A 56,464-nucleotide genomic window follows, 5' to 3' on the forward strand; every position below is an offset into this window, starting at 1 on the left:
GCTCTGGCTGCACACCTACAATCTCCATCGCGGCCACACAGCACTCGGCGGTCAACCACCAGCCAGCCGTGTACCTAACATGTCAGGTCAGTACAGCTAGCCGCGACTTCTGCACCAGCGCTGTCAGCCGCCGGGGCGAACGACCCTGATGCAGAAGTCGGCAACGAACGCTAGCCCTGCTTCGCGGATCCCTCGATCACGCCCTGGGCGGCCCGTGCGCGGTCCTCGTAGGCCTTGCGCTCGGTGACGTCGAAGTCCAGGAACACGTCGGCCAGCCCCAGCTTCTTGTTCATCCAGCGCCGGCCCTTCGGTGGCAGCATCTGCGCGGCCTGCGCGGTGAACCGCAGCGGCGGGGGCACCGACACGTGGGTCTTCGGCTTGTCGAGCGTCTTGACGATCGCCGCGGCGATGTCCTGCGGCTCGACCGGCTTGATGGCGCCGCCGGACTTGGTGCCCGAGATCAGTTCGGTGTTGGTGAACGGCGGCATGATCACCGACACGTCGACGCCGTGGGGCGCCATTTCGTCGGCGAGCGCCGTCGACAGGCCGACGACCGCGTACTTCGCCCCGACGTAGACCACCTGGCCCGGCAACGGGATCACACCCGACAGCGAGGCGATGTTGATGATGTGGCCGCTACGGCGCGCGACCATGTCGGGCAGTGCGAGCCGGCAGCCGGTGAGCACGCCGTAGACGTTGACCTCCAGGGAGGAACGCACCGACTGCTCGGTCTCCTCCAGGAACGGTCCCACCGGCATGACGCCCGCGTTGTTGATCAGGACGTCGATGTGGCCGCCGCCGTCGGTGCGGGCCTTGTCCAGGAACGTCGCGAAGGACTCCCGGTCGGTCACGTCGAGCGGGTAGCCCGACACCGATCCGAGGTTGGTCAAAGTGGCGACCGACGACTCCTGCAGGGCGACGTCGCGGTCGCCGATGACCACGCGCGCACCGCGCTTGAGCAGGGCCTCGGCAGTCGCATAGCCAATGCCTCGAGCGGCGCCGGTGATGGCGATGGTCTTGCCGCGGATGTTGTCCATGCGGCGAAACTTTACACGTGTCAAGTTTCTGGCGGAAGGGGGTCCGCCGGGGGGTGCGGTGCCGCAGTCACTCGATGACGTCGACGGTCGCAGGCCCGAACAGGCACAGGTGGTCGAGGACGGGCGCGGGGTCGCCCGTCCAGTCCATCGCGGCGAGCTGCGCGGGGCTGCGACGGCCGGTCCGCCAGCGCGTGGCCTCGAAACATGTTGTGCGCAGTAGCAATTGCGCATCTCCGGCGGGTCCGGCGCGGTACTGCCCGTCCTCGACCTCCACGCGCAGAGGTACCGGGGTGCGCAGGGCCGAGAGCAGTCGGTGGGCGGTCCAGCGGACCGATTCCGCGTCCCGCGCACCGGGCCTGCCGAGGGCCGAGCGGATGTCGTGCTCGTGACAGGTGATGTCGCCCAGCGGCGGTTCGAGCCCGTCGGCGCGCGCTCTCTCGGTCAGGCCCTGCGCCGCCGCACGCCAGAGTCCGAGCAGCGCCGACTCGTCCTCGTCGTCGAAGCGACGGATGTGTTCGGCGGTCTGGGCGTCGGTCGGTGCGCCGGCCAGCGAACCCGCCACCCAGTCCTGGGCGACCGCGACCAGGTGTGAGACCACGTCCCGCACCGTCCAGCCGGGACAGGCGGGGACGTCTGCCCGCCAGGCCGCGGGATCGGCGTCTGTCATCAGATCCTCGATGCGCTCTCGTGCGTCGTGGTAGATCGACGCCGCACGCTCGGCCTCACTGCCGGGCACAGTGGTCACACTCTTCGACGGGGCGCGGCGGGCGCGGATCGCTGGGATCCCCGGGGTCGGGATCGCCGAACCAGCGGCCCGGTTCGGTCGCGCCGTAGGTGTCGTGCCAGCACCACCATTCGTAGGGTGCGGACTGGGGATAACCGGGTGGCGAATCCTCCCAGGTCTCCTGCCGCCCCAGTGCCGTGATGTCGAGAAAGTTCCAGGTGTTGACGAAGGCCTCGTCGCCGCGGCCGTTGACGAAGTAGGTGCGGTACACGCGATCTCCCTCCTCGTCCGGCCAGCGGATGAAAGCGTTCGTTCCGTGCCACAGGTCGACGCCGAAATCGACGTCGAAGGCCCCGTCTGCGTCCGGAATCATGGTGTACCAGGGAATGTCCCAGCCCATCCGGGCCTTCATGGCGTCGAGTTCGGCCTGGGGTCCGCGTGAGGTGTACACCAGGGTGGTGTCCCGGGCGTTGAGGTGGGCGAGGTTGCCGATGTGGTCGGCCATCAGGGAGCAGCCCACGCATCCGTGCTGCGGCCAGTCGCCCAGGCCGGGGTCCATGAACGCCCGGTAGACGATCAGCTGTCTGCGCCCGGCGAACAGGTCGAGCAGGGTCACGGTGCCGTCGGGACCGTCGAACCGGTAGTCCTTCTCGACCGGTGTCCACGGCATGCGGCGACGCTCGGCGGCCATCGCGTCGCGCGCTTTCGTCAGCTCCTTCTCCTTCGTCAACATGCCGGCCAGGGCCGCCTCCCACTCCGACGCCGTCACGATCCGCGGTGGCTCCACGCGATCTCCTTCCGCTCAAAACATTCAACATAACCGTTGAATGATGACATCCTCAGGAGACCATGGCCGCGGCGCTATAGTCAACAGAATGGTTGAAGATTCGGTGCTCGATCGCGCGTATGCGGCGCTGGCCGATCCCACCCGCCGCCGTCTGCTGGAGGCCCTGCGTGGCGGCGATGCCCGCATCACCGATCTGGCCGCGCCGCTGCCCATGACGTTCGCGGGGGTGTCCCGTCACATCGGCGTGCTGGAGACCGCGGGTCTGGTCCGCCGCGAGGTGCGGGGCCGCGAACACTGGCTCTCGCTGCAGCCCGACGGCCTCGCGGCGGCGCGCGGGTGGATGGAGGAGCAGACCGAGTTCTGGTCGAGTCGCGCCGACGCGTTGTCCGAGCGGCTCCGCCGGAAGGGCCGGGGCCGGTGAACCGGGGACCGGCGGGCGACAACCCGGTGGTGCGGGTGCAGCGCGTCCTGCCCGCGGTACCCGAGGTGGTGTTCGACGAATGGCTGGATCCCGAGGCGCTCGCCGATTGGATGTGCCCGCGCCCGTCGCGCTGTGTGGCGGTCGCCATCGACGCACGGGTGGGCGGTCGGGTCCGGTTCGACGTCGACGACGTCGGCCGCCTGATCCTGATCACCGGGCAGTTCCTCGACATCGACCGGCCGAATCGGTTGCGCTTCACCTGGAGCCATTCCGGGTGGTCTGATCCGACGGCGACCAGCATCGTGGAGGTGGTCTTCGAACCCCACGGCCGAGACGAGACGCTGATGTCCATCGAGCACTCCCTGCTGCCGGCCGAGGCGGTCGACGATCACGATGAGGGTTGGCTGCTGACCGTGCAGCAGTTCGCGGCCGTGCTCGCTCAACGGTGAGCGGCCGAATATCCGCTCACGGTGAGCAAATGGCCCGTCCGGGAAATGCCGCGGGCGTGCCTGCGTTAGACATGGAGGTGATGTCCGTTCCGGCTGTGGGTGAAGTGCACTTCGTGGCGGTGGGCCAGGACGATCCGCTGGCCGCCCCGCTCATCGACGACCTCGCGCTCGAATACGCCGAGCGGTACGGCGGACAGCGCGACCGGGTGCACGCCTGGCTGCGGGGTTACCCGGCCAAGGAGTTCGAGGCGCCGGGCGGCGGTCTGATGGTGGGGCTTCTCGACGGCCGACCGGTCACGGGTGGGGCGTTCCGGCGCTTCGACGACACGACGGCCGAACTGAAGCGGATCTGGACCGACCGCGGCCACCGGCGCCGCGGCTACGGCCGAGCACTGGTGGCCCGGCTGGAGGACGACATCGCGACGGCGGGCTACACCCGGGTCTACCTGACCACCGGGGACCGTCAACCCGAGGCGGTGGCGTTGTACTCGTCGATGGGGTACCGCCGCCTGGACGAGCCGCTGCCCGCCGAGGGCGAGGTCTACCCGATCGCATTCCTGAAGGTGCTGCGATGACGGCCGAGACGCACGTCGCCGTCGCGCTGGACGGTCACGGCTGGCATCCCGAGGCGTGGCGGCACGCCGGGGACTCGCAGCCGGTGACCAGCGGCAGGTACTGGACCGGGCTGGTGCAGACCGCCGAACGGGGATTCCTGGATTTCGTCACGTTCGACGATTCGCTGAGTCCGCAGCGCCGGCGGCGCCCCGATGTGCATCCGCGCTGGCTTGCCGGGCGCCCCGACGCGGTGCTGGTCGCGGCCCGCGTGGCGCCCGTTACCCGCGACATCGGGTTGATCCCGGTGGCCACCACCACGCACACCGAGCCGTTCCACGTCTCGAAAGCCATTGCCACGCTGGACCACATCACGCGGGGCCGGGCGGGGTGGCAGGTCAGGATCAGCAGCTCCCGGCACGAGGCCGAGTTGTTCGGCCGGCGCGACCCCGAGGACCTCGGAGACCTGTTCGCCGAAGCAGGCGACCACGTGGAGGTCGTCCGCAGGCTCTGGGACAGCTGGGAGGACGACGCCGTCCTCCGCGACACCGCGACCGGCCGCTACCTCGACCGGGACAAACTGCACTACATCGACTTCCACGGTCCGTTCTTCTCCGTCAAGGGCCCGTCCATCACTCCGCGCCCCCCGCAGGGTCAGCCCGTCGTCGCGGCGTTGGCGCACAATCCGCGTGTCTACGAATTTGCCGCGCGCAGTGCTGATCTGGTGTTCATCACCCCGTCCGGTGACGGCTCCGTCTCCACTCTCCGCGCCGAGGTGGCGCAGGCCGGGGGTGGTCATCTGCTGGTCTACGCCGATCTCTACGTGACCTTCGCCGGCGTCGTCGACGAGCGCTCGGATGCCGAGGTCTTCGCGGGCAGTCCGGCCGAACTCGCCGAGAAGATCCTGCACTGGCACGACCTCGGACTGGACGGCATACGGCTGCGGCCCGCCGTCCACGCGACCGATCTGCCCGTACTCGTCGACGAGGTGATCCCGCTGCTGCAGCGCGCCAACCGGTTCCGTACCGGGTATCGCAGCGGTGAGACGCTGCGCCGGCGGCTCGGGCTCCCGGTCGCACGTAATCGCCATGCCGTGGAAAGGATCTCGTGACCATCCCGCTGTCGATCCTGGATCTCTCACCGGTGCCCGAGGGCGCCGACGCCGCCACGGCTCTGCGCAACACCGTCGATCTCGCCCGCCACGCAGAACACTGGGGCTACAAGCGGTTCTGGGTCGCCGAGCACCACTTCGGCGCCGTGGCGAGCTCCGCCCCGGCCGTTCTGATCGGCCAGATCGCCGCCGCCACCGACACCATTCGCGTCGGCGCCGCGGCGGTCCAGCTCGGACAGACCACCGCGGTCGCCGTGGTGGAGGCCTTCGGAATGCTCGACGCCTTTCATCCCGGTCGCATCGATCTCGGCGTCGGCCGGTCCGGTCAGCGGCGCCGGGACGCGCGGCGCGACGCCGACCGGCCGCGGACCCCGAAGCCGGTCCCGCCGTGGCGGGAGGTCGACGGGGTGGTCATCCCGGCGCCGTTCGACCTGACGACGCTGATGCGCAACCCCCGGCTCAGAGCCCGGATGTCGGTGCTGCAGCAACCCGAGGCGGTCGCACCAGATTTCGCGGATCAGGTCGCCGACATCCTGGCGATGCTCGCGGGAACCTACGCGATCGACGGCGCCGAGGCGCACGCCGTTCCCGGCGAGGGTTCGGCACTGATCCCGTGGGTGTTCGGCAGCAGCAAGGGGCAGAGTGCGCGTGTGGCGGCCGCGCACGGGCTGCCGTTCGTGGCCAGCTACCACATCACGCCGGCGACCGCGCTGGACGCCGTGACGGTGTACCGCTCCGAATTCCGGCCCTCGGCAACGCTTTCCGAGCCCTACGTGGTGGTCTCCGCCGACGTGGTCGTGGCCGACGACACCGAGACCGCGCGGCACCTCGCGTCCAGTTACGGACACTGGGTGCACTCGATCCGCACCGGGGACGGGCCGGCGCCGTATCCCGACCCCGACCACCTCGCCCCGCTCTCACCGGATCAGCGGGCGCTCGTCGAGGACCGTCTGGCCACCCAGTTCGTCGGCGACCCGGATGAGGTCGCCCGGCGTCTGCACGCCCTGCAGAAGGTCAGCGGCGCCGACGAACTCGTGATCACCTCGGTGACACACGGTCACGCCGACCGCCTGCGCTCACACCAGCTGCTCGCCCGGCGATGGTTCGGCGATGTCGGCTGAGCCGCGCAAGCAGATCCACCTCGGCGCGCACTTCCCCGGGGTCAACAACACGACGGTGTGGTCGGACCCCTCCTCGGGCAGCCAGATCGACTTCGACTCCTTCGCCCACCTGGCCCGTACCGCCGAACGCGGCCTGTTCGACTTCTTCTTCCTGGCCGAGGGACTACGGCTGCGCGAACACCGCGGCCGCATCCACGATCTCGACGTCGTCGGCCGACCCGACACGTTCACCGTCCTGGCGGCGCTGGCCGCCGTCACCGACCGGCTCGGCCTCGTCGGCACGATCAACACGACGTTCAACGAACCGTTCGAGGTGGCACGGCAGTTCGCGACGCTGGACCACCTGTCCGACGGCCGCGCCGGCTGGAACATGGTCACGTCATCCGACGCGTTCACCGGCGAGAACTTCCGCCGCGGTGGGTTCCTCGACCATGCCGACCGCTACCACCGCGCCGACGAGTTCCTCACCGTGGCGCAGCGGTTCTGGGACAGCTGGGCCGCCGACGCCGTTCTGGCGGAACGGGAGTCGGGCCGCTATGTCGACCCTGACCGCATCCGGGCGGTCGACCACCACGGTGTGCACTTCGACGTCCGGGGTGTCGCGACCCTGCCACCCATGCCGCAGCAGTATCCCGTCCTGCTTCAGGCCGGGGACTCCGCCGACGGCAGGGCCTTCGGTGCCCGCCGGGCCGACGCGCTGTTCACCCTGCATGCGGAGCTGGACGCGGGCCGCCGGTACTACGCCGACGTCAAGGCCAAGGCCGCCGCGGCCGGCCGGGACCCCGACCGCCTCAAAGTCTTCCCGGCCGCGTCCTTCGTCCTCGGCGACACCGCCGACGACGCCCACGAGAAGGCCAGGCACATCCGTCTTCAGCAGGTCAGCGGACCCACCGCCCTTGCGATGCTCGAACAGGTCTGGCAGTGCGACCTCTCCGGCTACGACCCGGACGGCCCGCTGCCCGACGTCGACCCGGTCGACGATCCGACACTCAGCCAGGGGCGGGTGCGCCACGGCGATCCCCGGGCGGTCGCCGCCGCCTGGCGTGAACGCGCCGAGGCGGACAACCTGAGCATCCGCGAGCTCGTGATCGCGGTGACCAGCAGGCAGCAGTTCGTCGGCACCGCCGCGCACATCGCCGACGAGATCGACCTGCACGTGCAGACCGACGCCTGCGACGGGTTCATCCTGGTGCCGCACCTGACGCCACACGGCCTCGACGAATTCGTCGACTCGGTGGTGCCTCTGCTGCAGGAGCGCGGCAGTTTCCGCGGCGAGTACTCCGGCGACACCCTGCGCGGGCATCTGGGCCTATAGGCTTGCCCTGTGTCGCAGGCGACCGTGGGCTGGGTGTTGCTGGCCGCTGCCGCACTGACATTCGTCCTCGGCGGGGTGTCGCGCCTCTACATCGGCACCAGGCGTGACAGCGCCGCGGTGCGCCGCATCGTCCACACGTTCCGCCGCACCGGCATCGCCCGTGTCCTGTTCGGGCGTTTCGACGACGACGTGCTCGACGACGACGAGCTCGACACGATGATCCTGATGCCGTCGATCGTCGTGGCCTGCGGGCTGGCGCTGACGGCCATCTTCCTGCTCTTCTACGGCAGCTTGGCCTGAGCGACGGCCTCGCGGACGGCGCCACGCCAGACGGGGCCGTGCCCGGGAAGCATCACCTCGGCATCGAGGGCCCCGAGCAGGTCGAGACTGGTGCGGCAGGCATCCTCGTCGTGGTTGAACACCGACGGCAGCAGTTGCGGTCCGCGTCGCGGCGCCACCGGGTGATCGGTGACGAGTGCGTCCCCGGAGACGAGGACCCCGTCCACGACATAGGAGCAGTGCCCGCCGGTGTGGCCCGGCGTCGGAATGCACCGCGGGGCCCCGGGCAGGTCCGCGGCGATGTCGTCGGTCAGCGCTGTGGTGCCGGGGATGCCGGCGTGTGTCAACGCGCCCTTGCGCATGATCGACACCGACCACTTCAGCCACCGGGGCTGCCACGCGTGGCTCGCCACCGCCATCGGGGAGGCCTGCTCGAGGTATTCCCGCCGCGAATGTCCGACCTCGTCGGCGTGGCAGTAGACCGGCGTCCCATGCGTCTCGGAGAACCAGATCGCAGTGCCTAGATGATCGATGTGGGCGTGCGTCAACAGGATTGCGCGCACGTCGGCCGCGGCGAAACCGAGGTCGCGCAGCGTGCCGAGCACGCCGTCGCGGTCTCCGGGGAAGCCGGCGTCGATGAGCACCACGCCTGACGAGGAATCGGGACCGTCGGTGACCAGCGTCCAGTTCACCAGGTCCGTCTGGGCGAAGTGGACGCGGTCGGTGATGGCCGTGAGGACCGGTGCCATCAGGCGAGTGTAGAAACATAGTCATGGCTGAACTGAAACTGGGCTACAAGGCGTCGGCGGAGCAGTTCGCGCCCCGCGAACTCGTCGAACTCGCGGTCGCCGCCGAAGAGCACGGCATGGACAGCGCCACCGTCAGCGACCACTTCCAGCCGTGGCGCCACGAGGGTGGGCACGCGCCGTTCTCGCTGGCGTGGATGACCGCGGTCGGGGAGCGCACCAAGCGCCTGCAGCTGGGCACCTCCGTGCTGACCCCGACCTTCCGCTACAACCCGGCCGTGATCGCGCAGGCGTTCGCGACCATGGGCTGCCTGTACCCGGACCGCATCTTCCTCGGCGTCGGCACGGGCGAGGCCCTCAACGAGATCGCCACCGGCTACGAGGGCGAGTGGCCGGAGTTCAAGGAGCGTTACGCCCGGCTGCGCGAATCGGTCCGGCTGATGCGCGAGCTGTGGCTGGGGGACCGCGTCGACTTCGAGGGCGAGTACTACAAGACCAAGGGCGCGTCGATCTACGACGTGCCCGAGGGCGGCATCCCGATCTACATCGCCGCCGGGGGGCCGCAGGTCGCCAAGTACGCCGGACGGGCCGGCGACGGCTTCATCTGCACCTCGGGCAAGGGCGAGGAACTGTACAACGAGAAGCTGATCCCGGCGATGCGCGAAGGCGCCGAGGCGGCCGGGAAGAACCCCGAGGACGTCGACCGGATGATCGAGATCAAGATCTCCTACGACACCGATCCCGAACTGGCGCTGGAGAACACCCGATTCTGGGCGCCGCTGTCGCTGACCGCCGAGCAGAAGCACTCCATCGACGACCCGATCGAGATGGAGAAGGCTGCCGACGCGCTGCCGATCGAGCAGGTCGCGAAGCGCTGGATCGTGGCCTCCGACCCCGACGAGGCGGTCGCCAAGGTCAAGGACTACGTCGCCTGGGGCCTCAACCACCTCGTCTTCCACGCCCCCGGCCACGACCAGAGGCGCTTCCTGGAGCTGTTCCAGCGCGATCTGGAACCGAGGCTGCGCAAGCTCGGCTGACGGACCCGGCACCGCGAGATGATCCGCATCCTCGCGACGATGCTGGGCCTGGGCGCCCTCGTCGTCGCGGTGGCGGGACTGGCCGCCCGCTACCTGCCGATCTCCGGGCACCCCACGCTGATCCTGGCCGCGGGTGCGCCGTACCTGACGGTGGCCGCCCCGGCGGCGGTGTTGCTGCTGACCCTGAGCAGGCGATGGGTGATGACCCTGGTCGCCGTCGCGGTCACCATGGCGCTGCTGTGGGTCTACGTGCCGCGCTATCAGGTGTTCGGCCCGCAGGCACCGTCGGGCACGGCCGCCGTCGACGTCCGGGTGCTGACATCGAATCTCGGTATGGGAGAAGCGGATCCGGCTGCATTCGTCGCGCTGGCGGGCGACACCGCCGATGTCGTCGCCGTCCAGGAGATGACCCAGGAAGCCGCGGACGGACTCAGCGCCGCCGGCATGGACGGTGTCTTCCCGTACCGGGTGATCGTGCCGGCGCCGCTGGCCTCGGGGATCGGCATCTGGAGCCGCCACCCCATCGTGCACTCGGGGCGGATCGACGGCTATGCGCTGCCGATGGTGGGGACACGCATCCGGATCCCGGGCGTGCGCGTCGACACGACCGTGCTGTCGATCCACCTCGCCGCGCCGTGGCCCATGCCGATCGATGCGTGGAAATCCGACATCGCCCGTTTCCCGGACACACTGACGGAGATGGGCCGTTCCGCCGGGGCCGGAGCGGTGATCGTGGCCGGTGACTTCAACGCGACGCTGGAGATGTCACCGTTCCGCCGACTGCTCCAGGGCGGCTACGACGACGCGGGCACCGACGCCGGGGCAGGATTGGCACGCACGTATCCGGGCCGCGGACAACGGATTCCGCTGATCGGCATCGACCACATCCTGACCAAGAACTGCTCGGCCGCCACCGCGCAGACCGTGGTGGTGCCCGGGGCCGACCACCGCGGCCTACTCGCCACGCTGCGCGTGCCCGTCGACATGACGGCGAGCTGAGGATCAGTCGTCGGTGGCCGGGCGCGGTTCGGTGACCCGGTAGACCCGGAACATCTCGTCCGGGGTAGAACCGTCGGTCGAGTAGACGGGGACGGCGAGGTCCGCGCCGTCGGACCACAGCGTCGGGTGCCGCCGGTTGAGGGCGTCGGCGACGTTGCGCTCGGGATTGGTGGCGACGATGTAGCGGACGCCGAGTTCCCACGGCCGGTTCATCGCGGCGACGAAGTCGTAGTCGCTGGTGATCACGAACTGGCGTGGATGCTCCGAGGACAGCCAGATCCCCCAGGTCAGGAACGTGTCCATCAGGACGGAGCCCTCGGGCAGCTGTTGGTTGTCGAACCAGCGGGCCAGCTGTCGCTCACTGACCAGTCGTCGCCGCGCCGGATCCTCGGCCGGCGGATGCCCGGCGGGATCGAACAGCGAGACGAACCCGGACTCGAGCTGGCCGTAGGCGATGTCCTGGTCCACGATCAGCGGCGCGGTGACCGGGATGGACACCACTGCGCTCCCCAGGATCAGTGCGCGCGACATCCATCGGCGGCCCTGGGTGTGGCACGCCAGCGCCACGCAGATCACCAACGGGATCGCCAGCAGATAGAACCGGAACCACCCGAAGGTCAGCGAGGCGTGCTGGGCCAGCGCGGCGAACGCCAGCGTGGAGCCGAACACGACGACGGGCACGATCGGTGCCATCCGCCGGTGCAGCGCGGCGTACAGCACCGCCGCGGCGACCGCGACACCCAGCAGCGGCTGCATGCCGAAGAGGCGCGCCGCAATCACCGACCAGGAGGAGCCCGCATCGCCGACGCCGCCGGCCAGCCGACCGGCGACCTGGCTGGCGTTGCCGTACTGCGAGGACAGCGTGGCGAAGAACTCGTCGTTGATGATCCAGCCGGTGAGCGCCCACGCCAGGAACGCGGTCACCACGGGGAAGGCGACGATCATCACGTTGATGGCCGTCGTGGGCCGGCGATCCGCGGCAGGGCACCGCCGCCAGCTGATGACCGCGACCATCGCCACCGCACCCGCGGCGGCGGGGATCACCTCGTAGCGGGCGAGATACCCGACCCCCAGGGCGATCCCGGCCCACGCCAGATCGCCGACCCACAGGGTGGCGCACCAGCGCAGTAGGTAGCGCACACTCCACAGCACACAGAACATCTGCGCGGCCTCGCTGAGACCCGAGGAACCGTAGACGACGATCATCGGGTTGAGGGCGAACCCCGCCACGGCGATCCGGCGCCACAGCGTCGGCACGTCGACGTCGGCCGCGATCCGCCGCACCATCATGACCGCGCCGGCCATGAACATCGCGCTCTGCACGATGCCGGCCAGGCCGGCATGTTTGAGCGCCGGCCACCACTGGCTGAGCCAGACCAGCGGGATCTCGACGATGCTGGGCAACGGGTTCCACACGAATCCGATGGCCGACAGATGCGGATCACGGGACTGCAGCGCGAAGCCGGCGTTGGCGACCCGGTTCGGCGCATCGGGTTCGAAGATGTTGTAGCGCAGCATGAGGACGGCGCCGACGGTGAAGTAACCGAGGGCCAGCACCGCGTACAGCGCGAGGCCGGGCCGGCGGCGACGTGCGACCGGGGCGGCGCCGGCGAGGGAGGCCGGCGTCGCGGTCACGGTGGGGGTCACCGTGCCGGCGTGCGCCGCCGGACCACCAGCACGGTGGCGGCGATCGTGGCGGCGACCCCGACGGCGGCCGCGCTGGCCCAGGCCCACCAGGCCCATCCCTGTGCGGGGGCGGGCTGGTGCGGCATCGAGGCGCCTTCGTTGATCGACAGCGTCACGGTGTCCCCGGCGATCCCGGTGGCCACCACGTCACCTGTCAATCCACTCCACCGGTCGGGCAGCCCGCGGATGTGGTCGAGCGTCGCGTCGACCAGGGTCCAGTCGCCGGTGCCGGTGATCGCCAGCACGCCGCGGCCGTTGTGGGTGAAGGCCTGCAGCATGCCCAGCGGGGCGTCGAGATCGACGAGGGTGCCGGTGGGCCCGCTGACGTTGACGGTGTCGGCCTCCCCGGGCAGCATAGGGGCGTTCATGCCGGCGGCCGCGAGGTCCGGTCCGCCCGCGACGACGAGCAGGCCCGAGCCCGACCGTGCGGCGTCGTCGAACGGGATGACGTTGGGCCGCAACGACGTCTGCGTCTGCTGGGCGATCAGATTGACCGCTTCGGCGGCGAACCGGAGATGGTCGGGGCTGTCGAGAGCGACGTCGAATTCGGGCGTGAACGCCATCGGCAGCGCCGGGAACCCGCCGCGGTTGTTCGTGCCGGGCGTCACCGTGACCGTCGAACCGGGGTCCAGCGCGAAGGTGAGCCGGTCGTTGAGCGGGGCACATTCCTGGCGCGGGATGTAGCGCAACTCCAGGGCCAGTCCGACGCTGGAGGTGACCACCTCGCCGGGAATGTCGCCGGTGATGTCGAGGACACCCGACTCGTCAAGGCTGCGGGAGGCCAGAATCGTCGTCCCCGAACGAACCAGCACCGATCCCTCACCGCCGGACACCGGGGTGTAGTTCGCGCGCACATGCACCGTGGCGCTACTGATCGGACCGACCCCGAAGGACGCCACGTCGAAACCCGCATAGAGAGTCTGGGTGCCCAGCACCGAGGTCTGACCCGTGATGTCGAGCTGGTCGAAGGTCTTGATCGTCGACGAGGGATTCACCGTCTCGTGCGCCGACAACGTTGCCGCACTGGATGTCTGGGCGAGCCGCAGGCGCCGGTCGGTGAACAGCGCCACCTGGTCGACGAGTTCGCCGCCCGTTCCCGAGATGACGAGCACGGCGTCGGGGGTGCCGGGCCGGGTCACGGTGAGGCCGGCTGCGCCGCGCTCGGTGACCTCGATGACGCGCGTGTCGCGGGCCGCCGGGATCGGGGCGGTGCCGCTGTCGACCTCGATGCGCACGGGCATCGGCCGGTACAGCCGGGTCAGCCTGGCGACCAGGTCGAGGGCCGCCTGCTGCTGGTGCACGCTGGGGTCGGGCCCGGTGCGGATGACGATGCGGTCGAGGTACCCGGGCAGAAATCCCGCGACGGTGGTCGGGTCCGGGGTGGGACCGGAGAACGCCGTCGTGAGCTGGGTGAGCGTGACCGACGGCTGCTGCGAACAGGTGTCGGCGTCATCGCCCGCGTCGCGCAGGACGAAACTCAGCGTGGCCTTCCCGTCGGACACCCGGGCGGCGGCGACGTCGACACTGAACGGCACGCTGGCGGCGCCGGGCGGAACCGGGATGGCGCCGAGCAGGACGCCGCGGTCGTCGAGGACGTCGACGCGGCCGTCGGTGACATACACGATCGAGCCGAGCTGACCGGTGAGCACACTCGGCCCGACCCCCGACGGCACGGGGATCTGCGTGTTGCTGGGCTGGTTGGCGCCGATGATCTCCACCCGGTCGGACAGTCCGAGCTGCAGCCAATTGATCGCCGGCGAGACCGTATCCGCGTTCGCCGCAACGGCATACGGCTGTGCATGGGCCGTCCAGCCGGAGGACGCGCCGACGGCGGCGACCACCGTCAGGGCTGCGGCGACGGAGCGTGCGCGAAGGTTCATCCGATGTCTCCCGGTACGTTGTGCCCGGCCAGGCCGTGCACGGTCTTCTCCCAATAGGACGGTCGAAAAGCCAACTGGTAGATGGCTTTCAGCGCGGCGATCGACTGCAGGATCCAGTACAGCGGCGCCAGGAGGGCAACCCACCACAGGTACGACTTGCCCAGGGCCTGGGTCACGATCAGGCCGACGTACACCGACAGCGGCGCTCCGATCAGGAACAAGGTCAGGCAGATGTAGTACGACACCGGCGGGAACAGCACTTCCACCACGGGCGCTCGCCCGACGATCCACACGAAGAGCAGAGACCAGAAGACCACGTTGAGCGCGCTGGTCAGCGGCACCCCGCCGGTCATGTTGATCAGCCGCAGCGTGGCCTTCGTGCCGATCTCGCTGCGCAACCGCAGGGGATGGCGTAGATGCACCAGCATGGTCTGCAGGTATCCCTTGTACCAGCGCGAGCGCTGCCGGATCCAGTTGATGACGTCGGAGTTGGCCTCCTCCAACGTGATCGAGTCCAGGATCAGGGTGCGGTAACCGTGCCGGGCGAGTCGCACACCGAGATCGGCGTCCTCGGTGACGTTGAACTCGTCCCATCCGCCGATGTCCCGCCACACCGCGGCGCGCATGTGGTTGGAGGTGCCGCCGAGGGGGACCACGCAGCCGGATTGTTCGACCGCGGGCAGGACCACACCGAACCACTGGTCGTATTCCAGCGAGAAGAACCGGGTGAGCAGGTTCTGGCGTTCGTTGAAGTACCCCAGACGCGCCTGGATGCAGCCGATCTCACCGGTCAGCCCGCTGAACGCGGCGACAGCGCGGCGAAGCTGCAACGGTTCCGGGATGTCCTCGGCGTCATAGATGGTGATGAACTCGCCACGCAGATCGGGCAGGGACATGCCGTAGTTGCACGCCTTGGGCTTGGTCTTGGGCAGGCTGTGCGGGACGATCACCACCCGCACCGACTGCAGGTCGGCGTCGAGCAGGGCTGTCTGGGTGGCGATGTCGTCCTCCTCGACCAGCAGGAGGATCTCCAACCGGTCGGCCGGATAATCCAGCCTGCCCACGCCGTTGAGTAGATTCGCCACGATCGAGGGCTCGTCGTAGACCGGCAGCAGGACCGTGTAGACCGGGAGTGCGGAGTCCGGGATCGACCTCGCCGTCGCGTCGTCGATGCGGATCAGGGCCGAGGACCGAAGACCGCGCAGCAGCAACAGGTTCCGGTCGATCGTGGAGAACAGATACAGCAGGGCCACCGCGGTGGTGAGCACCGGCGGCACGACGGTGGGTGCCGCCAGTGCCGCCGCGATCAGCGCTGCCGCGCCCGCACCCAGGATCGCCAGCGCCTTCGGGGCCAGGACCGCCCGTGCCGACAGGTGCGGCGGGAGCTGGGCGGGGACGACCGTGTCAGGCATCGCCGGCGCCGCCGGTCGATCCGCCGCCGCCGGGATGTGCCGCCGCGTCCACGCTCGCCACGATGTCCTCGGCGCGGCGGACGACCGCCTCGGCGACGTCGCCGCTGCTGCCGGGTTGCTGGCGCGCCAGCCACAGGGCGGGCCGCACGACGACGTCCAGGAACGACGGCGCTGCCGGCTCCGGAGGCATGTCCGACGAGGCCTGGTCGACGATCACGGTGACCTGTTGATGGAGGGCGCCCACAGACCAGTTCCAGGTGACCGCGTACCACGGCGTCTCGGTCCGGGTGGTGACGGAATCGGCGTCGGTGTGTGCCAGGCGCGTGCCGTCGGGCAGACCGGTCGAAGGAGGGGCCGGGCGGTAGTCGACCGGCTGCGACGACGGGTACCACACCACGTCGGCGAAGTCGGCCAGCACCGCGGCGTCCTGCGTGGTGATGACATCGACCGCGGCGGCGGGCTCGGTTCCGGTGGCAGGCACGGAGTAGCGCTCCAGCCGGCTGCTGCTGCCCAGGTAGCGGGTGATGAACGGGTAGCTCGCGACGGGGCGCAGGGTGCTGCGCTCGAGCCAGCCCGGCGTGGCCGTCGGCTCGGCCGGTTCGACCCCGGAGGCCGGCTGAAGCAGCGTCGACGCGACCGCCGCGGCGGTGAGCAGGAGCATCGACCGGAGGCTCCGCCGGGGCATGGCCGCCGGGGTCTGGGCGGCGGACGGCGACCAGGTCTGTCGCGCGACGGTGGTGAGGATCATCGTGGTCAGCGCCGGCACCACTGCTGCCGCCACCACGGACGCGATCAGGACGCCGGCGTGCGAGACCACCGCCGCGCCCGATGCCGCGGAGACGACGAGGCACCCGACGGTGGCCGCCGCGCGTGGCCGCCACGGGGAGCAGCGGCCCGCCAGCGCGACCGCGCCTGCGCCGACTGCCGATGCCATCAGGGTCGCTGCGGTGTCGGAGCCGCCGAGCATCGCGGACCCGAGCAGGTACGGCAGCGGTGTGGCCACCACGGCGGCGAACAGCCACAGCGGCCACATCCGCGCCGCGTGCCGCACACCGAACAACAGGGCGATCAGGCCGGCGAACCAGACGACGACGCCGAGCATCTCGACGCGCCACAATCCTGCGAGCGTCGGCATCCGGTCGCTGACCAGGTGAATACCCGCCAGCGCGGCCCCGCAGAACAGCAGAGACAGGATCCAGTCGGTTTCGTCGTCCCCCACTCCGCGCGGCCGGGCGCGGTAACCGGAGGCGATCAGCACGAGGAGAACGGGCAGTGTCACCAGGTAGCCGCGGTGGGATCCGGCGGCGGCGTCGGTGACGACGGCGAGGAACACCGAGGCGTGCGCCAGCGTGGCCAGGCCCGCTGCGAGGACCAGCCGGGCCCAGAAGGCGGGTTCCCGGTGACGGGGCGGGGCGTCATCGAGGTCGGTGGGGCCGACGGCCGGGGCGGCCGCGACCGTGACGTCTTTCCATTCGACAACGGACATGGGTTCCTCGCAGGGTCCGGGCGGCCCGGGCGGCAGATGTCGCGGTGAGCCGAAAATGTACGCGAGCGGTCATTCTTAGCGATTATTTACGTCAACATCAGAACGCTTGTGTATGGCAACTTGCGCATAGTGAAGCATATCTAGCAAACTTAGTACAACTGACTTTCCAGTAAGAAAGCCAGTAGCTGGTGGCATTGTTTGCTGCGACTGGTAAGGCGGCGGCCGATACGGCAGGCTGTACAGGTGGCCGAAGCAACAGCCGTCTCGGGAACCGCCGTCTACATCGCCTCGCCCGAGGGGGACACCGGAAAGTCGACCATCGCACTCGGTGTTCTGCACCGTCTGTCGGCCACGGCGGCCCGGGTGGGGGTGTTCCGGCCGATCACGCGGGGCGGGGCCGAGGACAAGGACTACATCCTCGAGCTGCTGTTGGACCACACCACCGCGGGACTGCCGTACGACGACTGCGTCGGGGTGACCTATCAGCAACTGCACGACGATCCCGACGCCGCGCTCGGCGAGATCGTGGACCGCTTCCACCGGGTCGCCGACCGGTGCGACGCGGTGCTCGTGGTCGGCAGTGACTACACCGATGTGGCCGCGCCCAGCGAGCTCTCGGTCAACGCCCGCATCGCGGCGAACCTGGGCGCGCCGGTCGTGCTGGCCGTCAAGGCCAAAGACCGCACCCCCGAGCAGGTCGCCCAGGTCGTCGAGGTGTGCATGGACGAGATCGCCGCGCAGCACGCCCACACCGCCGCGGTGGTGGCCAACCGCTGTGATCCGGCGCAGCTCACCGACGTGTGCGACGCCCTGAAGAAGATCGAGCCGCACAGCTATGTCCTGCCCGAGGAACCGTTGCTGGTCGCGCCCTCGGTCGCCGAGCTGCAGACCGCTGTCGAGGGCACCATGGTGCAGGGCGACGCCGCGCTGCTGCATCGTGAGGTCCTCGACGTGCTGGTGGCGGGAATGACGGCCGAGCACGTTCTGGAACGGCTCACCGAGGGCGTCGCCGTGGTCACCCCGGGTGACCGATCCGACGTCGTGCTCGCCGTTCTCAGTGCCCATGCCGCCGAGGGCTTTCCGTCGTTGTCCGGGGTCATCCTCAACGGCGGCCTGACGCTGCACCCGGCGATCGAATCGCTGGTGTCGGGGCTGGGCCAGCGACTGCCGATCATCGAGACCCGGTTCGGCACGTTCGAGACCGCGAGCCGTGTCGCCGCGACCCGCGGCCGCGTGACGTCGACCTCGCAGCGCAAGATCGACACCGCCCTGGCGTTGATGGACCGGCACGTGGACACCGCAGAACTGCTGGCTCACTTGACGATTCCGATCCCGTCGGTCGTCACGCCGCAGATGTTCACCTACCAGCTGCTCGATCAGGCCCGCTCCGACCGCCGACGCATCGTGCTCCCGGAAGGCGACGACGACCGCATCCTGAAGGCGGCCGGGCGCCTGCTGCAACGCTCCGTCGCCGACCTCACGATCCTGGGGGACGAGAGTCAGGTGCGCGCGCGTGCCGCCGAGCTCGGCGTCGACCTGTCTGCCGCGGACGTCCTGAACCCGCGGACCAGCGAGCTCTGCGACCAGTTCGCCGAGCAGTACGCCGCCCTGCGCAAGCACAAGGGTGTCACCGTCGAGCAGGCCCGCGAGACCATCCACGACGTCTCCTATTTCGGCACGATGCTGGTGCACAACGACATGGTCGACGGCATGGTCTCGGGCGCCCGGCACACCACGGCGCACACGGTGCGGCCGGCGTTCGAGATCATCAAGACCCAGCCCGACGTGTCGACCGTCTCGAGCATCTTCCTGATGTGTCTGGCCCACGAGGTGCTGGCCTACGGTGACTGCGCGATCGTGCCGGATCCCACGGCCGAGCAGCTGGCCGACATCGCGATCTCGTCGGCCCGGACGGCTGCGCAGTTCGGGATAGACCCGAAGGTCGCGATGCTGTCGTACTCGACGGGAACCTCGGGCACCGGCGCCGACGTCGACAAGGTCAGGAAGGCAACCGAATTGGTGAGATCGAGGGAGCCTGACCTGTTGGTCGAAGGGCCCATCCAGTACGACGCGGCGGTGGAACCGTCGGTGGCGGCGACGAAGATGCCCGATTCGACGGTCGCGGGAAACGCGACGGTGCTGATCTTCCCGGACCTCAACACCGGCAACAACACCTACAAGGCCGTCCAGCGCAGTGCGGGTGCGATCGCGATCGGTCCCGTGCTGCAGGGGCTGAACAAACCGGTCAACGACCTGTCCCGCGGGGCGCTCGTGGAGGACATCGTCAACACCGTGGCCATCACCGCCATCCAGGCGCAGGGGACGCCGCGATGACGCGGACCGTGCTCGTCCTCAACTCGGGGTCGTCATCGCTGAAATACGCGGTGATCGACCCGGATTCGGGTCTGCTCGTCGCCGACGGGATCGTCGAGCGGATCGGTGACTCGTCCTCGGGCGGGCAGTCGCCACCCGACCATGCCGCCGCGATGCAGGTCGCCTTCGACTCCCTCGCCGACGACGGCCATCGGCTCGACGACCTCGGATTGGTCGCGGTCGGCCACCGTGTGGTGCACGGCGGCCCCGACCTGTACCGGCCGACGGTCGTCGACGATGCGACCCTCGAGACGCTGAGGGAACTCGCTCCGCTTGCGCCCCTGCACAATCCGCCGGCGATCCTGGGGATCGAGGTGGCCCGTCGGTCCCTCCCGGATCTCCCGCACATCGCGGTGTTCGACACCGCGTTCTTCCACGATCTGCCACCCGCCGCGGCGACGTATGCCATCGACGCCGACGTCGCCGAGAAGTGGCACATCCGGCGCTACGGTTTCCACGGCACCTCGCACCAGTACGTCAGCGAGCAGGCCGCGGCGTTTCTCGACATCCCGCTGGAATCGCTGAGCCAGATCGTGGTGCATCTCGGCAACGGTGCGTCCGTGTCGGCGATCGTGGGCGGCCGTCCCGTCGAGACGTCCATGGGTCTGACCCCGATGGAGGGACTGGTGATGGGCACCCGCTCCGGCGACGTCGACCCCGGCCTGATCTTCTATCTGTGGCGCGAGGCGGGCATGTCCGTCGAGGACATCGAGACCATGCTCAACCGGCGCTCAGGGGTGCGCGGTCTGGGCGGGGAGATCGACTTCAGGGAACTGCACCGCCGTATCGAATCCGGTGACACGGCAGCTCATCTCGCCTACGAGGTGTACATCCACCGGCTGCGCAAGTACCTGGGCGCCTATCTGGCGGTGCTGGGCTCGGCGGACGTCATCACGTTCACCGCCGGCGTCGGCGAGAACGATGCGGCGGTGCGCCGCGACGCACTGTCGGGTCTCGGGGCATTCGGGATCGAGCTCGACGAGCACCTCAACGCGAGCCCGGCCAGGACGGCCAGGCGGATCTCCCCGGACGGAGCGCCGACGACGGTTCTAGTGATACCCACCGACGAGGAGCTTGCGATTGCTCGGGCGTGTGCGGGAGTACTTGGCGGAGGGCTCGGCGACGGGTAGTTCGCGCTTCGGGTCGCAGATCCGCAGCAGCCGGCGGACGTGCGGGCCGGCCAGCAGCGACCAGCGCACGCCGCGGCGGGCGCACACGACGTTGATGTTGGACAGCGCGGCAAATCCCGAGGCCCCGAAGAACTCGACCGTCTGCAGGTCGAGGATCAGTTTGCGCGAGCAGCCGAGGCGCTTCTCGACGTAGCCGGCCAGCGCCATGGCGTTGGTGGCGTCGATCTCGCCGTGGATGGTCACCAGCACGGTGATCGGCGGCAGGTCGCACGCCGAGAAGGTCGCGCGGTGATGTTCTTCCCGCAACTCGAACGACGTCGGGTCCGGGCGGAACACCCGCTGCGTGGCGGATGCCGGGGGTGGTTCGACTATTGACATGTGGACTCCCCTCAAACGAAAAGGTGATTCGTTCTGTGGGTGAAGTCAGGGGATCGGGCCCTGCATGCTCAAAGCTGCGCCGATGACGTCACCGTATGTGGTGGAGTCACAGTACTACGGAATTCGTCGGTTGACCATATTCGCCCACGAATTCCATGTTTGTACGTTCACCTGCAGTTTTCGACGTATGTCAACTATGCGGACCCGGGGTCGTCGAGCGTCTGCGTCAATTACGCGACGGCCAGCAACGGAATCAGTGGTTGCTGACTCCGCGCGGTCAGAACGTCGACATCGGGCGCACGCTGTTGGCCAGATCGACCAGCGCGTAGCGGTGCGCCTGCGTCGGTGCCACCCTCGCCAGGCTGCGCAGCGACGCCTCGACGCCGAGCTGCAGCCCGTGTTCGGTGAACGGGAACCCGAGGATGTGGTTCGTGCTCGCGGTGTTGTCCGCCAACCAGTCCATCGCGGTACCGAGCACCAGCGCCCGGATCTGGAGCACGCGCGGTTCGGAATCGGGCAGTGCCTCCACCCGGCGGGCGGCATTGCGGATGTGCTGCTCGGTGATCTCGCTGCTCGATCGGCCCGACAACAGGGTCACCGCGCTCGTCAGCCGGGCGGTCGTGAAGTGCCGCGACGTCGCGGGCACTTCATCGAGGGTGCGCACCGCGGCGTCGCGGTCACCGTCGGCGGATTGGGCCCGGGCCAGCCCGAAACCGGCCGAGATGACGCCGTGATCGGTCGACCACACGGTGTCGTAGAACTTGCGTTCGTCGGCGGCGCCCGCAAGCTCAGCCGTGGCGGCCAGCGCGATCTTGGGGGCCAGCTCGCCGGGTAGCGTGTCCAGCACCTCGGTGAAATGCCGTGTGGCCGACTCGTAGTCGGCGGTCAACAGCTCCGACACCGCACGGAACCACACCAGCCGCCAGCGCCATCCGACCCGCTCGGCGAGGTCTTCGAGCTTGCGGGTGGCCTTGGCGACGTCGCCGAGGTCGAGCAGCGCGCGCACCTCCATCAGCGGGAGTTCGACCGACTGGCTGAGGTCGATGCCCTCGGAATCGAGCGCGCCGTGTCGTGCCGCGCGCAGCGAATCCAGCGTCTGGACAGGCTGACTCAACACCGTCGCCGAGAGCACCGTCGCCCCGACGTCGTTGGGATCGACCAGCGGCACCTGCAATGCCTTGACGATCTCCTGGGCCGTCAGCTTCTCGGAGTGCACCTGGCCGTCGAGGTACACGTCGGTGTGCGCGACCAGAAGGTCGATGCCGAACGTCGACCGCGACGGGCTGAACGTGGTCGACAGACCGGGGCGCGGCACACCGGTGTCCTTGGCGACCACCTCGCGCAGCACACCCATCAGCTGGCTGGACATCTCCTCGGCGCTCTGGAAGCGCCGGCGCGGGTCCGGGTCGATCGCACGCCTCAGCAGCCGGCCGAACGAGTCGTACTCCCGCATCACCGGGTTGTCCTCGGGCAACCCGTCGACGTAGCGGCCCCTGCGTGTGGGCAGGCGCATGGTCAGCGCCGCCAGGGTCCGTCCCACCGTGTAGATGTCGGTGGCCACCGTGGGACCCGTGCGCACGATCTCGGGCGCCTGGTAACCCGGTGTGCCGTAGAGGTATCCGAACGAGTTGATCCGCGAGACCGCACCGAGGTCGATGATCTTGAGCTGGTCCTCGGTGACCATGATGTTCTCGGGTTTGAGGTCGTTGTAGACCAGCCCGATCGAGTGCAGATACCCCATGGCGGGCAGGATCTCGAGCATGAAGCCGATGGCTTCGGCGGTGGGCAGCCGGATCTGGTCGTGGTGCTTGAGCAGCGTGGCCTGTTTGAGCGACGTGCCGCCCACGTACTCCATCACGATGTAGCCGACGGGGTTTCCGTGCTTGTCGTCGTGCTCGACGAAGTTGTAGATCTTGACGATGCCCGGGTGGGTCACCTCGGCCAGGAACTGGCGCTCGGCCATCGCGATCGCCTGCGCCTCGGCGTCCCCGGAGTGCACCAGGCCTTTCAGGACGACGGGCCTGTCGTTGACGTTCTTGTCGAACGCCAGGTACACCCAGCCCAGCCCGCCGTGGGCGATGCACCCCTTGATCTCGTACTGGTCGGCGACGATGTCGCCCGGACCCAGTTGCGGCAGAAAGGAATACGCGCTTCCGCAGTGTGGGCACCAACCCTCGGACAGGGCCTTGCCGTCCTTGGAGGAGCGGCCGACGGGCCTGCCGCAGTTCCAGCAGAAGCGCTTCGACTCCGCGACGACGGGGTCGGTCATCAACGCGGCCAACGGATCTCGCGCCGGGACCCGCGGGATCTCGACGAGCCCGCCCCCGAGCCTGCGGGTCGGGGACATGTGGCGGGTCAGTGTGGTCGCGTTGTCCTGCGGCTCGGTGTCGCCGGTGTGCAGCAGGGTGTCGCTGCTGTCCTCGTCGTCGTCGTCGAAGAAGTTCGGACGGAACACCGCCTGGGTGGCCATCGGCCGGATGGTCGACATCGAATCCATGCCCAGGTCGTCGAAACCTGCGGGCTGGGTGCCGGGGTCGTCGTCGTAATCCTGTTCGGTCATCAGTCGGAGTACCTCGCCGCCGGGGGAGCGGGGGCAGGGCCCAGCACCGTCAACCACTTGCGGTACAGGGTGTTCCACGTGCCGTCGCTGCGGATGCGCTGCAGCGTGCCGTTGACGAACCGCACCAGGCCGGTGTTCTCCTTGTTGACGCCGATGCCGTAGGGCTCCTGGTTCATCGACGGGCCCACGATGTGCAGGTAGGGGTCCTGGGAGACGAGCCCGGCCAGGATGGAGTCGTCGGTGCTGACCGCATCGACCTGCCGCTGCTGCAGCGCGACCAGGCAGTCCGCCCAGGTGACGACGCCGACGATCAGCGGCGGCGGGGTGATCTGCTGGATCCGGCGCAACGACGTCGTGCCCTTGGCCACGCAGACCCGCTTGCCCGACAGGTCCGCCGACTGGCGGATGTTGGAGTCCCGCGGCGCCAGGATCCGCTGGTTGGCGGTCAGGTACGCGGTGGAGAAGTTCACCCGCTCCTTGCGCTCGCAGGTGATCGTCATGGTCTTCACGACGACGTCCACCTGGTTGGTCTCCAGCGCGGAGATGCGATCGGCCGAGGACAGGATGCGGTACTCCACCTGCGACGGGGTGCCGAAGATGTCGCGGGCGATCTCCCCGGCGATGTCGACGTCGAAGCCGGTGATCTCGCCGGTGATCGGGTCGCGGAAGCTGAATAGGTTGCTGCCGATGTCGAGTCCGACGATCAACCTGCCGCGGGCCTTGATGTTCGCCACGGCCTTGTCGGCGTCTTCCTGATTGTCGAACGGCCGCAGGCTCACGCGCGGGTCGCACGCGGTGTCGGGCACCGTGGGCGCACGGGCAGGCTCGGGCGGTAGTTCCTCGAGGCCGGCCGGTGTCGGCGGCGCGAGCGTCACCGTCGGCGTCTGCACCACCGGCAGCGGCTGCGCACACGCACTCAGCACGGCCGCCGCCGCCAGCAGCGCACCGAGGGTCTTCGCGCAAGCGCTCATCAGCGGTACTCGCTCAATCGCGGCCAGATCCCCAACGCCACCGACACCGCCGCCATCACCGACAGCGCCGCCGCACCCACGGTCGCCCCCGAGAGCACGCGGCGGGCGTTGACGATGTCGCTGCGCAGCTGATTGCGACTCTGCTCGATGCCCTTGGACAGCGCCTCGTCGAGCTCGTCGAACGCCGGGGTCGCGTCGTCCTCGCCGACGCCCAGCGCGACCTGGGTGGCGGCCTGGTAGTTGCCGACCGCGATGTAGGCGGTGATGCGGTCGTCGGCGGCCCGCCACCGGTCCAGCAGCCGGCCCGCATCGGCCAGGTCGGTCTTGTCGATCGAGTCGTCACGCTGGACGTAGCGGGCCAGCTGCCGCTTCATCTCGTCGATGCGCTGGTAGTAGGACTGCTTGCGCAACGCCTCGTCGCCGCGCCGGATCAACGACAGCGTTTCGTCGGCACGGGCCTGCTGCGCGGTGATCGCCAGCGTGGTCACGGTCTTGAGCGATTCGGCCGCGGTCTCCTTGGCGCTGCGGCTGTCCGAGGTGGAGATCACCAGCGCCGTGCCGACCCAGATCAGCATGATCAGCACGGCGAGGCCGCCCGCCACGAACCCGATGTTGACCCGCCGCCGGGTCCGCTTGGCCAGCCAGCGGTTGGCGAAGACGCCGAACAGCAGCGTCGCGACCACCACGAGAATCACCGGCGTCGGAATCCGCGTCGACGCCGTGGTCTCGACGTCCACCCGCGCCGAGGTCTCCTCGTAGAGCCGCTGCGCGTCGGGCAGGATCTGCTGCTGCATCAACGCCGAGGCCTCGGACAGATAGGACGAACCGACGGGGTTGCCGGCGCGGTTGTTCGTCCTGGCCGTCTCCACCAGCCCGGTGTAGACGGCGAGCCGCGCGTTGATGCGGCCGAGCAGCTGGACCAGCGGCTCCTCGGTGAGCCCGCTGGAGGCCCGCGTCACCGCGACCGACGCATCGGTGATGGCCTGCTCGTAGCGCTGCCGGACCGCACGCGGCTCGGCCCCGGCGATGAACGCGGTGGCCGCCGCGGCGTCGGCCACCGACAGTGTGGTGTAGAGCTGCCCGGCCGCGAACGCCAGCGGCTCGGTGTGGTTGAGGACCGTCGTCAGCGCCTGCTGGCGGTCGTTGATCGTCGTCGAGGTCGCGAATGCACTGGCGATCACCAGGGCGGCGAGCACCATCCCGATGCTCAGGATCCGGCCGGGGGTCGTCCACAGGAACCACCACCGGGGATGCGACGGAGTCGTCGGGGACCGCGATGCCAGAGGCTCGGTCGAGGGGTGCGCCAACTCAACAGTCACGTTTGCGCGGACCTCATCTTGGTCTCGGTCTCTCCGGCGGTCGTTGTCGAAACACGGGCTAGTCAGATTCTATGAGGGAATTCTAAGAGGAACCCGTGCGACGCGTGCGGAATCAGGTGCCCCGAATTCGTGACCTGTTCCCTAAGCTGAATCTCGTGCGCGGGGACGGTGACGGCTGGGTGGTGTCGGCCAGCGGCGCGGCGTACTGGGGCAGGCACGGCGCGGCCGGGCTGCTCCTGCGCGCGCCCGGCCCGAACGGGGCTGCGGCGGTGCTGCTGCAGCACCGCGCCCCGTGGAGCCACCAGGGCGGAACCTGGGGTCTGCCCGGAGGGGCCCGCGACAGCCACGAGACCCCCGAACAGGCGGCCGTGCGCGAAGCTCACGAGGAAGCCGGACTGCCCGCCGATCAGCTGGTCGTGCGCACCACGGTGGTCACCGCCGAGGTGTCGGGGTGGACGTACACGACCGTCATCGCCGACGCCGAGGTGCAGCTCGCCACGGTGCCGAACCGGGAGAGCGCCGAGCTGAGGTGGGTCGCCGAGGACGAGGTCGCCGATCTCCCGTTGCACCCGGGTTTCGCCGCGAGCTGGGACCGGTTGCGCGAGGTGACCGCTTCGATGCCGCTGCGGATCAACCCGCAGAGCTGAGCAGCGCGACCAGTTCCCGGGCCGCCGCCCGCGGGTCGTCGGCCGCCGTGATCGCCCGCACCACCACCACCCGCCGCGCCCCGGCCGCCAGCACCTCGGGAAGTCGTGCGGCGTCGATCCCGCCGATCGCGAACCAGGGCTTGTCCGTGCCCCGTGCCGCCGCGGCGCGCACGAGGTCGAGCCCGGGCGCCGGACGGCCGGGCTTGGTGGGGGTGGGCCAGCACGGGCCCACGCAGAAGTAGTCGACGTCCTCGGCCGCAGCGGCCCGCACCTGCTCGAGGTCGTGGGTGGAGCGGCCGATCAGTGTGTCGGCGACGATCTGCCGGGCCACCGGCAACGGCAGATCGTCCTGGCCCAGGTGCAGCACGTCGGCCCGGGACGCCAGCGCGACGTCGGCGCGGTCGTTGGCCGCCATCAGCGCACCGTGGCGGTGCGCGGCATCAGCCAGGATCTCCAGCGCCGCGATCTCCTCGCGCGCCTCCAGGGGGCCCCACTGCTTCTCGCCGGGCGACCCCTTGTCGCGCAGCTGGATGATGTCGACACCGCCGGCCAGCGCGGCCTCGGCGAACTCGGCGAGGTCACCGCGCTCGCGGCGGGCGTCGGTGCACAGATACAGGCGGGCATCCTGCAGTTCGGGGGATTCGGGCACAGCCGAACCGTAGCCGGGGTGCCACGTACCCTGGTAGGCGACCACACGGGAGTCCCGGGTACCGGGACTGAGAGTGAGCCGGCCGGCTCTGACCGTCACACCTGATCCGGATCATGCCGGCGAAGGGAGCAGCCCAGTGCCAGCCCAGACGCAGCGGTCGCTCGCCGTGATCGGCGGCGGCGTCATCGGGCTGTCCGTGGCGAGGCGCGCCGCCCAGGACGGTTGGGCCGTGCGGGTGCACCGGACCACCGCGCCGGGCGCCTCCTGGGTGGCCGGCGGCATGCTGGCGCCCCACAGCGAAGGCTGGCCGGGCGAGGAGGAGCTGCTCAGGATCGGGCTGGACTCGCTGCAGCTGTGGCACGAGACGTTCCTCGACGGGCTGCCCCCCGAGGTCGTCACCGCGCGCGAATCCCTCGTGGTGGCCGTCGACCAGGCCGATGCCAGCGATCTGAAGACCGTCGGCGCCTGGCTGTCCGCGCAGGGGCACCCCGTCAGTTTGACCACGTCGGCACGCGACATCGAACCTCTTCTGGCGCAAGGCATCCGACACGGATTCGTGGCCGAGACCGAGCTGGCCGTCGACAACCGGGCGGTCGTCGACGCGCTCGCGGCGCAGTGCGAACGTCTCGGCGTCGGGTGGGCGCCACCGGCCGGATCGCTGGACGAGGTCGCCGACACCGACACCGTGGTGCTCGCCAACGGCATCGACGCCCCCGCGCTGTGGCCCGGCCTGCCGGTGCGTCCGGTGAAGGGCGAGGTGCTGCGGCTGCGGTGGCGCCGCGGCTGCCTGCCCGTGCCGCAGCGGGTGGTGCGCGCGCGGGTGCGGGGACGGCAGGTGTACATCGTGCCGCGCACCGACGGGGTGGTCGTGGGCGCCACACAGTATGAGCACGGCCGCGACACCGCGCCGACCGTGAGCGGGGTGCGCGACCTGCTCGACGACGCCTGCGCGGTGATCCCTGCCCTCGGCGAGTACGAGTTCGCCGAGGCCGCGGCGGGTCTGCGACCGATGACGCCGGACAACCTGCCGCTCGTCGGGCGCCTCGACGAGCGCACACTGGTCGCCGTGGGGCACGGCCGGTCCGGATTCCTGTTGGCGCCGTGGACGGCGGAGACGATCGCCGCCGAGCTGGAGGGAACACGAGCGATGGAGGTCAGCCCGATGGAGGTCGGCCGGTGAAGGTGACGGTCAACGACGAGACGGTGGAGGTCGACGACCACACCACCATCACCGGGCTGCTCGATCACCTCGGGATCCCGGAGAAGGGGATCGCGGTGGCGGTGGACTGGTCGGTGATCCCGCGCTCGCTGTGGGACGACGCATTGACAGACGGAGCGAAGATCGAAGTGGTGACGGCGGTGCAGGGTGGCTGATTTCACGACCGGGAAGCTGAGCATCGCGGGGCGGGAGTTCGGCTCGCGGCTCATCCTCGGCACGGGCGGGGCGGCGAACCTCGCGGTGCTGGAGCAGGCGCTGGTCGCGTCCGAGACCGAGTTGACGACCGTCGCGATGCGCCGGGTGGACGCCGACGGCGGGACAGGGGTGCTGGATCTGCTGACCCGCCTCGGCATCACGCCGCTACCGAACACCGCGGGCTGCCGCGGGGCGGCCGAAGCGGTGATGACCGCCCAGCTCGCGCGCGAGGCCCTGCAGACCAACTGGGTGAAGCTCGAGGTCATCGCCGACGAGCGCACCCTGCTGCCCGATGCGGTCGAACTCGTCAGAGCCGCAGAGCAACTGGTGGACGACGGGTTCGTGGTGCTGCCCTACACCAATGACGATCCGGTGCTGGCGCGCCGGCTGGAGGCGACGGGCTGCGCCGCGGTGATGCCGCTGGGCTCCCCGATCGGCACAGGTCTGGGCATCGCCAACCCGCACAACATCGAGATGATCGTCGACGCCGCAGGTGTGCCGGTGATTCTCGACGCGGGAATCGGCACCGCCAGCGATGCGGCCCTGGCCATGGAGCTCGGGTGTGACGCGGTGCTGCTGGCCACCGCCGTGACCAGGGCGTCGGATCCGCCGGCGATGGCTGCGGCGATGTCGTCAGCCGTCAGGGCGGGGTATCTGGCGCGGCGAGCCGGCCGCATCCCGAAGAGGTTCTGGGCACAGGCGAGCAGCCCGGCCCTGTGACGCGATGAAACGCTTTGTGGCGCTCGGCAGTTCGATGGCTGCCGGCCCGGGTATCGCGCCGCGGGCGCCGGGTTCGCCGCGCGCGGCGGGCAGGTCGGCTCGCAACTACCCACACCTGGTCGCCGAGGCGCTCGGACTCGACCTGGTCGACGTCACCTACTCCGGTGCGACGACCACCCATGTCCTCACCGAATCCCAGCACGGCGCCCCGCCACAGGTCGAGGCACTCGACGGCACCGAGGCGCTCGTGACGATCACGATCGGCGGCAACGACGCCGGGTACGTGCCGATGCTGTTCGCCGCAGGACTGCCCCGGTTCGTGCGCGCGGTGCCGTTCCTCGGCGGGCGGGTGCGCGATCTGCTCGATCCGTCAGCCCGGTACACGGCGCTGGCCGAGGTCGGCAGTGCGCTGGTCGACGTCGGTCGCGAGGTCCGCCGTCGCGCGCCGCACGCCAGCGTGTTGTTCGTGGACTACCTGACACTGCTGCCCGCGGCGGGCGCCGCCCCACCGCTGGGTGCGGCCGACCTGACGCTGGGCCGACACGTCGCCAGCACGCTCGCGCAGTTGACCGCCGACGCGGCGCAGGTCACCGGCTGCGGCCTGGTGCGGGCCGCGGAGGCCAGCCGCGAGCATCACGCGTGGTCGGCGCGGCCGTGGACCACCCGCTTCGGGCTGCCGGTCCCGGGCCGTCCGGCACCGCTGCACCCCAACGCCGAGGGTATGCGGGCGGTGGCCGATCTGGTGATGGCCGAGGCCCCGGTGTGATCGAACTGCGTTCGCTGACAAAGAATTACGGTAAGACCCGGGCCGTCGACGGGCTCACCGCCACCATCGAGCCCGGGGTGGTGACCGGGTTCCTGGGCCCCAACGGGGCAGGCAAGACCACCACCATGCGGATGATCCTGGGACTGGACCGTCCGACGTCGGGAACCGCCACGATCGACGGCAAGGCCTACCGCCGACTGAGCGAACCGCTGCGCACGGTCGGCGCCCTGCTGGACGCCCGGCAGGTCCACCCGAACCGCACCGTGCGCAGCCACCTGCGCTGGATCGCGGCCACCAACCGACTCGACGAACGGCGGGTGGACGATGTCCTCGACATGGTCGGCCTGACGGGCGTGGCCGCGTCCCGCGCCGGCACGCTGTCGCTCGGAATGAGCCAGCGCCTCGGGATCGCCGGGGCGCTGATCGGCGACCCACCGGTACTTCTGTTCGACGAACCTGTCAACGGCCTCGACCCCGAGGGCATCCATTGGGTCCGCACACTGATGCGCACCCTGGCCGGGGAGGGGCGCACGGTGCTGGTGTCCAGCCACCTGCTGTCCGAGATGGCCAATACCGCAGACCGTCTCGTGGTCATCGGCAAGGGCCGGCTGATCGCGTCGACCACGGTGAGCGAGTTCGTCGGGCGCTCCGGCGGCGCCGTCGTGCGGGTGCGCAGCCCGCGGCTGACAGATCTGGCGGCGGCGTTGGCCGCGGCCGGGATGGCCGCCGAGCAGGACGGGGCGGCACTGCACGTGCGGGACTCCACGACCGAGGCGGTCGGGGACCTCGCCGCCCGTCAGGGAATCCCGTTGCACGAGCTCAGCTCTGCCCAGGCGTCCCTCGAGCAGGCCTACCTCGCGTCCACCGACGACGCCACACAATTCCGCGGGCGGTCCCGATGACAGCCGTGGGGGCTGCGCTCAACGCCGAGCGCATCAAGCTGACGACGCTGCGCTCACCGCTGTGGGCGGCCACGGCCGCGGTGCTGCTGGCCGTGGGGCTGGCCGCGCTGCAGGCCTCGGTGGCTTACGACAGCGACCGCCTGAGCGTCGCGGCGGCCTCGCTGGGCGTGGCGGTCTTCGGAATCCCCGTGCTGATGATCGTCGCCGCGATGACCGTGACGGGGGAGTACCGCACCGGCCTGATAGGCACCACCTTCATGGCGATGCCGAACCGGATTCTGGTGATCGGCGCCAAAGCCGTTGTCGCCGCTCTGTTCTCGGCGGCCGCCGCGGTGGTGATGGTGTTCCTCTCGGTCATGGTGGTGCGTCTGGTGGCAGTGCCCGGCGTCGGCGACGGCCTCACGGTCGCCGCGACCGTGCGCTTCGCGGGCGCGACCGCGCTGTACGCGGTCCTGGCCGCCGTGCTCGGCGTGGGGGTGGCGACCCTGCTGCGGCACACCGCGGGCGCGGTGACCGTCCTGCTGCTGTGGCCCCTGCTGGTCGAACCGCTGCTGGGGAATCTGCCCGGGCGCGGCTGGCAGATCGGCCCCTATCTGCCGTTCGCCAACATCTTCCGGTTCCTCGAGGTGCAGTGGTTGTTCCCCGACTACACGATGAGCTGGGGTCCGCTCGGTTCCCTCGGCTACTTCGCGGTGATCGTCGCGATCGTGTTCGTCGCCGCGCTGGTGGCGGTCGACCGGCGTGACGCCTGAGATGTGGGGCCACCACCTATCATCACGGGGGTGACCGACCCGCACGTTCTGACCCTGAACCTGCCCCACCTCGACGTCACCGCGTTGGCCTGGGGTCCGCCGGACGGGCGTCTGGCGTTGTGCCTGCACGGCTTTCCCGACAGCGCGTGGGGATGGCAGAATCTGGCGCCGTTGCTGGCCGAGCGCGGACTGCGGGTGGTCGCCCCGTTCGCGCGCGGCTATGCCCCGACCGGACCCGCGCCCGACGGTGACTACCACATCGGCGCCCTGATGTACGACGCGCTGGCGGTGTACCGGGAGCTGGGCGCCCCCCAGGACGCGATCCTGATCGGCCACGACTGGGGAGGATTCGTCGCCAGCGCCATCGCCGCCTATCCGGAAACCCCGTTCGCCGATCACATCTCGATGGCGGTGGCCCCGATCGGCGCGCTCAGCCGCACCCGGGGGCCCATCGCGCGGCAGGTGCGCATGCTGCCGCGGCAGCTGCGCAACAGCTGGTACATCATGTTCTTCCAGCTGCCCCTACTGCCCGAACGGCTGCTTCCGCAGATCATCCCGAGGCTGTGGCAGGACTGGGGCCCCCGCGGTTACGACACCGCCGCCGAGCTCGAGCAGGCCCTCGCGGCACTGCCCACCGCGGCGCACCGGGAGGCGGCGGTGGCCTACTACCGGGCGATGGTGAGGCCGTCGCGCCCGGACCCCAAGTATGCGGATCTGCACCGGTGGTGTTTCGAGATGCCCCGGGTTCCGCTCCTGCATCTGCAGGGGGAGGAGGATGGCGCGATGGAGGCCGAGTACGCCGAACCGATCGCGACGGTGCTGCCGACCGGCAGTCGCGTCGACTTCGTCCCGGCAGCCGGGCATTTCCTGCACATCGAGCGTCCGCAGATCGTGGCCGAGGCGATGCTCGACTACCTCGGTGCCCGCCAGGGTCCGCGCTAACGTGGTGGGCGTGACCCGGAAGAGACTGTCGGCCGCGTTCGTAGCGGCCGTGCTGGCCGTCGGCGGCTGCGCTGCGAACGACCCGGAGCCTGGTTCCCAGCCGCAGCCAGATCCGAGCTCCGCGACACAGTTCGCCGACGAGCTGTCGAAGAAGGTCACCGCCGACGCGATGATGGCGCACCTGACGAAGCTGCAGGAGATCGCCGACGCCCACGGCGGCAACCGCGCGCTGGGACGTCCGGGGTACGACGCGAGCGTCGACTACGTCGCCGCCACGTTGCGGGACAAGGGTTTCGACGTCCAGACGCCGGAGTTCGAGGTCAAGATCCCGTGGGCGGACGAGCCGTCGCTGACGGTGGCGGGCAGCACGGTGGAGGCCAAGCCGCTGCAGTACACCGTCGGCACCCCGCAGGGCGGCATCTCGGGGCCGCTGGTGGCCGCGCGCGTCGAGGACACGCCCGGATGCACCGCCGACGACTACGACGGTTTGCCGCTCGACGGCGCAGTCGTCCTGGTCGACCGCGGCTCCTGCCCTTTCGGCCAGAAGCAGTCCGTGGCCGCCGAGCGGGGCGCGGTGGCCCTGATCGTCGCGAACAATCAGGACGACGACGACATGTCCGGGAGCACCCTCGGCGACACCACCGACGTGAAGATCCCGGCCGTCAGCGTCACGAAAGCGGCCGGCGCGGATCTCCGCGGACGCCGACAGGCTGCGGTCGAACTCACCCTGAACGCGGGCGTGCGCGTCGAGCGCACCCGCAATGTGATCGCGCAGACCACGACGGGCTCGACCGCCGACGTCGTGATGGTCGGCGCCCACCTCGACAGCGTCCCGGAGGGGCCGGGCATCAACGACAACGGCTCCGGGGTGGCCGCGGTTCTGGAAACCGCTGTGCAGCTGGGAAGTTCGCCGCAGGTCACGAACGCGGTCCGGTTCGGATTCTGGGGCGCCGAGGAGACCGGGCTGCTCGGCTCGAACGACTACGTCGCCTCCCTCGACACCGAAGCGCTCAAGGACATCGCGCTGTATCTGAACTTCGACATGGTGGGCTCACCGAATCCGGGTTACTTCACCTATGACGGTGACCAGTCGGCGCCGCCGAACCCCGAAGAGGGCGTAGCCCGGGTGCCCGAGGGTTCGGCCGGCATCGAGCGGACACTGATGGGCTATCTCGATCGTGCCGGTAAGCCCGGTCAGGACACGTCGTTCGACGGCAGGTCCGACTACGACGGGTTCACCCGGGCGGGAGTGCCTGCGGGGGGCCTGTTCTCGGGCGCCGAGGAGAAGATGTCCGCCGAGCAGGCCGAGCTGTGGGGCGGCGACGCCGACCAGCCGTTTGACCCGAACTATCACAAGGCGTCCGACACCCTGGAGCAGATCGACACCGCCGCGCTGCAGATCCACGGCAGCGGCGTCGGATACGCGGTGGGGCTCTACGCCCAGGATCAGAGCGGCCGCAACGGTATTCCGGTGCGCGAGATCCGTACCCGGCATCAGTTGACCACGCCGTGAGGACGCGCGTCGCCGCGGCCGCAGCCTCCCTCGCGGTCGTCGGGTTGCTCGCGGCGTGCACGTCCGGTTCGCCCCCGCCGGCCCCCGATCTCGGACCGGATCTGGCCGGCAAGGTGACCGTCGACGGCGTCTACGCACATCTGGTGAAGCTGCAGGAGATCGCCGACGCCCACGACGGCAACCGCGCCGACGGGTCAGCGGGCCACCAGGCCAGTGTGGACTATGTGGCGCAGTTGCTGCGCGACAAGGGTTTCGACGTGCAGACGCCGGAATTCCAGCGGCTGTCCGGTTCGCAGGGCGGCAAGCCCGCCCTGACCGTCGCCGGTCGCTACCACCGTGTCGACCAGGCGTCACTGATGATCACCACCCCGCCGGGCGGGCTCAAGGCCGTCACGCTGCGGCCCCGCAGACCCGCGGGGTGCACGGCCGCCGACTACGGTGACAGGTCCGTGGCCGAGGCGATCGCCGTGGTGGACGACACCGGCTGCTCGATCGTCGACAAGCAACGGATCGCCGTGCAGCAGGGTGCGATCGGGCTGCTCGTCGTGAGTGCCGCCACCCCGGCGCGACCGGTCGGTGCCCCACCCACGCTGTTCTCGCCGGGCTACTTCAACGATCTGACGGTGCCCGTCGGCGTCATCGATCCGTCCGCGGATGCGGCGCTGCGCCGCACCGAGACACCGGTGACACTCGTCCTGGACAACAAGCCGGTGATGACGACGTCACGAAACGTCATCGCCCAGACCAGATCCGGTGACACGGCCAATGTCGTGATGGTGGGTGCCCATCTGGACAGCGTTCAGTCCGGTCCCGGCATCAACGACAACGGCTCCGGGGTCGCGGCCGTACTGGAGACCGCATTGCAGCTCGGCGGGGAGTCCCCGGCGGCGAACGCGGTGCGCTTCGCGTTCTGGGGCGCCGAAGAGGTCTCCATGGACGGTTCGAAGAGTTACCTGAGGTCCTTGGACGAGGACCAACTGGACGACATCGCGCTGTACCTCAACTTCGACATGCTCGGCTCGCCCAACGCGGGATACTTCACCGACGACGGCGACCAATCCACGCAGACAGGCCAATTCGCGCCGGCACCCGAGGGTAGCGCCGGGATCGAGCGGACCCTGGCCGGACGGCTGCTGCTGACAGGGATCCGCCCGGCGGACATCCCGCTGCAGCGGGTCACCGACTACGCGCCGTTCCTCGCCGCGGGCGTGCCCGTCGGAGGTGTCACCACCGGTTCGTCCCAGCGCAAGACACCGGTGCAGGCCCGGCTGTGGGGCGGCCGGGACGGTGTCGCCTTCGATCCGAACTATCACACCCGGCTGGACAACATCGACAACATCGACCGGGATGCCCTGGGGGTGATGGCGTCGTCGGCGGCGTTCGCGGTGGGCACCTATGCGCAGTCGATCGACGGCGTCAACGGGGTTCCGGCACGGGATCAGCGGGAGCGGCGTTCGCCCTGAAGCCGAGCAGCCGCATGCCGTGGTAGATCAGCAGTGCGGCGATCGACCCGAGGGCGATACCGGTGAACGTGAGACTACCTGCGCTCCAGGTGAAGTCGGCGATACCGATGATGAGGGGGATGGCCGCGGTCATCTGGTTGATCGGCTTGCCGAAGTCGACGTGATTGGTCAGCCAGATGCGCACCCCCAGGATCCCGACCAGGCCGTAGAGCACGACCGTGGCGCCGCCGAGAACACCGGCCGGGATGGCGACGATGACCGCACCGACCTTGGGGCACAGGGACAACACGATCGCGACCGCGGCGGCCACCCAGTAGGCCGCCGTCGAGTAGACGCGGGTCGCGGCCATCACGCCGATGTTCTCGGCGTAGGTCGTCGTCGCCGATCCACCTCCGAAACCTGCCAGCGTCGTCGCGACGCCGTCGGCGGCCAGTGCGCGCCCCATCAGCGGGTCCATGTCGGTGCGCGTCATCTGCCCGACCGACTTGACGTGCCCGATGTTCTCGGCGATCAGCGCGATGACGGCGGGCAGGAACAACGGCAGCACCGACAGCGAGAACTGCGGCGCCTGGAAGTCGGGTAGCCCGATCCAGGGCGCGGCCGCGATGGCCGAAGTGTCGACGTCGCCGAGAACGAGTGCGAGGACGTAGCCGGCGACGACGGCCACGAAGATCGCCAGCCTGCCGATCATGCCGCGGAACAACGCGAGAACGGCCACCATCAGAACCAGCGTCACCAGCCCGAGCAGCGGACCCTTCTCGAAGTTGGCCTTCGCCGCGGGCGCGAGGTTGAACCCGATCAGCGCGACGATCGCGCCCGTCACGATCGGCGGGAGCGTCAGGTCGAGCCAGCGGGTGCCGACGACGTGGACGACGCCGCCGACGAGGATCAGCAGCACCCCGACCGCGACGATCCCGCCGAGCGCGCTGCCGGTGCCCTCGGAGGCGACCGCGGCGGTGACGGGCGCGATCACCGAAAAACTCGAGCCCAGGTAGCTGGGCAGCCGGTTTCCGGTGATCAGCAGGAACAGGATGGTGCCGACGCCGGAGAACAGCAGCGTGGTGGCCGGCGGAAATCCGGTCAGCACCGGAACCAGGAATGTGGCGCCGAACATCGCGACGACGTGCTGGGCGCCCAGACCGACGGTGCGCGACCAGCTCAGGCGCTCGCCGGGGCCGACGACAAAATCCGGATCGGATCGCGAATCCACACGGTTCCAGGTGAACGACACCCAGCGACTACACACCATTACGGGAGGCGCCGCTAGTCGTGTAGGCGATCATGCCGACCACGACGACCGCCGCACCCGCACCCACCGCGGCGGCGGGCAGCGTGAATGCCAGTGTCAGACAGCCGATCAACCCCACCGCGGGCACGAGCCGCGCGCCCAGGGTCCAGGCCGCGGCGTTCGCGATCGCATAGTAGAGCAGCACGCCGAACGACGAGAACCCGATCGCGCTGCGCACGTCGACCACCGCAGCGACCAGCGCGACGACCACGCCAACGGCGATCTCGGCGTGGTGCGGGGTGCCGTGTCGGGGGTGCACCGCGGCGAGCGTGTGCGGCAGATACCGGTCTCGCGCCATCGCCAGCGTCGTGCGCGACACCCCGAGCAGCAGGGCCAGCAGGGCCCCGAGTGCGGCGATCGCGGCCCCGACGGCGACCACCGGGCTCAGCGCCGGTACGCCCGCCGCGCGCACGGCCTCCGACAGCGGAGCCGCCGCCGCGGCCAACCCGGAGCTACCCAACTGCGCGAGCACCGAGACGGCGACCACCGCGTAGACGACCAGGGCGATGCCCAGCGCCACGGCGATCGCGCGGGGGATCGTCCTGGCCGGGTCGCGGACCTCTTCACCCAGCGTCGCGATACGCGCGTAACCGGCGAAGGCGAAGAACAGCAGGCCCGCCGACTGCAGCACACCGTAGGGCGTGACGTCGGCGCCCGGCGCGAGCCGGGCGGCGTCTGCGTCACCGGACCCGAGAAGGACGGCCACGACAACGGCGAGCAGGGTGAGCACCACCGCGACGATGACGCGGGTCAGCGCCGCGGACCGCTGCACGCCGGCGTAGCTGAGCGCCGTCAGCGCGAGCACGGCGGCCACGGCGACCGTGTTGGCGTGCTCGGGCCAGGTGTAGTAGCCGACGGTGAGAGCCATGGCCGCACACGACGCGGTCTTGCCGACCACGAAACTCCACCCCGCGGTGTGACCCCAGAACGGGCTCAGGCGCTCGCGTCCGTAGACGTAGGTGCCACCGGACTGCGGGTACCGCGCCGCCAGCCGGGCCGACGACATCGCGTTGCACACCGCGACCACCGCGGCGATGGCCAGGCCGAGGAGCATCCCTGTGCCCGCGGCGGCCGCGGCGGGGGACAGCGCAACGAAGATCCCGGCCCCGACCATGGAACCCAGGCCGAGGGTGACGGTGTCACGGAGCCCGAGACGCCGGTACAGCACCGGTTCGTCGGGCGGGGTCATCGGTCAGCGGTTGCGGGCGACGTTCGCAAGCATGTAGCCCAGGTAGGCGACCAGGCCGACGAGCGCCAGCTTGCGGGTCTTCGGGGACGCGATGCCGAGCCCCACCGCCGTTTCGAGGGCGCCGTCGATGTACACGTGCTGCCGGGTGTTCGTCGGGAACGCCTGCTTGGTGAGGTCCTCGTAGAGGTGCGGGGCGACGAAGTGGGACAGACCGGTTCCGGCCAGAGCCAGGCCGGCGACGGTGGCGACGCGCGAATTTTCTTTGGGCACAGCCGGATAGTAGTGGACGGCCGGCTGTTGTCGACTACCTGATGGCGGCTACCGGATGGCGACTACCTGATGGCGTAGTCGGTGATCGGGAAGTCCGAGGCCTCGCGGATCGCGTCCTTGGTCGAGGTCGGCCGCAGCAGCGTCGGCTCACCGGCCGGGTTGAAGTAGTACGACCGGGCCGACTCGCAGCTGCCGTTGAGGAACAGCGAGTCGCCCAGCAGTTCGGTCATCCGGTCCAGGTAGCGGGTGTTGGCGTCCTCGGTGATCTCGAACGTCGTTGCGCCGCGGCGCTTCAACTCGCCGAAGAGGCGGTCCATGTGCCGCATCTGGTATTCCATCGTGTTGAAGAAGTTCAGACCGAGGAACGCATACGGGCTGGCCAGCGACAGGTAGTTCGGGAAGTACGGCATCGAGACGCCCTGGTAGGCCTGGAACCGGGTTTCGCGCCACCACTTGCCGAGGTTGCGTCCCTCGCGGCCGATGACCTCGATGGCGGGGAAATTCGCTTCCCACAGGTCGAAGCCGGTGGCCAGCACCAGCGTGTCGATGGTGGTCTTGGTGCCGTCCTTGTTGACGATGCCGTCGGCTTCGACACGCTCGATCCCGTTGTCCTGCAGGTGAACATGGGGTTTCGTGAAGGTGCGGTAGTAGCTGTTGGAGAACGTGGGCCGCTTGCAGCCGAAGTCGTAGTCAGGTGTCAGCTTGGCCCGAAGCTCCTTGTCGCGGATCACGGCGAAGCGGAACATCTTGGCCAGATCGCCGGCGGCGATGTTGAACCTGCCGCGGGTCTGCCGGTTGCGCAGCACCGCGACCGAGACCATGAGCTCGTAGATGGTGTCGGTGATGGCCCGAATGATGCGCTGCGTCACCGGAACCCGCGCGAACAGCCGCTTGCTGCGTTCGGAGAAGCGGAAGTCGATCTTCGGGACGACCCAGATCGGGGTGCGTTGGTAGACGGTGAGGTCGGCGGCCTTCTTCGCGAGCTCGGGGATGAGCTGGACGGCGGTCGCGCCGGTGCCGATGATGCCGATCCGCTCGCCGGTCGGGTCGTAGGAGTCGTCCCAGGCGGTGGTGTGGAGGACGCGCCCGTCGAACTCCGTGATGCCGGGGATGTCGGGGACGTGCGGCTGCGACAGGAAACCGGTGGCCGTGAGCAGGTATCGGGCGGCGACCGTCTCGCCGTCGGCGAGGCCGACCCGCCAGAGCTGGGCGTCCTCGTCCCAACGGGCGCCCTCGACGGTGGTGCGGAAGCGGATGTGGCGGCGGACGTCGTACTTGTCGGCGACGTCGTCGGCGTACTGCTTGATCTCGTTGCCGGTGGAGAACAGTCGAGACCAATTCGGGTTCGGCTCGAAGAAGTACGAGTAGGTGGTCGTGGGGACGTCGACGGCCAGGCCCGGGTAGTGGTTGACGTACCAGGTGCCGCCGAGGTCGTCCTCGCGGTCGAGGATCACGAAGTTCTCGATGCCCATCCGCTTGAGCTGGATGGCAGCGCCGATACCCGCGAACCCGGCTCCCACGATGACCGCGTCGAAGTGCTCCGAAGTCATGGCTGAACGGTACCCGAGGTATCGGTGTCGCGAGAAACCCCGGCCACCGGAGACGTCAGCCGCGGATGGATCCCGTCCGCGGAGGGTCGAGGGTGGCGATGCAGGTCACGGCCCGGTCGCCGTTGGCCCAGGTCTCGGGGGTGGGGTAGAGGACGTAGAGCTGCACGGAGTCGTCCATCATCGACTGAGGCGAGTAGCTGACGAGCTCGGGGCTGCACCTCTCGTGGTACGCCTCGACGGCGGCCTGGCCGGGGAAGTCGCCGTCGGGCATGGTCAGCACGGCGAACACCTCGCCGGCGTGGCGTTCCTCGCAGCTGACGGTCTTGACGGTCAGGACGCGCTCCCCGTCGGGGATCTCGGACAGGCAGTCGCCCACCGCGACCTCGGTGGCCGTCACGCGGTCGCTGTTGGCGACGGTCACCACGAAGATGGCGATGCCGATCGTCCAGAGCACCGAGAGCACGATGCCGGCGATGGCCATGCCGCGGCCGGTGCGGTACTCCTTGGCCTTGTTCAGCCCGACGATGCCGCAGACCAGGGCGACCAGGACACCACCGATGACACCGAAGATCAGGGAGACGATCGCCCACCAGTTGGTCCTCGGGGCGGGCGTGAAGTACGGCTGGCCCTGCTCGCCCTGATACGGCATGGGCGGCGGCGGTGGATACGGTTGCCCGTACTCCTGGCCGTACGCGGGCTGGCCGTACGCGGGCTGCTCGTAGGCGGGTTGACCGTACGCGGGCTGCTCGTAGGCGGGTTGACCGTACTGGGGCCGGCCCTCGCCCTGGCCGTAGGGCGGTGGCGGCCCTGACGGCGGCCCTTGCGGTGGCGGCGGTACGGTCACGCTGCGACGATAGCTCAGCCGAGTCGGCGAAGTGCCGCGTCGACCGCCAGCGCGGGAACGTCGAGCTTCTTCGATCCGAGATCGTGCCGCGCCCCCGTCACCTCGACGATGTCGGTCGCGGCGCCGATGAGCCCGGCGGCCGGGCGGATCTCGTCGAGGGTGCCGAACGGGTCCGCGGTTCCGTGGGTGAACACCGTGGGCACGGTGATGCGGGGCAGGTGCTCGACCCGGGCGCGTTCGGGCTTGCCCGGCGGGTGCAGGGGGTAGGAGAACAGGGTCAGCACGTCGAGATGCAGGCCGTCGGCGACGGCCATCGAGGTCATGCGACCGCCGTAGGAATGACCGCCGGCGATGACCGGCCCGTCGGCCAGCGCCCGGACCGTCGCGACGGCGTCGACGATGCCCTCGATATCGGCGGCCGCGGAACCCGACGGCGGGCCCTTGGGGCGGCGACGGCGGTAGGGCAGGTTGTAGCGCACGGCGAGCCAGCCGCGGCGGGCCCACTCGTCGCACAGTGCGCGCAGCATCGGCGAGTCGCGGTTGCCACCGGCGCCGTGGGTCAGGGCGACCACGCCCGCAGGGGTCCCTTCGGGTTCGTGTGCCACGCCGGCGATGCCGTCGAGGTTCACCCGTTCAGCCTGAACAGCGCCGAGACGGGTCCATGCCCGTGGCCCAAGGGATATGCGGCACGCAGACATTCGGTCACCCACTGCTTGCCGAACGCCACGGCCTCCGGAACCGGGTACCCGTGGGCGAGGGCGCTCGCCGTTGCTGCGGCCAGGGTGTCACCCGCGCCGTGATCGTGGCCGGTGTCGATGCGGACGGTGTCGAACTCGTGGAATTCGGTGCCGTCGAACAGCAGATCGGGGCTGTGTGGTGAGGATCGCAGGTGCCCGCCCTTCACCAGCGCCCACTGCGGCCCGAGTGCGTGCAGCGCCCTTGCCGCCTCGCGCTGGCTCTCTGTGTCGACGACCTCCACCCCCGTGAGCAGTCGCACCTCGTCGAGATTGGGGGTGACGACCGTGGCCAGCGGTAAGAGCTTCTGCCGCAGGGCATCCAGCGCGCTGGGGTGCAGCAGCGGATCGCCGTGCATGGATGCGCACACCGGGTCGACGACCAGCGGCACGGTCCCGTCGAGACCCTGGGCCACCCACGTGTCGGTGATCGTCTCGATGATCTCCGACGACGCGAGCATGCCGGTCTTGGCGGCCTGCGCGCCGATGTCGGAGGCCACCGCCTCGATCTGACCGGCGACGATGTCGAGGGGGATCTCGTGAAAACCCTTGACGCCGACCGAGTTCTGCACCGTGACGGCGGTGACAGCGACGAGTCCGTGCAGCCCGAGGAGCGCGAAGGTGCGCATGTCGGCCTGGATCCCGGCGCCACCGCCCGAGTCGGACCCGGCGATGGTCAACACCCGCAACGGTGTCTGGCCCGGCGGGGTCAGCGGGAGGAAGTTCATGTCGTCACCACCGGTAGGTACACCTGGTTCCCCTGTTCGGCGAATTCGCGGGATTTCTGGGCCATCGCTTCCTGCACCTCGTGGCTGATGCGCATGGAGCAGAACTTCGGGCCGCACATCGAGCAGAAGTGGGCGGTCTTGGCGGGTGCGGCAGGGAGGGTCTCGTCGTGGAATTCGCGGGCGGTGTCGGGGTCCAGCGACAGGTGGAACTGGTCCTCCCACCGGAATTCGAACCGGGCTCGGGACAGGGCGTCGTCGCGGGCCTGCGCCCCGGGGTGGCCCTTGGCGAGATCTGCTGCGTGCGCAGCGATCTTGTAGGCGATCACGCCGTCCTTGACGTCCTTGCGGTTGGGCAGCCCGAGGTGTTCCTTCGGGGTGACATAGCAGAGCATCGCGGTACCGGCCTGGGCGATGATCGCCGCGCCGATGGCCGAGGTGATGTGGTCGTAGGCGGGTGCGATGTCGGTGGCCAGCGGGCCCAGGGTGTAGAACGGGGCCTCGTCACACAGTTCCTCTTCGAGGCGGACGTTCTCGACGATCTTGTGCATCGGCACGTGGCCCGGTCCTTCGATCATGACCTGCACGCCATGGCTTTTCGCGACCCGGGTCAATCCGCCGAGGGTGCGGAGCTCGGCGAATTGGGCGGCGTCGTTGGCATCGGCGATCGAGCCCGGACGCAGCCCGTCACCCAGCGAGAAGGTCACGTCGTAGCGGGCGAGGATGTCACAGAGCTCGTCGAAGTGGGTGTACAGGAACGATTCCCGATGATGGGCCAGGCACCACGCGGCCATGATGGAACCGCCGCGGCTGACGATGCCGGTCACCCGGTTCACCGTCAGCGGGATGTGGCGCAACAGCACGCCGGCGTGCACCGTCATGTAGTCCACGCCCTGCTCGCACTGTTCGATGACGGTGTCGCGGTACACCTCCCAGGTGAGCTGGACGGGGTCGCCGCCGACCCGTTCCAGCGCCTGGTACATCGGCACCGTGCCGACCGGCACCGGCGAGTTGCGCAGGATCCACTCGCGGGTCTGGTGGATGTCGCGGCCGGTGGACAGATCCATGATGGTGTCGGCGCCCCAGCGGGTGGCCCACACCATCTTGTCGACCTCCTCGGCGATCGACGAGCTGACCGCCGAATTTCCGATGTTGGCATTGACTTTCACCGCGAAGGCCTTGCCGATGACCATCGGCTCGGCCTCGGGGTGATTGTGGTTGGCCGGGATCACGGCGCGGCCACGGGCGACCTCGTCCCGGACGAGTTCGGCGGACACACCCTCGCGTTCGGCGATGAACGACATCTCGGGGGTGACCTCACCCGTGCGGGCGCGCTGCAACTGGGTGCCGCGATCGCGGATGACCTCGCGGCGCGGTAGGCCGGCGTCGAGGTCGATGACGGCCTCCTCGTCGGTGTACGGGCCCGAGGTGTCGTAGAGGTCGAGATGTTCGCCGTTGGTCAGGTGGACCCGGCGGACCGGGACCCCGTTGCGGTAGACCTTCGTGCTGCCGGCGATCGGGCCGGTGGTGACAGCGGGTGCGATGGATACGTCGGTCACTGAGTTCTCCCTACGCCGGCATTACCCGGTCAGGTTCGTACGGTCGACGGGCCTACCCGTCCTCTCAGCGCGCTCGGTACGCGCTCCCGCGTGTTGGACGAATGCCACGCTAGCGCAGCGGGGCAGCGCAGGGAACAGGCGCGGCACAGGAACAGGGCTGCTCTGCTCGAATTGCCCGGAGAAGATTTGTATAGCTAATATATGTTCTTTGTGGGCGAGGTGAGTGAGCGATGACGACTGAGATCGAGACCGATACCGCAGCATCGGAGACCGCGCGGCGCCGTATCCGGGTGGGTGCCGGCCATCCGCACTACAAGTGGATCGTGTTGTCGAACACGACGCTGGGCACGCTGCTGGCGACGGTCAACGCATCGATCGTGCTGATCTCGCTGCCGGCGATCTTCCGCGGCATCGGCCTGAACCCGCTGGCGCCGTCCAACATCAGCTATCTGCTGTGGATGTTGATGGGCTACCTGGTCGTCACCGCGGTCCTGGTGGTGCCGTTCGGCCGCCTCGGTGACATGTTCGACCGCGTGCGGATCTACAACATCGGTTTCGCGGTGTTCACCGTCGCGGCGATCGCGCTGTCCTTCGACCCGTTCACGCTCGACGGCGGGGCGATCTGGCTCATCGCGTGGCGGGTGATCCAGGGGATCGGCGGGGCCATGCTGATGGCGTCGTCGTCGGCGATCCTCACCGACGCGTTCCCGGCGAACCAGCGCGGTATGGCACTCGGGGTCAACATGGTCGCCGCGGTCGCGGGGTCCTTCCTGGGTCTGCTGATCGGTGGCGTGCTCTCCGAATGGCACTGGCAGGCCATCTTCTGGGTGGGCGTGCCGATCGGTCTGGCCGGCACCATCTGGAGCCTGCGGTCTCTGCGCGAAATGGGCGTCCGTTCGCCGGGCCGACTCGACTGGGCGGGCACCGTGACGTTCGGTGTCGGGCTGACGGTGCTGCTGATCGGCATCACCTACGGCATCCAGCCCTACGGCACATCGACGACGGGGTGGACCAACCCGTGGGTGTTCGGGTCGATCGCGGCGGGGCTGGCCCTGCTGGTGGTGTTCTGCTTCGTCGAACTGCGGGTCGCGCAGCCGATGGTCAACATCCGGCTATTCACCTCTGCGTCCTTCGGCATGGGCAACGTCGCGGGGTTCATGTCCTCGATGGGCCGGGGCGGCCTGCAGTTCATGCTGATCATCTGGTTGCAGGGGATCTGGCTTCCCCTGCGCGGCTACGACTTCGAGGTGACACCGCTGTGGGCGGCCATCTACATGCTGCCCATCACCATCGGGTTCCTGCTCGCCGGGCCGATCGCGGGGTGGCTCTCTGATCGTTATGGCGCCAGGCCGTTGACCGTGGGCGGCATGGCACTCATGGCGGCGTCGTTCATCGCGCTGGTGATGATCCCGGTGGACTTCGACTACCGGGTGTTCGCGGTCCTCATCTTCCTCAACGGTGTGGGCGGCGGCATTTTCACCGCCCCGAATACGGCCGCCATCATGTCGAGTGTGCCCGCCTCCGAGCGTGGCGCGGCATCGGGCGTGCGGGCCACCTTCTTCAACGCGGGGTCCTCGCTGTCGATCGGCATCTTCTTCTCGCTGATGATCGTCGGGCTGGCGAACACGCTGCCCGGCACGTTGAGTAGCGGCCTTCAGGCGCAGGGCGTTTCGGCGGACGTGGCCGGTCAGGTGGCCGAATTGCCGCCCGTGGGAAGCCTGTTCGCGGCGTTCCTGGGCTACAACCCCATCGCCGAGCTGCTCGAGCCCTACCACGCGCTGCAGCAGCCGGGGGTCAACGCCGAGGTGCTCACCGGCCAGACCTTCTTCCCGCACCTGATCATCGAACCGTTCCATGCGGGCCTCGTCGTGGTGTTCGCTGCCGCCGCGGCCATGATGGTCATCGGCCTGATCGCCTCGCTGTTCAATCCCGGCCGGTACGCCGAAGACGCCGAACGTTCCTAGAACAGCGCCCCGCGGACGAAGAAGCTCTCCAGCTTCCGGGTGATGATCGCTCCGGCGGGCAACCGCGCAGCGATCTCCAGGTTTTCGTCCGCGACATCCTCCGCCCACGCCGCGGGCCATCCTCCGTCGGACAGGCTCGTCTCGAACGCGAGAATGACGTCGTCGCGCGACAGTCCGGATTCGACGACCATCGCGGTCGTGGTGGCCCGATGCGAGGCCGCCCCGGCGAAGCCGCGCCCACACCCGCACGGGCCGTCCGGATTCTGCAGGTCACGGCAGCACGGCTCCTGGATCCAGACGAGCTCACGCTCGATGCAGAAGTGGTAGTCGCCGGGGTGCGTTCCCTGCGTATGGCTGGTCGCCACAAGGATCTTCACGGGTCGCCTCCTAGAAGGGTGGGGGTTCGTCGGGGTGCGTGGCGATGGGCGGCCTCGACCACCGCGAGGACCTTCCCGTCAACCCATCCTTCGAATATGCGTTCGACTATGCCACCGTCCACCGACAAGTTGCATCGGCGTAGTACTGCCAGCCGGCGTCAATTTCCGGCCATCGAGCCGGCAGCGCGCCGAGACGCAGAACCGGACCTATGCGAGGTCCACCACCACCGGCGCGTGGTCGCTGGGTGAACCGACGCGGTTCTTGCCCGTCTTCCGCTCGTCGCGGGCGATCTCGGCGTGGGTCACCCGCTCGGCCAGCGCGGGGGAACCCAGGATGAAGTCGATGCGCATGCCACGGTTCTTGGGGAACCGCAACTGCGTGTAATCCCAGTAGGTGAACGTGCCCGGGCCCGGCGTGAAAGGCCTTACGACATCGGAGAATCCCGCGTCGACGACTGCGGTGAACGCGGACCGCTCGCGTTCGGTGACATGCGTGCTGTGGGTGAACAGCGAGATGTCCCAGACGTCGTCGTCGACGGGCGCGATGTTCCAGTCTCCGACCAGCGCGATGGGCGCCGACGGGTCGGACGTCAACCAGGACGACGCCGTGTCACGAAGCGCGGCAAGCCATTCCAGCTTGTAGGCGTAGTGGGGCGAATCGACCGTGCGGCCGTTGGGGATGTAGAGGCTCCACACCCGCACCCCGCCGCAGGTCGCACCCAGCGCGCGGGCCTCGGCGGCCGCCTCCACCTCGGGCTTGTCGCTCCACGTCGGTTGACCCGGGAAGCCGACCTCGACGTTCTCGATGCCGATCCGGGACGCGATGGCGACACCGTTCCACTGATTGAAGCCGCAGTGGGCGACCTCGTACCCCAACGCCGCGAACGGCATCGTCGGGAACTGGTCGTCGTTGCACTTCGTCTCCTGCATGGCCAGGACGTCGACGTCGGCGCGTTCCAGCCAGTCGGTGACGCGGTCGACGCGGGTGCGGATCGAGTTGACGTTCCAGGTGGCCAAGCGCATAGCGATCACCCTACGTGCGGGGGCGCCGTCACCGATTCCGTGACAGCAGATGCTCGGCGCGGACATACCGGGAGCGGTGGTGGACCACGAACCCCATCGACTCGTAGAGCGCACGGGCGGCGGTGTTCTCGGCGACCACCTGCACGTAGGCCCGGGTGGCGCCATGCTCGTGCGCCCAGGTGAGCAGCCCGGCGCACAATTCGCGTGCCAGGCCCCGCCGGCGGGCGGACTCGACGACGTGGACCGCCGACACCCCCGCCCAGCGCGTCCCGTCCGGCGCCTCGGTCACGGCCACCCGGCCCACGGCGGCCCCGGCCAACTCCCCGAACCCCACGTGGCCGTCGATGACGGCCGTCAGGACGTCGACCGGAACCTCGCGTTGGTAGAGGCGCCGCCACGCGTCGTCGGGACGCGGGGCCACGCTGACCGACACGGAGGGCACGACATCCGTTGCCATGACCAGGTTTTCGGCATCAGCCTGGATGCCGTCCGGAAGCCGGATCAGGCGATCCGGGGCCGACACCAGCGCGGGAAGCCCGCGGTTCCGGTACCAGTCCAGCACGTCGGCCACCTCGGCGAAAGACGAAAACCGCAGCGGTACCGCCGAATTCGCCCGCCGCGTCACGCCGCGCCCGGAGCGCAGCAGCCAGCCGTCGAGCCACCGGTGCTCGACCCCCGGCCAGCCCAGCGCTGCCGCGTGCTCGAGGTTGCGGATCTCACCGGTGCGCACCGGCATCTCGGGGACGACCCGCACCGCCAGCACGTCGTCGCGCGCGACGTCCACGATGTCGCCGTGCCGGGTGCGCACACGCACCACTGCCCCGGGATGGTTGCCGGGGTCGAGGATGTGCCCCACCACGTCGGTCATCGGCCGCTCGGCATCCGCCGGCAACCGGTAGCGCAGGCTGACCCTGGTGCCGACCTCGGGCAGCTCGGGCACCCTCAGTGTCCGAACGGATCGGGATCCTCGCCGGGCATCCACGACAGACCCGGCACGCCCCACCCGTGGTTCCTGACCGCCTTCTTCGCGCTGCGGGCGTTACGCCCGATCAGCCTGTCCAGATAGAGGAAACCGTCGAGATGGCCGGTCTCGTGCTGCAACATCCGCGCGAACAGGTCGTTGCCCTCGATGGTGATCGGTGTCCCGTCGGCGTCCAGCCCACTCACGCGCGCCCAGTCGGCCCGTCCCGTCGGGAACGACTCACCGGGCACCGACAGGCAACCCTCGTCGTCATCGTCGGGGTCGGGCATGGTCTCGGGAACCTCGGAGGTCTCCAGCACCGGGTTGACGACGACGCCGCGGCGACGCGAGGTGTTCTTGCGGGCGTCCGCGCAGTCATAGACGAAGACGCGCTTGTTCACCCCGATCTGGTTCGCCGCCAGCCCGACTCCGTTCGCGGCGTCCATCGTGTCGTACAGATCTCGGATGAGATCGGCGATGTCGGCGGGCAGCGAACCATCGTCTCCGACGGGCACCGGCTCGGTCGCCGTGTGCAGGACGGGATCTCCCACGATGCGGATCGGTCGTACGGCCATGCCCAGGAGCTTAGGGGAGAGCTGAACGCGGCTGTTTCCGCCGCCGACTCGCGGCGATGATGACGGTGTACGTGATCCAACCGTGATTAGATACTCGCCGAAACCACATGTATGTCATTTCGATTTCCGGAAGGGTCCAATAAGCGATATGGACGGCGCCATCGCGAGGGCTGAGCGTTCTGGGGACGACACCGAGCCCACCGACGGACTGACCCGTCGCGAGCACGACATCTTGGCCTTCGAGCGCCAGTGGTGGAAGTACGCCGGCTCCAAGGAAGACGCCATCAAAGAGCTCTTCTCCATGTCGGCGACCCGCTACTACCAGGTGCTCAATGCGCTGGTGGACCGGCCCGAAGCCCTGGCGGTGGACCCCATGCTGGTGAAGCGCCTGCGGCGGTTGAGGGCCAGTAGGCAGAAGGCCCGCGCGGCGCGCCGCCTGGGCTTCGACATCACTTAGGGAGACCGGGAGCCGACCGGGCCCGCGATACAGTAGGCGCCGATGAACCAACGAGAATCCTCGGGACTGCCCCTGCGCGCCATCGTGATGGTGCTGCTCTTCCTCGGTGTCGTGTTCCTGCTCGTCGGGTTCCAGGCGTTGAGCAGCGGCTCCGACGACGGAGACTCATCGGCGGCCTCGGCCACCGTCACGACCACGGCCACGACCACCTCGGCTCCCGAAGAGCCGGCCCGGCCGGAGGTGCGTGTCTTCAACATCTCCGAGACCGAGGGCGCCGCCGAGGCCATCGCCGCCCGGCTGCGCGACGGTAAGTGGAACGTCGCCGAAACCGGCAACCTCGCGGTGCCCGACGTCGCGGTGACCACGGTGTACTTCGGCGAGACGCCCGGCGAGCAGCAGGCTGCCGAAGAGGTCGGTCGATTGCTGGAAGCACCCGTCGCCCCGCGCGTGCCCGAACTCAGAGAGCAGCCACCGGGCGTGGTGGTACTGGTCACCGGCTAGGCTCTTGCACATGCTCAGGTCCGTCGCTGCCGCCACCTTGTTCGCAGTGCCCGCACTTGCGTTGAGTGCGTGTGCCCCTCCCGGAGAAGTGCCCTCGGATACCCCCGGGACCACGCCGTCGGTGTGGACCGGATCGCCCTCGCCGTCGGCGGGGCCCGAAGGAGAGGGATCGGAGCAGAGCGGCTCCGGAGAGGGCAGCGGCCAGACCCTGACGGCCGAGTTGAACGGACCGGACGGCAGCACCATCGCCAACGCCGAGATCGTGTTCTCCGACGGCTACGCCACGGTCACCGTGGAGACCACCACCGAGGGCAAACTCGCCCCGGGGTTCCACGGGATGCACATCCATTCCGTGGGCAAGTGCGAGCCCAACTCGGTGGCCCCGAACGGCGGCGCGCCCGGCAACTTCAACTCTGCCGGCGGACACTTCCAGGTGCAGGGCCACAGCGGACACCCCGCCAGCGGCGACCTGTCCTCCCTGCAGGTCCGCGAGGACGGTTCGGCGCGCGTGGTGACCACCACCGACGCCTTCACCGCCCAGGACCTGCTCAACGGTGGTGGCACCGCGATCATCATCCACGAGAAGGCCGACAACTTCGCCAACATCCCGCCGGAGCGTTACCAGCAGGTCGACGGTGCTCCGCCACCGGACGAGACCACCCTGGCGACCGGCGACGCCGGAGCGCGGGTGGCCTGCGGTGTCATCACCGGGTCCTGACCTCAGGTCAAGTAGCCGTATCGATTTCGCCGGGTCGGTACGTCCGACCGTCGGCGTCGAATGGGAGTTCGCGCTCGTCGACGCGGACACCCGCGACCTGAGTAACGAGGCCGCATCGGTGATCGCCGAGATCGGCGAGAACCCGCATGTCCACAAAGAACTGCTGCGCAACACCGTCGAGGTCGTCACCGGGATCTGCGAGAACTCTCGGGAGGCGATGGAGGACCTGGCCGCCACCCTGCGTCCGGTGCGCACGGTGGTGCGCGAGCGGGGCATGGACCTGTTCTGCGCCGGTACCCATCCGTTCGCGGACTGGTCGGCGCAAAAGCTCACGGACGCACCGCGATACGCCGAGCTGATCAAACGGACGCAGTGGTGGGGCAGGCAGATGACCATCTGGGGCGTGCACGTGCACGTCGGGGTGTCCTCGGCGCACAAGGTGATGCCCATCATCACCTCGCTGCTGCACCAGTACCCGCATCTGCTGGCACTGTCGGCGTCCTCGCCGTTCTGGGACGGTGAGGACACCGGGTATGCGAGCAACCGCGCGATGATGTTCCAGCAGTTGCCGACGGCCGGTCTGCCGTTCCATTTCCAGGAGTGGCGCGAGTTCGAGGGATTCGTCCGGGATCAGAAGAAGACCGGGATCATCGATCACATGAACGAGATCCGTTGGGACATACGGCCTTCGCCACACCTCGGCACCATCGAGGTCAGGATCTTCGACGGCGTCTCCAATCTGCACGAGCTCTCCGCGTTGGTCGCGCTGACCCACTGCCTGATCGTCGACCTGGATCGCCGGATGGACGCCGGGGAGTCATTGCCGGTGATGCCGCCCTGGCATGTTCAGGAAAACAAGTGGCGCGCAGCGCGTTACGGCCTGGACGCCATCATCATCCTCGACGCGGAGAGCAACGAACGTCTCGTCACCGACGATCTCGACGACCTGCTGGAGCGCCTGCAGCCGGTGGCCCGGCGCCTCGGCTGCGTGGAGGAGCTGGCCCGGATCCCCGACATCTACCGGACGGGCGCGTCGTATCAGCGTCAGCGCCGCGTCGCCGAGGAACACGACGGCGATCTGCGGGCCGTGGTCGACGCACTCGTCAGCGAGCTGGTGCTCTGACCGATGCCCACCCTGCCGATGTTCCCGCTCGAGGTGGCGATGCTGCCCGGGGAGGAACTGCCGCTGCGGATCTTCGAGCCGCGGTACTCGGCCATGGTGCAGGCCTGCCTGACGACCGACGACCCGGTGTTCGGAGTGGTGCTGATCGCCGCGGGCCGCGAGGTCGGCGGCGGCGATGCCCGCAGCGACGTCGGAGCGCTGGCGCGCATCGCCGAGTACGCCGACCTGGGTGAGGGTCGATACCGCATGAAATGCGTGATGGGAGAGCGCATCCGGGTGGTCGAATGGCTGCCCGACGATCCGTACCCGCGCGCGGTGATCGAGGTGTGGCCCGACGAGACCGGAGCGGCGGTGGACGTCGAGGCGATTCGCGACATCGAGGACCGGATGGTCGGACTGTTCGAGCGCATCGCCGCCGCGCGCGGGGCGCAGGTCAACGCCCGCGACATCGTGGCCGGCGCCGACGACTCCGGGGATGCGGCGCAGTGGTTGTACGCGTTGACCGCCCGGCTGCCGATGGGTCAGGCCGACCGGTATGCGATTCTCGCCGCGCCGACCGTCGCCGAGCGGGTGACGGCGCTGTCCGAGGCGGTGGACACCGTCATCGCGATGGTGGAGTTCCAGCTCTCGGAGTGATCAGAAGATGCCGGTGAACGTGCCCGCGAGATCGACGTCGGTCACCTCGTAGGAATCGCCCGCACCACGGACCGCCGTACCCATCGAGACCACGCCGTCCGCGATCGCCTGCACCTGCGTCGCGACATGCGCACCCACCAGTCGTGCCGCCCACTGGGTGGTGGAGCCGGGCAGTGCGTCGGCGGCGGTGGACACCTTGGTGCCGACGTCGGCGCCCGTGATCAGCGAGGCAGCGGCGTCCGCCTGCCCGGCGAACGCGCGCAGGATGTCCGGTTCGACCATCAGCGTCATAGGTGTCGACGCTACCGGAGGTGGGTGGCACCTCCGGGCACCAGATTCAGGGCCGCGTCAGAGCTTTCGGGCGTCGACGAACACGCTGTGGTCCTCAGCCGCCACCGCCCGGTGGTACCGGGTCATCAGGTCCTCGGCCGGGGTGACCGAGACCTCCCAGTGCCGAGCGCACAACCAGCACGAGACGTCGGTGTCCGCTTCGGGAGTGGTCTCGACCGCGATCCGGCTGCCGCGCGCACTGTACAGATCGACGCGTTCCAGGAGATGGTCGGACGTGTCCGGCTCCAGCGCCGGAAGGAGGCCCTCGGCCGCCCACGCGCTGGGATCGGTGTGGTCGAACCCGGAAGCGGTCAGGGCTTTCGTCCAGTCCGTACCCCGGTCGACCGGCACGGGCACGTACCGCGCCGTCGGCGTCGCTCCGGTGCCGGACAGGATGCGGGACTTGAACTCCAGGATCTCGGGGCGGTCCACCTCGTAGATGACGGTGTCGTCGAGCCAGGGCAGTCTCCACGGCCGGGTGTCGAGACCCGGTGACAGCACCACGATCTGGGCGATGCCCGACGAGCTGGCGGCGAGGAAGAAGTCGTCGAACCATTTCGTGCGCGCGGCGACGTGATCGACGATCTGCTCGGACTGGGGCACCGACTCGTCGGCCGCGGAGGCGTCCAGGAGCGAGCGCACGAACGGATCGGTGAACAGGGGCGGCCGCGAGGACGCCTCGGAGGAGCGCGCCAGCGCGACGCTCAGAACCTCGGCATCGATGCCGGCACGTACCCCGGCATCACCGTCCACGACTGTCATGGTCGCCGTGTTCCCGTTCGGCGGCGAATTCATGCATCTCGTCCCTGGTCAGCAGGTCGTCTCGGATGTTCTGCTCGCGGTAGGCGAGCTGGCCCACCCGGTTGGCGATCACCGGCGCGGTGATCATCGTGAACAGGCCCGTCAGGATCAGCATGCCGACGTCGACGTGACCGCTCAGCCGTACGGCGGCACCGGCCAGGACCAGCAGCAGGCCGAGCACCTGGGGCTTGGTCGCGGCATGCATCCGCGACAGGGTGTCGGGGAACCGGATGACGCCGATGGCCGCTGTCAGTGCGAGCGCCGAACCGGCCAGGATCAGCACGCTCGCCACGATGTCGGAGACGCTCATCGTTCGGGTCCTTTGTCCGCGGGGTCCGCCACGTCGGGAACGCGGAACCTCGCCACGCTCACCGAGCCGACGAAGGTGATCAGCGCGAGCGCGGTCAGGCTGTAGGTGACCGTGGTGTCGAGGCTGAACGCCGCCCAGGTGCCGATCGCGCACATGGTCACCGCGACGAGGGTGTCGAGCGCGACGAGCCGGTCCAGGGTCGTGGGCCCGAGAAGCATCCGCAGCATGGTGACCAGGGCCGCGAGCGACAGCATGGTCCCGGCCGCGACCCAGACGTACATCACGACCGGACCTCCTTGTCCTGCGACGGCTTCCAGTCCGCATCCCGTTCGAAGGACGCGACCAGCAGCCGCTCCAGCATCTGGACCTGGTGGTAGAAGCGGTTGACGGTGCGATCCGAGCCCACGTCCAGGACGTGGACGTAGACCATCCGCCGGGGCTGGTCGATCTCCAGGACGATGTTGCCCGGGGTCAGGTTCATGATGTTGACCGCCAGCGCCAGCACCAGGTCCGACTTCACGTTCAGGTGCGCCCGCAGCACGGCGGTCAGCGGAGGCTTGCCCGGCTTGACGGCCAGCGCGGCCACCTGGACCGAGGAGACCACCAGCCAGTAGGCGACCGTGGCGACGAGCCGCAGCACCGACAGCGGATGGAACCGCCCCTCGACGGGAACCGGGGGCAGCGGCAGCAACAGCGTGATGACGAGCGCGACCGCCAGGCCGGACAGGATGTTGGCCGCAGAGATGTTGCCCCACAACAGGACCCACACCAGGATCAGCCACAGCACGATCCAGACCCGGAGCGCGTTCCTTCTCACCGCGGCTCACCTCCCAGCACCGCGCTGATGTACTGGCCGCGGTCGATCACCTCACCGGCCGCCCGGTCGCTGTAGGCGAAGATCGGGCCGGCCAGCACAGTGAGCAGAAGGCCGACGACGATCAATGCACCGGTCGGCGCCAGCATGCCCACCGGCATCCTGCCCACGTCGTCGCGGTCCTGCAGTTCGATGTCCATGCTGTCGTCGGTGTTGTCCAGCAGCGCGGTCGGCGCGGGGCCCGACAGATGTCCCTCGGGCGCGTCCGTGCGGGACCGCCAGAACGCCTTGGTCCACACCCGCGCCACCACGTAGAGCGTCAGCAGGCTCGTCACCACGCCGCCGCCCACCAGCATCCACGCCAGCACCGACCCGGATTCGGCGCCCGCCTCCAGCAGCGCCACCTTGCCGATGAAGCCCGAGAACGGCGGAATGCCACCGAGGTTCAGCGCCGGGATGACGAAGAAGAAGGCCAGCAGCGGACTGGCCACCGCGAGGCCGCCGAGCCGCTCCAGCGTCGAGGCGCCCGCCTGCCGTTCGATGAGGCCGACGACGAGGAACAGTGTGGTCTGCACCAGGATGTGATGGGCCACGTAGTAGATCGCCCCTGACATCCCCAGATGGTTCGACAACGCGATCCCGAAGACCATGTAGCCGATGTGGCTGACGAGGGTGAACGACAGCAGCCGCTTGATGTCGCTCTGGGCGATGGCGCCCAGGATACCGATGATCATCGTCAGCAGGCCGGCCACCAGCAGCACGCCGTCCATCGCGCCGCCGGGGAACAGCAGCGAGTGCGCACGGATGATCGCGTACACGCCGACCTTGGTCAGCAGGCCGGCGAACACCGCGGTGACGGGCGCGGGCGCGGTCGGGTAGGAGTCGGGCAGCCAGGCCGACAGCGGGAACACCGCCGCCTTGATGCCGAACGCGACGAGCAGCACCGCGAACAGCGCCATCCGCGTGCCCTGCGGAACGTCGTCGAGGCGCACGGCGATCTCGGCGAGATTCAGCGTCCCGGTGGTCGCGTAGACCAGCGCGATGCCGAACAGGAACACCAGCGAGGACACCATCGAGACCATCACGTAGGAGATGCCGGCACGCACCCGTTCCTTGCTGGCCCCGATCGTCAGCAGCACGAAACTCGCGGTGAGCAGGACCTCGAACCCGACGAACAGATTGAACAGGTCGCCGGCCAGGAAGGCCATGAAGACGCCCGCGGACAGCACCAGATAGGTGGGCAGGAAGATCGACACCGGCTGGCGCTCGTCACCGTCGCGGATGCCCTGCCCGATGGCGTAGAAGACCACGGCCAGAAGCACGACCGAGGACACCACCAGCATCAGGGCCGACAGCCGGTCGACCACCAGCGTCACCCCGAGCGGCCCCATGCCCGGTTCGGTGGGGCCCCAGCCGCCGACCTGCAGCGCGATCGTCCCGTCCCGGTCGGCGAGGTAGAGCAGTGCCCCGGAGACCACGACGGCCGCCGACAGGGCGAGGACGGCGATCGAGCGCTGCAGACGCGGCCGGCGTCCGGCGAACAACGTCGCCGCGGCAGCGAGCATCGGGATCAGAACGGGCAGCGGGGTCAGCACGGACGAGAGGTGCGCGGGGATCATCGCGACCCCTCGTATCCGGGCAGCGCGTCGAGTTCGTCGGGCAGGTCGGTGTCGCGCGACACGTCGGGCACCAGACGGTCCTCGAGCTCGTCGGCTTCCTTGCCCGACAGCTGCGAGACCCTGATGTCCTCGGGGTCGTTGCTGACCTCCTCGATCGTGTTGATCCGGTAGGAGCGATAGGTCAGCGCCAGCACGAACGCGGCGACGCCCATCGTGATGACGATGGCCGTCAGGATCATCGCCTGGGCCAGTGGGTCGGCGGTCGTCGACTCGGTTCCGCTGGTGCGCCCCCGCACCGGAGGATTGCCCGACGGTCCGCCGGTGTTCAGGATCAGCAGGTTGATCGCGTTGCTGATCAGCAACAGCCCCAACAGCATCCGCGTCAGGTTGCGTTCCAGCAGGAGGTAGACGCCGGCGCTGGTGAGCACGCCGATGAGGATCAGCGGGACGAGGTAAGTGGTCACGGCCGGCCCACCGCCTGCGGCCGGCTGCGCAGCTGTTCACTGAGCTCCACGTCGATACGGGCTCCGAGGCTGCGTAACACGTCGAGCACCA

60 protein-coding genes and 1 riboswitch (1 of these 61 cut by a window edge) are annotated in these 56,464 nt (G+C 69.3%); of the genes, 27 read left to right on the top strand and 33 right to left on the bottom strand.

The features are described 5' to 3' along the window. Positions 1-170 precede the first annotated feature (170 nt). The 3 genes from FHR72_RS03775 to FHR72_RS03785 form a co-directional block, all read right to left on the bottom strand. Positions 171-1,037, bottom strand: a complete 867-nt coding sequence (locus tag FHR72_RS03775) for an SDR family oxidoreductase (RefSeq protein WP_183466609.1) — start codon at positions 1,035-1,037, stop codon at positions 171-173. 67 nt (positions 1,038-1,104) lie between these two features. After that, positions 1,105-1,773 (bottom strand): maleylpyruvate isomerase family mycothiol-dependent enzyme, encoded by a 669-nt coding sequence (locus FHR72_RS03780; protein ID WP_311736048.1) that lies wholly within the window; start codon positions 1,771-1,773, stop codon positions 1,105-1,107. Beyond that, complete coding sequence (locus FHR72_RS03785) at positions 1,760-2,548, bottom strand: DUF899 domain-containing protein (RefSeq protein WP_183466610.1); 789 nt, start codon at positions 2,546-2,548, stop codon at positions 1,760-1,762. Before FHR72_RS03785 ends, FHR72_RS03780 begins: the two co-directional genes overlap by 14 nt. 88 nt (positions 2,549-2,636) lie before the next feature. On the opposite strand from FHR72_RS03785, the gene FHR72_RS03790 reads away from it, so the two are divergent. From FHR72_RS03790 to FHR72_RS03820, 7 genes are all read left to right on the top strand, one after another. Then, entirely contained in the window at positions 2,637-2,969 is a 333-nt protein-coding gene (locus tag FHR72_RS03790) for an ArsR/SmtB family transcription factor (protein WP_183466611.1), read from the top strand. Continuing rightward, positions 2,966-3,418, top strand: coding sequence for an SRPBCC family protein (locus FHR72_RS03795; protein WP_311736050.1), 453 nt, complete (start codon positions 2,966-2,968; stop codon positions 3,416-3,418). Before FHR72_RS03790 ends, FHR72_RS03795 begins: the two co-directional genes overlap by 4 nt. A gap of 80 nt (positions 3,419-3,498) precedes the next feature. Then, complete coding sequence (locus FHR72_RS03800) at positions 3,499-3,993, top strand: GNAT family N-acetyltransferase (RefSeq protein ID WP_183466612.1); 495 nt, start codon at positions 3,499-3,501, stop codon at positions 3,991-3,993. Next, positions 3,990-5,081, top strand: a complete 1,092-nt coding sequence (locus FHR72_RS03805) for an LLM class flavin-dependent oxidoreductase (protein ID WP_183466613.1) — start codon at positions 3,990-3,992, stop codon at positions 5,079-5,081. Before FHR72_RS03800 ends, FHR72_RS03805 begins: the two co-directional genes overlap by 4 nt. Beyond that, entirely contained in the window at positions 5,078-6,202 is a 1,125-nt protein-coding gene (locus tag FHR72_RS03810; protein WP_183466614.1) for an LLM class flavin-dependent oxidoreductase, read from the top strand. Before FHR72_RS03805 ends, FHR72_RS03810 begins: the two co-directional genes overlap by 4 nt. Then, positions 6,192-7,517: an NtaA/DmoA family FMN-dependent monooxygenase gene (locus tag FHR72_RS03815; RefSeq protein ID WP_183466615.1), complete on the top strand. Its 1,326-nt coding sequence runs from the start codon at positions 6,192-6,194 to the stop codon at positions 7,515-7,517. The genes FHR72_RS03810 and FHR72_RS03815 overlap by 11 nt, the downstream gene beginning before the upstream one ends. Positions 7,518-7,526: 9 nt before the next feature. After that, positions 7,527-7,817, top strand: a complete 291-nt coding sequence (locus FHR72_RS03820) for a hypothetical protein (RefSeq protein WP_183466616.1) — start codon at positions 7,527-7,529, stop codon at positions 7,815-7,817. On the opposite strand, the gene FHR72_RS03825 is transcribed toward FHR72_RS03820, so the two are convergent. Beyond that, the gene (locus FHR72_RS03825) at positions 7,799-8,545 is read right to left on the bottom strand and encodes an MBL fold metallo-hydrolase (RefSeq protein WP_183466617.1); all 747 of its coding nucleotides are present in this window, start codon (positions 8,543-8,545) and stop codon (positions 7,799-7,801) included. The two genes, FHR72_RS03820 and FHR72_RS03825, sit on opposite strands and share 19 nt — an antisense overlap. Before the next feature lie 23 nt (positions 8,546-8,568). On the opposite strand from FHR72_RS03825, the gene fgd reads away from it, so the two are divergent. Next, positions 8,569-9,579 carry a glucose-6-phosphate dehydrogenase (coenzyme-F420) gene (fgd, locus tag FHR72_RS03830; protein ID WP_183466618.1) on the top strand — a complete coding sequence of 337 codons (1,011 nt, stop codon included), beginning with the start codon at positions 8,569-8,571 and terminating at the stop codon, positions 9,577-9,579. Positions 9,580-9,597: 18 nt separating this feature from the next. Continuing rightward, on the top strand, positions 9,598-10,578 hold the full coding sequence (locus FHR72_RS03835) for an endonuclease/exonuclease/phosphatase family protein (RefSeq protein ID WP_183466619.1): 981 nt from the start codon (positions 9,598-9,600) through the stop codon (positions 10,576-10,578). Between the two features lie 3 nt (positions 10,579-10,581). On the opposite strand, the gene FHR72_RS03840 is transcribed toward FHR72_RS03835, so the two are convergent. Genes FHR72_RS03840 through FHR72_RS03855 form a run of 4 tightly spaced genes read right to left on the bottom strand, consistent with a single transcriptional unit; the run spans position 10,582 to position 17,042 of the window. After that, complete coding sequence (locus FHR72_RS03840; protein ID WP_183466620.1) at positions 10,582-12,213, bottom strand: hypothetical protein; 1,632 nt, start codon at positions 12,211-12,213, stop codon at positions 10,582-10,584. An 8-nt stretch (positions 12,214-12,221) separates the two neighbouring features. Then, a complete protein-coding gene (locus FHR72_RS03845; protein ID WP_183466621.1) occupies positions 12,222-14,144 on the bottom strand; it encodes a hypothetical protein in 1,923 nt (640 codons plus the stop codon). Further along, a complete protein-coding gene (locus FHR72_RS03850) occupies positions 14,141-15,556 on the bottom strand; it encodes a glycosyltransferase family 2 protein (RefSeq protein ID WP_183466622.1) in 1,416 nt (471 codons plus the stop codon). Before FHR72_RS03850 ends, FHR72_RS03845 begins: the two co-directional genes overlap by 4 nt. Further along, positions 15,549-17,042, bottom strand: coding sequence for a hypothetical protein (locus tag FHR72_RS03855; RefSeq protein ID WP_183466623.1), 1,494 nt, complete (start codon positions 17,040-17,042; stop codon positions 15,549-15,551). Before FHR72_RS03855 ends, FHR72_RS03850 begins: the two co-directional genes overlap by 8 nt. Before the next feature lie 243 nt (positions 17,043-17,285). On the opposite strand from FHR72_RS03855, the gene pta reads away from it, so the two are divergent. Beyond that, entirely contained in the window at positions 17,286-19,376 is a 2,091-nt protein-coding gene (gene pta, locus FHR72_RS03860) for a phosphate acetyltransferase (RefSeq protein WP_183466624.1), read from the top strand. Then, positions 19,373-20,545: an acetate kinase gene (locus FHR72_RS03865; RefSeq protein ID WP_183466625.1), complete on the top strand. Its 1,173-nt coding sequence runs from the start codon at positions 19,373-19,375 to the stop codon at positions 20,543-20,545. The genes pta and FHR72_RS03865 overlap by 4 nt, the downstream gene beginning before the upstream one ends. On the opposite strand, the gene FHR72_RS03870 is transcribed toward FHR72_RS03865, so the two are convergent. From FHR72_RS03870 to glnX, 4 genes are all read right to left on the bottom strand, one after another. Then, positions 20,465-20,923: an STAS domain-containing protein gene (locus tag FHR72_RS03870; RefSeq protein WP_183466626.1), complete on the bottom strand. Its 459-nt coding sequence runs from the start codon at positions 20,921-20,923 to the stop codon at positions 20,465-20,467. The two genes, FHR72_RS03865 and FHR72_RS03870, sit on opposite strands and share 81 nt — an antisense overlap. A 277-nt stretch (positions 20,924-21,200) precedes the next feature. After that, complete coding sequence (locus FHR72_RS03875) at positions 21,201-23,483, bottom strand: serine/threonine-protein kinase PknG (RefSeq protein ID WP_183466627.1); 2,283 nt, start codon at positions 23,481-23,483, stop codon at positions 21,201-21,203. Continuing rightward, positions 23,483-24,454, bottom strand: a complete 972-nt coding sequence (locus FHR72_RS03880; protein WP_183466628.1) for a glutamate ABC transporter substrate-binding protein — start codon at positions 24,452-24,454, stop codon at positions 23,483-23,485. Before FHR72_RS03880 ends, FHR72_RS03875 begins: the two co-directional genes overlap by 1 nt. After that, complete coding sequence (glnX, locus tag FHR72_RS03885; RefSeq protein WP_183466629.1) at positions 24,454-25,773, bottom strand: protein kinase G-activating protein GlnX; 1,320 nt, start codon at positions 25,771-25,773, stop codon at positions 24,454-24,456. The genes FHR72_RS03880 and glnX overlap by 1 nt, the downstream gene beginning before the upstream one ends. A gap of 155 nt (positions 25,774-25,928) precedes the next feature. Between glnX and FHR72_RS03890 the strand changes: the two genes are divergently transcribed. Beyond that, positions 25,929-26,420, top strand: coding sequence for an NUDIX hydrolase (locus FHR72_RS03890; protein ID WP_183466630.1), 492 nt, complete (start codon positions 25,929-25,931; stop codon positions 26,418-26,420). On the opposite strand, the gene thiE is transcribed toward FHR72_RS03890, so the two are convergent. After that, positions 26,404-27,069 (bottom strand): thiamine phosphate synthase, encoded by a 666-nt coding sequence (gene thiE / locus FHR72_RS03895; RefSeq protein ID WP_183466631.1) that lies wholly within the window; start codon positions 27,067-27,069, stop codon positions 26,404-26,406. The two genes, FHR72_RS03890 and thiE, sit on opposite strands and share 17 nt — an antisense overlap. Before the next feature lie 136 nt (positions 27,070-27,205). On the opposite strand from thiE, the gene thiO reads away from it, so the two are divergent. The 9 genes from thiO to FHR72_RS03940 are packed head-to-tail and all read left to right on the top strand — an operon-like array spanning position 27,206 to position 35,541. Beyond that, positions 27,206-28,249: a glycine oxidase ThiO gene (gene thiO, locus FHR72_RS03900; RefSeq protein WP_183466632.1), complete on the top strand. Its 1,044-nt coding sequence runs from the start codon at positions 27,206-27,208 to the stop codon at positions 28,247-28,249. Continuing rightward, on the top strand, positions 28,246-28,443 hold the full coding sequence (gene thiS, locus FHR72_RS03905; RefSeq protein ID WP_183466633.1) for a sulfur carrier protein ThiS: 198 nt from the start codon (positions 28,246-28,248) through the stop codon (positions 28,441-28,443). Before thiO ends, thiS begins: the two co-directional genes overlap by 4 nt. After that, entirely contained in the window at positions 28,436-29,203 is a 768-nt protein-coding gene (thiG, locus tag FHR72_RS03910) for a thiazole synthase (protein ID WP_396888391.1), read from the top strand. Before thiS ends, thiG begins: the two co-directional genes overlap by 8 nt. A gap of 4 nt (positions 29,204-29,207) precedes the next feature. Beyond that, positions 29,208-29,969, top strand: a complete 762-nt coding sequence (locus tag FHR72_RS03915) for an SGNH/GDSL hydrolase family protein (protein ID WP_183466634.1) — start codon at positions 29,208-29,210, stop codon at positions 29,967-29,969. Next, positions 29,966-30,871, top strand: coding sequence for an ABC transporter ATP-binding protein (locus FHR72_RS03920; RefSeq protein WP_183466635.1), 906 nt, complete (start codon positions 29,966-29,968; stop codon positions 30,869-30,871). Before FHR72_RS03915 ends, FHR72_RS03920 begins: the two co-directional genes overlap by 4 nt. Beyond that, positions 30,868-31,623 carry an ABC transporter permease gene (locus tag FHR72_RS03925; protein WP_183466636.1) on the top strand — a complete coding sequence of 252 codons (756 nt, stop codon included), beginning with the start codon at positions 30,868-30,870 and terminating at the stop codon, positions 31,621-31,623. The genes FHR72_RS03920 and FHR72_RS03925 overlap by 4 nt, the downstream gene beginning before the upstream one ends. Before the next feature lie 30 nt (positions 31,624-31,653). Next, positions 31,654-32,565 carry an alpha/beta fold hydrolase gene (locus FHR72_RS03930; RefSeq protein WP_183466637.1) on the top strand — a complete coding sequence of 304 codons (912 nt, stop codon included), beginning with the start codon at positions 31,654-31,656 and terminating at the stop codon, positions 32,563-32,565. Between the two features lie 4 nt (positions 32,566-32,569). Then, a complete protein-coding gene (locus FHR72_RS03935; RefSeq protein WP_183466638.1) occupies positions 32,570-34,078 on the top strand; it encodes a M28 family metallopeptidase in 1,509 nt (502 codons plus the stop codon). Then, positions 34,075-35,541 carry a M28 family metallopeptidase gene (locus FHR72_RS03940; RefSeq protein WP_183466639.1) on the top strand — a complete coding sequence of 489 codons (1,467 nt, stop codon included), beginning with the start codon at positions 34,075-34,077 and terminating at the stop codon, positions 35,539-35,541. The genes FHR72_RS03935 and FHR72_RS03940 overlap by 4 nt, the downstream gene beginning before the upstream one ends. Here the strand turns inward: FHR72_RS03940 and FHR72_RS03945 are convergent. The 8 genes from FHR72_RS03945 to thiC all read right to left on the bottom strand — a co-directional run bounded on the left by FHR72_RS03945 (position 35,495) and on the right by thiC (position 43,700). Then, entirely contained in the window at positions 35,495-36,790 is a 1,296-nt protein-coding gene (locus FHR72_RS03945) for a uracil-xanthine permease family protein (protein ID WP_183466640.1), read from the bottom strand. The genes FHR72_RS03940 and FHR72_RS03945 overlap by 47 nt on opposite strands. After that, complete coding sequence (locus FHR72_RS03950; protein WP_183466641.1) at positions 36,780-38,018, bottom strand: APC family permease; 1,239 nt, start codon at positions 38,016-38,018, stop codon at positions 36,780-36,782. Before FHR72_RS03950 ends, FHR72_RS03945 begins: the two co-directional genes overlap by 11 nt. Positions 38,019-38,021: 3 nt before the next feature. Continuing rightward, positions 38,022-38,288 (bottom strand): DoxX-related protein, encoded by a 267-nt coding sequence (locus FHR72_RS03955; RefSeq protein ID WP_183466642.1) that lies wholly within the window; start codon positions 38,286-38,288, stop codon positions 38,022-38,024. Between the two features lie 62 nt (positions 38,289-38,350). Then, positions 38,351-39,838, bottom strand: a complete 1,488-nt coding sequence (locus FHR72_RS03960) for a flavin-containing monooxygenase (RefSeq protein ID WP_183466643.1) — start codon at positions 39,836-39,838, stop codon at positions 38,351-38,353. 55 nt (positions 39,839-39,893) lie between these two features. After that, on the bottom strand, positions 39,894-40,682 hold the full coding sequence (locus FHR72_RS03965; RefSeq protein WP_183466644.1) for a DUF4190 domain-containing protein: 789 nt from the start codon (positions 40,680-40,682) through the stop codon (positions 39,894-39,896). A 14-nt stretch (positions 40,683-40,696) separates the two neighbouring features. Next, complete coding sequence (locus FHR72_RS03970) at positions 40,697-41,311, bottom strand: alpha/beta hydrolase family protein (protein WP_183466645.1); 615 nt, start codon at positions 41,309-41,311, stop codon at positions 40,697-40,699. Next, positions 41,308-42,144: a bifunctional hydroxymethylpyrimidine kinase/phosphomethylpyrimidine kinase gene (thiD, locus tag FHR72_RS03975; RefSeq protein ID WP_183466646.1), complete on the bottom strand. Its 837-nt coding sequence runs from the start codon at positions 42,142-42,144 to the stop codon at positions 41,308-41,310. The genes FHR72_RS03970 and thiD overlap by 4 nt, the downstream gene beginning before the upstream one ends. After that, complete coding sequence (gene thiC / locus FHR72_RS03980; RefSeq protein ID WP_183466647.1) at positions 42,141-43,700, bottom strand: phosphomethylpyrimidine synthase ThiC; 1,560 nt, start codon at positions 43,698-43,700, stop codon at positions 42,141-42,143. Before thiC ends, thiD begins: the two co-directional genes overlap by 4 nt. Continuing rightward, positions 43,691-43,800, bottom strand: a riboswitch (TPP riboswitch). Its footprint overlaps the gene before it by 10 nt. Positions 43,801-43,930: 130 nt before the next feature. On the opposite strand from thiC, the gene FHR72_RS03985 reads away from it, so the two are divergent. Continuing rightward, on the top strand, positions 43,931-45,664 hold the full coding sequence (locus FHR72_RS03985) for an MFS transporter (RefSeq protein WP_183466648.1): 1,734 nt from the start codon (positions 43,931-43,933) through the stop codon (positions 45,662-45,664). On the opposite strand, the gene FHR72_RS03990 is transcribed toward FHR72_RS03985, so the two are convergent. The 4 genes from FHR72_RS03990 to FHR72_RS04005 form a co-directional block, all read right to left on the bottom strand. After that, positions 45,661-46,041 (bottom strand): DUF7715 family protein, encoded by a 381-nt coding sequence (locus tag FHR72_RS03990; RefSeq protein ID WP_183466649.1) that lies wholly within the window; start codon positions 46,039-46,041, stop codon positions 45,661-45,663. The genes FHR72_RS03985 and FHR72_RS03990 overlap by 4 nt on opposite strands. Positions 46,042-46,248: 207 nt before the next feature. Beyond that, the gene (locus tag FHR72_RS03995) at positions 46,249-47,064 is read right to left on the bottom strand and encodes an exodeoxyribonuclease III (RefSeq protein WP_183466650.1); all 816 of its coding nucleotides are present in this window, start codon (positions 47,062-47,064) and stop codon (positions 46,249-46,251) included. 28 nt (positions 47,065-47,092) lie between these two features. Beyond that, on the bottom strand, positions 47,093-48,004 hold the full coding sequence (locus FHR72_RS04000) for an N-acetylglutamate synthase, CG3035 family (RefSeq protein ID WP_183466651.1): 912 nt from the start codon (positions 48,002-48,004) through the stop codon (positions 47,093-47,095). Positions 48,005-48,006: 2 nt separating this feature from the next. Next, positions 48,007-48,600 carry a peptide deformylase gene (locus FHR72_RS04005; RefSeq protein ID WP_183466652.1) on the bottom strand — a complete coding sequence of 198 codons (594 nt, stop codon included), beginning with the start codon at positions 48,598-48,600 and terminating at the stop codon, positions 48,007-48,009. A gap of 148 nt (positions 48,601-48,748) precedes the next feature. Between FHR72_RS04005 and FHR72_RS04010 the strand changes: the two genes are divergently transcribed. From FHR72_RS04010 to FHR72_RS04030, 5 genes are read left to right on the top strand one after another with little or no spacing between them, the layout of a single operon-like run. Then, positions 48,749-49,057 carry a nucleoid-associated protein NapA gene (locus FHR72_RS04010; RefSeq protein WP_183466653.1) on the top strand — a complete coding sequence of 103 codons (309 nt, stop codon included), beginning with the start codon at positions 48,749-48,751 and terminating at the stop codon, positions 49,055-49,057. Positions 49,058-49,099: 42 nt separating this feature from the next. Next, positions 49,100-49,558 (top strand): LytR C-terminal domain-containing protein, encoded by a 459-nt coding sequence (locus tag FHR72_RS04015; protein ID WP_183466654.1) that lies wholly within the window; start codon positions 49,100-49,102, stop codon positions 49,556-49,558. A 10-nt stretch (positions 49,559-49,568) separates the two neighbouring features. Beyond that, positions 49,569-50,276, top strand: coding sequence for a superoxide dismutase[Cu-Zn] (gene sodC, locus FHR72_RS04020; RefSeq protein WP_183466655.1), 708 nt, complete (start codon positions 49,569-49,571; stop codon positions 50,274-50,276). Continuing rightward, the gene (locus FHR72_RS04025) at positions 50,257-51,399 is read left to right on the top strand and encodes a glutamate--cysteine ligase (RefSeq protein ID WP_183466656.1); all 1,143 of its coding nucleotides are present in this window, start codon (positions 50,257-50,259) and stop codon (positions 51,397-51,399) included. The genes sodC and FHR72_RS04025 overlap by 20 nt, the downstream gene beginning before the upstream one ends. A gap of 3 nt (positions 51,400-51,402) precedes the next feature. Beyond that, complete coding sequence (locus FHR72_RS04030; protein ID WP_183466657.1) at positions 51,403-52,035, top strand: LON peptidase substrate-binding domain-containing protein; 633 nt, start codon at positions 51,403-51,405, stop codon at positions 52,033-52,035. Here the strand turns inward: FHR72_RS04030 and FHR72_RS04035 are convergent, their stop codons facing one another. The 8 genes from FHR72_RS04035 to FHR72_RS04070 all read right to left on the bottom strand — a co-directional run. After that, positions 52,036-52,320 (bottom strand): hypothetical protein, encoded by a 285-nt coding sequence (locus FHR72_RS04035; protein ID WP_183467217.1) that lies wholly within the window; start codon positions 52,318-52,320, stop codon positions 52,036-52,038. A gap of 63 nt (positions 52,321-52,383) precedes the next feature. Further along, complete coding sequence (locus FHR72_RS04040) at positions 52,384-53,127, bottom strand: SAM-dependent methyltransferase (protein WP_183466658.1); 744 nt, start codon at positions 53,125-53,127, stop codon at positions 52,384-52,386. Then, positions 53,108-53,476: a monovalent cation/H(+) antiporter subunit G gene (gene mnhG, locus FHR72_RS04045; RefSeq protein WP_183466659.1), complete on the bottom strand. Its 369-nt coding sequence runs from the start codon at positions 53,474-53,476 to the stop codon at positions 53,108-53,110. Before mnhG ends, FHR72_RS04040 begins: the two co-directional genes overlap by 20 nt. Then, positions 53,473-53,757, bottom strand: a complete 285-nt coding sequence (locus FHR72_RS04050) for a monovalent cation/H+ antiporter complex subunit F (RefSeq protein ID WP_221193093.1) — start codon at positions 53,755-53,757, stop codon at positions 53,473-53,475. The genes mnhG and FHR72_RS04050 overlap by 4 nt, the downstream gene beginning before the upstream one ends. Continuing rightward, entirely contained in the window at positions 53,757-54,293 is a 537-nt protein-coding gene (locus tag FHR72_RS04055; RefSeq protein ID WP_183466661.1) for a Na+/H+ antiporter subunit E, read from the bottom strand. Before FHR72_RS04055 ends, FHR72_RS04050 begins: the two co-directional genes overlap by 1 nt. After that, entirely contained in the window at positions 54,290-55,909 is a 1,620-nt protein-coding gene (locus FHR72_RS04060; RefSeq protein ID WP_183466662.1) for a Na+/H+ antiporter subunit D, read from the bottom strand. Before FHR72_RS04060 ends, FHR72_RS04055 begins: the two co-directional genes overlap by 4 nt. After that, positions 55,906-56,373, bottom strand: coding sequence for a Na(+)/H(+) antiporter subunit C (locus tag FHR72_RS04065; protein ID WP_183466663.1), 468 nt, complete (start codon positions 56,371-56,373; stop codon positions 55,906-55,908). Before FHR72_RS04065 ends, FHR72_RS04060 begins: the two co-directional genes overlap by 4 nt. Further along, positions 56,370-56,464, bottom strand: partial view of a Na+/H+ antiporter subunit A gene (locus FHR72_RS04070; protein WP_183466664.1) — the final stretch only. 2,812 nt of this gene lie beyond the right edge of the window; the window shows 95 of its 2,907 coding nt (coding positions 2,813-2,907); the start codon falls outside the window, past its right edge; its stop codon occupies positions 56,370-56,372. The genes FHR72_RS04065 and FHR72_RS04070 overlap by 4 nt, the downstream gene beginning before the upstream one ends.

Source organism: Mycolicibacterium iranicum, assembly GCF_014190915.1.
Classification (GTDB): domain Bacteria; phylum Actinomycetota; class Actinomycetes; order Mycobacteriales; family Mycobacteriaceae; genus Mycobacterium; species Mycobacterium iranicum_B.

Bases quoted from the DNA above. Each gene is read 5' to 3' on its own strand.
- FHR72_RS03775 (WP_183466609.1), bottom strand. From the start codon at position 1,037: ATGGACAACATCCGCGGCAAGACCATCGCCATCACCGGCGCCGCTCGA.
- FHR72_RS03790 (WP_183466611.1), top strand. From the start codon at position 2,637: ATGGTTGAAGATTCGGTGCTCGATCGCGCGTATGCGGCGCTGGCCGAT.
- FHR72_RS03800 (WP_183466612.1), top strand. From the start codon at position 3,499: ATGTCCGTTCCGGCTGTGGGTGAAGTGCACTTCGTGGCGGTGGGCCAG.
- FHR72_RS03805 (WP_183466613.1), top strand. From the start codon at position 3,990: ATGACGGCCGAGACGCACGTCGCCGTCGCGCTGGACGGTCACGGCTGG.
- FHR72_RS03815 (WP_183466615.1), top strand. From the start codon at position 6,192: ATGTCGGCTGAGCCGCGCAAGCAGATCCACCTCGGCGCGCACTTCCCC.
- FHR72_RS03825 (WP_183466617.1), bottom strand. From the start codon at position 8,545: ATGGCACCGGTCCTCACGGCCATCACCGACCGCGTCCACTTCGCCCAG.
- fgd (WP_183466618.1), top strand. From the start codon at position 8,569: ATGGCTGAACTGAAACTGGGCTACAAGGCGTCGGCGGAGCAGTTCGCG.
- FHR72_RS03835 (WP_183466619.1), top strand. From the start codon at position 9,598: ATGATCCGCATCCTCGCGACGATGCTGGGCCTGGGCGCCCTCGTCGTC.
- FHR72_RS03845 (WP_183466621.1), bottom strand. From the start codon at position 14,144: ATGAACCTTCGCGCACGCTCCGTCGCCGCAGCCCTGACGGTGGTCGCC.
- FHR72_RS03850 (WP_183466622.1), bottom strand. From the start codon at position 15,556: ATGCCTGACACGGTCGTCCCCGCCCAGCTCCCGCCGCACCTGTCGGCA.
- FHR72_RS03855 (WP_183466623.1), bottom strand. From the start codon at position 17,042: ATGTCCGTTGTCGAATGGAAAGACGTCACGGTCGCGGCCGCCCCGGCC.
- FHR72_RS03865 (WP_183466625.1), top strand. From the start codon at position 19,373: ATGACGCGGACCGTGCTCGTCCTCAACTCGGGGTCGTCATCGCTGAAA.
- FHR72_RS03870 (WP_183466626.1), bottom strand. From the start codon at position 20,923: ATGTCAATAGTCGAACCACCCCCGGCATCCGCCACGCAGCGGGTGTTC.
- FHR72_RS03875 (WP_183466627.1), bottom strand. From the start codon at position 23,483: ATGACCGAACAGGATTACGACGACGACCCCGGCACCCAGCCCGCAGGT.
- FHR72_RS03880 (WP_183466628.1), bottom strand. From the start codon at position 24,454: ATGAGCGCTTGCGCGAAGACCCTCGGTGCGCTGCTGGCGGCGGCGGCC.
- FHR72_RS03915 (WP_183466634.1), top strand. From the start codon at position 29,208: ATGAAACGCTTTGTGGCGCTCGGCAGTTCGATGGCTGCCGGCCCGGGT.
- FHR72_RS03925 (WP_183466636.1), top strand. From the start codon at position 30,868: ATGACAGCCGTGGGGGCTGCGCTCAACGCCGAGCGCATCAAGCTGACG.
- FHR72_RS03945 (WP_183466640.1), bottom strand. From the start codon at position 36,790: ATGGTGTGTAGTCGCTGGGTGTCGTTCACCTGGAACCGTGTGGATTCG.
- FHR72_RS03950 (WP_183466641.1), bottom strand. From the start codon at position 38,018: ATGACCCCGCCCGACGAACCGGTGCTGTACCGGCGTCTCGGGCTCCGT.
- FHR72_RS03960 (WP_183466643.1), bottom strand. From the start codon at position 39,838: ATGACTTCGGAGCACTTCGACGCGGTCATCGTGGGAGCCGGGTTCGCG.
- thiD (WP_183466646.1), bottom strand. From the start codon at position 42,144: ATGAACTTCCTCCCGCTGACCCCGCCGGGCCAGACACCGTTGCGGGTG.
- FHR72_RS03985 (WP_183466648.1), top strand. From the start codon at position 43,931: ATGACGACTGAGATCGAGACCGATACCGCAGCATCGGAGACCGCGCGG.
- FHR72_RS03995 (WP_183466650.1), bottom strand. From the start codon at position 47,064: ATGCGCTTGGCCACCTGGAACGTCAACTCGATCCGCACCCGCGTCGAC.
- FHR72_RS04005 (WP_183466652.1), bottom strand. From the start codon at position 48,600: ATGGCCGTACGACCGATCCGCATCGTGGGAGATCCCGTCCTGCACACG.
- FHR72_RS04010 (WP_183466653.1), top strand. From the start codon at position 48,749: ATGGACGGCGCCATCGCGAGGGCTGAGCGTTCTGGGGACGACACCGAG.
- FHR72_RS04015 (WP_183466654.1), top strand. From the start codon at position 49,100: ATGAACCAACGAGAATCCTCGGGACTGCCCCTGCGCGCCATCGTGATG.
- sodC (WP_183466655.1), top strand. From the start codon at position 49,569: ATGCTCAGGTCCGTCGCTGCCGCCACCTTGTTCGCAGTGCCCGCACTT.
- FHR72_RS04030 (WP_183466657.1), top strand. From the start codon at position 51,403: ATGCCCACCCTGCCGATGTTCCCGCTCGAGGTGGCGATGCTGCCCGGG.
- FHR72_RS04040 (WP_183466658.1), bottom strand. From the start codon at position 53,127: ATGACAGTCGTGGACGGTGATGCCGGGGTACGTGCCGGCATCGATGCC.
- mnhG (WP_183466659.1), bottom strand. From the start codon at position 53,476: ATGAGCGTCTCCGACATCGTGGCGAGCGTGCTGATCCTGGCCGGTTCG.
- FHR72_RS04050 (WP_221193093.1), bottom strand. From the start codon at position 53,757: ATGTACGTCTGGGTCGCGGCCGGGACCATGCTGTCGCTCGCGGCCCTG.
- FHR72_RS04060 (WP_183466662.1), bottom strand. From the start codon at position 55,909: ATGATCCCCGCGCACCTCTCGTCCGTGCTGACCCCGCTGCCCGTTCTG.